This window comes from Pseudomonas sp. HMSC057H01 (assembly GCF_001836405.1).
Classification (GTDB): Bacteria; Pseudomonadota; Gammaproteobacteria; order Pseudomonadales; family Pseudomonadaceae; genus Pseudomonas; species Pseudomonas aeruginosa.
Window position 1 is genome coordinate 357,682 of the sequence record NZ_KV828379.1, and the last position, 47,513, is coordinate 405,194.

The 47,513-nt window shown below is 65.3% G+C and carries 50 protein-coding genes and 1 tRNA gene (1 of these 51 running past the window's edge); 10 read left to right on the forward strand and 41 right to left on the reverse strand.

Translation table 11 applies throughout. The annotated features are described in order from the left end of the window. On the reverse strand, positions 1 to 271 hold the 5' portion of the coding sequence (locus tag HMPREF2581_RS02090) for a DUF2946 family protein (protein WP_003137865.1). 119 nt of this gene lie to the left of the window's left edge; the window shows 271 of its 390 coding nt (coding positions 1-271); the start codon lies at positions 269 to 271; its stop codon lies beyond the left edge, outside the window. Positions 272 to 442: 171 nt separating this feature from the next. Between HMPREF2581_RS02090 and HMPREF2581_RS02095 the strand changes: the two genes are divergently transcribed. Together HMPREF2581_RS02095 and HMPREF2581_RS02100 are read left to right on the forward strand one after the other, a co-directional pair. Further along, positions 443 to 1,291 carry a M23 family metallopeptidase gene (locus HMPREF2581_RS02095; RefSeq protein WP_003092745.1) on the forward strand — a complete coding sequence of 283 codons (849 nt, stop codon included), beginning with the start codon at positions 443 to 445 and terminating at the stop codon, positions 1,289 to 1,291. Between the two features lie 85 nt (positions 1,292 to 1,376). Continuing rightward, a complete protein-coding gene (locus HMPREF2581_RS02100) occupies positions 1,377 to 1,772 on the forward strand; it encodes a DUF4345 domain-containing protein (RefSeq protein ID WP_003092748.1) in 396 nt (131 codons plus the stop codon). Positions 1,773 to 1,789: 17 nt separating this feature from the next. Here HMPREF2581_RS02100 and HMPREF2581_RS02105 read toward each other — a convergent pair whose 3' ends face one another. The 3 genes from HMPREF2581_RS02105 to HMPREF2581_RS02115 all read right to left on the reverse strand — a co-directional run bounded on the left by HMPREF2581_RS02105 (position 1,790) and on the right by HMPREF2581_RS02115 (position 6,023). After that, a complete protein-coding gene (locus HMPREF2581_RS02105; RefSeq protein WP_003092750.1) occupies positions 1,790 to 3,205 on the reverse strand; it encodes a PepSY-associated TM helix domain-containing protein in 1,416 nt (471 codons plus the stop codon). Between the two features lie 64 nt (positions 3,206 to 3,269). After that, positions 3,270 to 5,441 (reverse strand): TonB-dependent copper receptor, encoded by a 2,172-nt coding sequence (locus HMPREF2581_RS02110; protein ID WP_003119294.1) that lies wholly within the window; start codon positions 5,439 to 5,441, stop codon positions 3,270 to 3,272. Positions 5,442 to 5,561: 120 nt separating this feature from the next. Further along, positions 5,562 to 6,023: a DUF2946 domain-containing protein gene (locus tag HMPREF2581_RS02115; RefSeq protein ID WP_003092760.1), complete on the reverse strand. Its 462-nt coding sequence runs from the start codon at positions 6,021 to 6,023 to the stop codon at positions 5,562 to 5,564. Between the two features lie 480 nt (positions 6,024 to 6,503). Between HMPREF2581_RS02115 and leuA the strand changes: the two genes are divergently transcribed. Next, the gene (leuA, locus tag HMPREF2581_RS02120; RefSeq protein WP_003092766.1) at positions 6,504 to 8,174 is read left to right on the forward strand and encodes a 2-isopropylmalate synthase; all 1,671 of its coding nucleotides are present in this window, start codon (positions 6,504 to 6,506) and stop codon (positions 8,172 to 8,174) included. A 69-nt stretch (positions 8,175 to 8,243) separates the two neighbouring features. Here the strand turns inward: leuA and HMPREF2581_RS02125 are convergent, their stop codons facing one another. Then, positions 8,244 to 8,576, reverse strand: coding sequence for a DUF5629 family protein (locus tag HMPREF2581_RS02125; protein WP_003137861.1), 333 nt, complete (start codon positions 8,574 to 8,576; stop codon positions 8,244 to 8,246). Positions 8,577 to 8,629: 53 nt separating this feature from the next. Continuing rightward, positions 8,630 to 9,085: a hypothetical protein gene (locus HMPREF2581_RS02130; RefSeq protein WP_003092773.1), complete on the reverse strand. Its 456-nt coding sequence runs from the start codon at positions 9,083 to 9,085 to the stop codon at positions 8,630 to 8,632. Between the two features lie 180 nt (positions 9,086 to 9,265). On the opposite strand from HMPREF2581_RS02130, the gene HMPREF2581_RS02135 reads away from it, so the two are divergent. Further along, the gene (locus tag HMPREF2581_RS02135; protein WP_003107361.1) at positions 9,266 to 10,216 is read left to right on the forward strand and encodes an aldo/keto reductase; all 951 of its coding nucleotides are present in this window, start codon (positions 9,266 to 9,268) and stop codon (positions 10,214 to 10,216) included. An 87-nt stretch (positions 10,217 to 10,303) separates the two neighbouring features. On the opposite strand, the gene HMPREF2581_RS02140 is transcribed toward HMPREF2581_RS02135, so the two are convergent. From HMPREF2581_RS02140 to trmJ, 22 genes are all read right to left on the reverse strand, one after another. Further along, positions 10,304 to 10,891, reverse strand: a complete 588-nt coding sequence (locus tag HMPREF2581_RS02140) for a YidB family protein (RefSeq protein WP_003109785.1) — start codon at positions 10,889 to 10,891, stop codon at positions 10,304 to 10,306. A gap of 133 nt (positions 10,892 to 11,024) precedes the next feature. Next, a complete protein-coding gene (locus HMPREF2581_RS02145) occupies positions 11,025 to 11,819 on the reverse strand; it encodes an amidohydrolase (protein WP_003092781.1) in 795 nt (264 codons plus the stop codon). Further along, on the reverse strand, positions 11,807 to 12,955 hold the full coding sequence (locus HMPREF2581_RS02150) for a pyridoxal phosphate-dependent aminotransferase (protein ID WP_003137858.1): 1,149 nt from the start codon (positions 12,953 to 12,955) through the stop codon (positions 11,807 to 11,809). The genes HMPREF2581_RS02145 and HMPREF2581_RS02150 overlap by 13 nt, the downstream gene beginning before the upstream one ends. Positions 12,956 to 13,251: 296 nt before the next feature. Further along, positions 13,252 to 14,733 (reverse strand): ribosome biogenesis GTPase Der, encoded by a 1,482-nt coding sequence (der, locus tag HMPREF2581_RS02155; protein WP_003137857.1) that lies wholly within the window; start codon positions 14,731 to 14,733, stop codon positions 13,252 to 13,254. A 77-nt stretch (positions 14,734 to 14,810) separates the two neighbouring features. Continuing rightward, positions 14,811 to 15,953, reverse strand: a complete 1,143-nt coding sequence (gene bamB / locus HMPREF2581_RS02160) for an outer membrane protein assembly factor BamB (protein WP_003129775.1) — start codon at positions 15,951 to 15,953, stop codon at positions 14,811 to 14,813. Between the two features lies 1 nt (position 15,954). Further along, on the reverse strand, positions 15,955 to 16,599 hold the full coding sequence (locus HMPREF2581_RS02165) for a YfgM family protein (RefSeq protein WP_003137855.1): 645 nt from the start codon (positions 16,597 to 16,599) through the stop codon (positions 15,955 to 15,957). Between the two features lie 26 nt (positions 16,600 to 16,625). Beyond that, positions 16,626 to 17,915: a histidine--tRNA ligase gene (hisS, locus tag HMPREF2581_RS02170; protein WP_003092797.1), complete on the reverse strand. Its 1,290-nt coding sequence runs from the start codon at positions 17,913 to 17,915 to the stop codon at positions 16,626 to 16,628. Positions 17,916 to 17,933: 18 nt separating this feature from the next. Next, complete coding sequence (ispG, locus tag HMPREF2581_RS02175) at positions 17,934 to 19,049, reverse strand: flavodoxin-dependent (E)-4-hydroxy-3-methylbut-2-enyl-diphosphate synthase (protein WP_003092800.1); 1,116 nt, start codon at positions 19,047 to 19,049, stop codon at positions 17,934 to 17,936. After that, on the reverse strand, positions 19,046 to 20,089 hold the full coding sequence (locus HMPREF2581_RS02180; RefSeq protein WP_003137852.1) for a RodZ domain-containing protein: 1,044 nt from the start codon (positions 20,087 to 20,089) through the stop codon (positions 19,046 to 19,048). Before HMPREF2581_RS02180 ends, ispG begins: the two co-directional genes overlap by 4 nt. Further along, positions 20,086 to 20,844 (reverse strand): type 4a pilus biogenesis protein PilF, encoded by a 759-nt coding sequence (gene pilF / locus HMPREF2581_RS02185; RefSeq protein WP_003092804.1) that lies wholly within the window; start codon positions 20,842 to 20,844, stop codon positions 20,086 to 20,088. Before pilF ends, HMPREF2581_RS02180 begins: the two co-directional genes overlap by 4 nt. Positions 20,845 to 20,861: 17 nt before the next feature. After that, positions 20,862 to 22,001 (reverse strand): dual-specificity RNA methyltransferase RlmN, encoded by a 1,140-nt coding sequence (rlmN, locus tag HMPREF2581_RS02190; RefSeq protein ID WP_003092809.1) that lies wholly within the window; start codon positions 21,999 to 22,001, stop codon positions 20,862 to 20,864. A 24-nt stretch (positions 22,002 to 22,025) separates the two neighbouring features. Then, positions 22,026 to 22,457: a nucleoside-diphosphate kinase gene (gene ndk, locus HMPREF2581_RS02195; protein ID WP_003092811.1), complete on the reverse strand. Its 432-nt coding sequence runs from the start codon at positions 22,455 to 22,457 to the stop codon at positions 22,026 to 22,028. Between the two features lie 243 nt (positions 22,458 to 22,700). Continuing rightward, positions 22,701 to 22,901, reverse strand: a complete 201-nt coding sequence (iscX, locus tag HMPREF2581_RS02200; protein ID WP_003092814.1) for a Fe-S cluster assembly protein IscX — start codon at positions 22,899 to 22,901, stop codon at positions 22,701 to 22,703. A gap of 25 nt (positions 22,902 to 22,926) precedes the next feature. Beyond that, positions 22,927 to 23,265: an ISC system 2Fe-2S type ferredoxin gene (fdx, locus tag HMPREF2581_RS02205; RefSeq protein WP_003092818.1), complete on the reverse strand. Its 339-nt coding sequence runs from the start codon at positions 23,263 to 23,265 to the stop codon at positions 22,927 to 22,929. Between the two features lie 6 nt (positions 23,266 to 23,271). Next, a complete protein-coding gene (gene hscA / locus HMPREF2581_RS02210; protein ID WP_003092822.1) occupies positions 23,272 to 25,131 on the reverse strand; it encodes a Fe-S protein assembly chaperone HscA in 1,860 nt (619 codons plus the stop codon). A 42-nt stretch (positions 25,132 to 25,173) separates the two neighbouring features. After that, a complete protein-coding gene (gene hscB, locus HMPREF2581_RS02215) occupies positions 25,174 to 25,695 on the reverse strand; it encodes a co-chaperone HscB (protein ID WP_003092824.1) in 522 nt (173 codons plus the stop codon). Between the two features lie 7 nt (positions 25,696 to 25,702). Next, on the reverse strand, positions 25,703 to 26,026 hold the full coding sequence (iscA, locus tag HMPREF2581_RS02220) for an iron-sulfur cluster assembly protein IscA (protein ID WP_003100617.1): 324 nt from the start codon (positions 26,024 to 26,026) through the stop codon (positions 25,703 to 25,705). 27 nt (positions 26,027 to 26,053) lie between these two features. Next, complete coding sequence (iscU, locus tag HMPREF2581_RS02225; protein WP_003092829.1) at positions 26,054 to 26,440, reverse strand: Fe-S cluster assembly scaffold IscU; 387 nt, start codon at positions 26,438 to 26,440, stop codon at positions 26,054 to 26,056. 35 nt (positions 26,441 to 26,475) lie between these two features. Further along, positions 26,476 to 27,690, reverse strand: coding sequence for an IscS subfamily cysteine desulfurase (locus tag HMPREF2581_RS02230; RefSeq protein ID WP_003092832.1), 1,215 nt, complete (start codon positions 27,688 to 27,690; stop codon positions 26,476 to 26,478). A gap of 29 nt (positions 27,691 to 27,719) precedes the next feature. Continuing rightward, positions 27,720 to 28,211: a Fe-S cluster assembly transcriptional regulator IscR gene (gene iscR, locus HMPREF2581_RS02235; RefSeq protein WP_003092836.1), complete on the reverse strand. Its 492-nt coding sequence runs from the start codon at positions 28,209 to 28,211 to the stop codon at positions 27,720 to 27,722. Positions 28,212 to 28,355: 144 nt separating this feature from the next. Continuing rightward, positions 28,356 to 29,132 (reverse strand): serine O-acetyltransferase, encoded by a 777-nt coding sequence (gene cysE, locus HMPREF2581_RS02240; RefSeq protein ID WP_003092839.1) that lies wholly within the window; start codon positions 29,130 to 29,132, stop codon positions 28,356 to 28,358. Then, positions 29,132 to 29,905 (reverse strand): tRNA (cytosine(32)/uridine(32)-2'-O)-methyltransferase TrmJ, encoded by a 774-nt coding sequence (gene trmJ, locus HMPREF2581_RS02245; protein ID WP_003092842.1) that lies wholly within the window; start codon positions 29,903 to 29,905, stop codon positions 29,132 to 29,134. The genes cysE and trmJ overlap by 1 nt, the downstream gene beginning before the upstream one ends. A gap of 151 nt (positions 29,906 to 30,056) precedes the next feature. Here trmJ and suhB point away from each other — a divergent pair, with 151 nt between their 5' ends. Next, positions 30,057 to 30,872: a type III secretion system regulator SuhB gene (gene suhB, locus HMPREF2581_RS02250; protein WP_003092845.1), complete on the forward strand. Its 816-nt coding sequence runs from the start codon at positions 30,057 to 30,059 to the stop codon at positions 30,870 to 30,872. Between the two features lie 104 nt (positions 30,873 to 30,976). Here the strand turns inward: suhB and HMPREF2581_RS02255 are convergent, their stop codons facing one another. From HMPREF2581_RS02255 to queA, 6 genes are all read right to left on the reverse strand, one after another. Continuing rightward, the gene (locus tag HMPREF2581_RS02255; RefSeq protein ID WP_003137850.1) at positions 30,977 to 31,525 is read right to left on the reverse strand and encodes a glycine zipper 2TM domain-containing protein; all 549 of its coding nucleotides are present in this window, start codon (positions 31,523 to 31,525) and stop codon (positions 30,977 to 30,979) included. A 183-nt stretch (positions 31,526 to 31,708) separates the two neighbouring features. Further along, the gene (gene secF / locus HMPREF2581_RS02260; protein ID WP_003092852.1) at positions 31,709 to 32,629 is read right to left on the reverse strand and encodes a protein translocase subunit SecF; all 921 of its coding nucleotides are present in this window, start codon (positions 32,627 to 32,629) and stop codon (positions 31,709 to 31,711) included. Between the two features lie 10 nt (positions 32,630 to 32,639). Continuing rightward, on the reverse strand, positions 32,640 to 34,502 hold the full coding sequence (secD, locus tag HMPREF2581_RS02265; protein WP_003110921.1) for a protein translocase subunit SecD: 1,863 nt from the start codon (positions 34,500 to 34,502) through the stop codon (positions 32,640 to 32,642). A 59-nt stretch (positions 34,503 to 34,561) separates the two neighbouring features. Beyond that, the gene (gene yajC / locus HMPREF2581_RS02270) at positions 34,562 to 34,900 is read right to left on the reverse strand and encodes a preprotein translocase subunit YajC (protein ID WP_003092856.1); all 339 of its coding nucleotides are present in this window, start codon (positions 34,898 to 34,900) and stop codon (positions 34,562 to 34,564) included. Between the two features lie 43 nt (positions 34,901 to 34,943). Beyond that, positions 34,944 to 36,062, reverse strand: a complete 1,119-nt coding sequence (gene tgt / locus HMPREF2581_RS02275; RefSeq protein ID WP_003100607.1) for a tRNA guanosine(34) transglycosylase Tgt — start codon at positions 36,060 to 36,062, stop codon at positions 34,944 to 34,946. Positions 36,063 to 36,074: 12 nt separating this feature from the next. Next, positions 36,075 to 37,118 carry a tRNA preQ1(34) S-adenosylmethionine ribosyltransferase-isomerase QueA gene (gene queA, locus HMPREF2581_RS02280; RefSeq protein ID WP_003137849.1) on the reverse strand — a complete coding sequence of 348 codons (1,044 nt, stop codon included), beginning with the start codon at positions 37,116 to 37,118 and terminating at the stop codon, positions 36,075 to 36,077. Positions 37,119 to 37,220: 102 nt separating this feature from the next. On the opposite strand from queA, the gene HMPREF2581_RS02285 reads away from it, so the two are divergent. Then, positions 37,221 to 37,307: transfer RNA gene (locus HMPREF2581_RS02285), tRNA-Leu, on the forward strand. A 244-nt stretch (positions 37,308 to 37,551) separates the two neighbouring features. Here the strand turns inward: HMPREF2581_RS02285 and HMPREF2581_RS31520 are convergent. The 3 genes from HMPREF2581_RS31520 to HMPREF2581_RS02290 form a co-directional block, all read right to left on the reverse strand. Beyond that, positions 37,552 to 37,914 carry a hypothetical protein gene (locus HMPREF2581_RS31520; RefSeq protein ID WP_023105983.1) on the reverse strand — a complete coding sequence of 121 codons (363 nt, stop codon included), beginning with the start codon at positions 37,912 to 37,914 and terminating at the stop codon, positions 37,552 to 37,554. 4 nt (positions 37,915 to 37,918) lie between these two features. Next, complete coding sequence (locus tag HMPREF2581_RS31525) at positions 37,919 to 38,107, reverse strand: Com family DNA-binding transcriptional regulator (RefSeq protein WP_003118306.1); 189 nt, start codon at positions 38,105 to 38,107, stop codon at positions 37,919 to 37,921. Positions 38,108 to 38,343: 236 nt separating this feature from the next. Then, entirely contained in the window at positions 38,344 to 39,915 is a 1,572-nt protein-coding gene (locus tag HMPREF2581_RS02290) for an EAL domain-containing protein (protein ID WP_003137846.1), read from the reverse strand. A 129-nt stretch (positions 39,916 to 40,044) separates the two neighbouring features. Here HMPREF2581_RS02290 and HMPREF2581_RS02295 point away from each other — a divergent pair, with 129 nt between their 5' ends. Continuing rightward, complete coding sequence (locus HMPREF2581_RS02295; RefSeq protein ID WP_003092862.1) at positions 40,045 to 40,542, forward strand: RDD family protein; 498 nt, start codon at positions 40,045 to 40,047, stop codon at positions 40,540 to 40,542. A gap of 131 nt (positions 40,543 to 40,673) precedes the next feature. Here the strand turns inward: HMPREF2581_RS02295 and lptG are convergent, their stop codons facing one another. From lptG to HMPREF2581_RS02315, 4 genes are all read right to left on the reverse strand, one after another. Further along, positions 40,674 to 41,741, reverse strand: coding sequence for an LPS export ABC transporter permease LptG (lptG, locus tag HMPREF2581_RS02300; protein ID WP_003092863.1), 1,068 nt, complete (start codon positions 41,739 to 41,741; stop codon positions 40,674 to 40,676). Further along, positions 41,734 to 42,852, reverse strand: coding sequence for an LPS export ABC transporter permease LptF (gene lptF / locus HMPREF2581_RS02305; protein ID WP_003092864.1), 1,119 nt, complete (start codon positions 42,850 to 42,852; stop codon positions 41,734 to 41,736). The genes lptG and lptF overlap by 8 nt, the downstream gene beginning before the upstream one ends. A gap of 191 nt (positions 42,853 to 43,043) precedes the next feature. Beyond that, positions 43,044 to 43,967 (reverse strand): alpha/beta hydrolase, encoded by a 924-nt coding sequence (locus HMPREF2581_RS02310; protein ID WP_003137845.1) that lies wholly within the window; start codon positions 43,965 to 43,967, stop codon positions 43,044 to 43,046. 83 nt (positions 43,968 to 44,050) lie between these two features. Continuing rightward, positions 44,051 to 44,863: an AraC family transcriptional regulator gene (locus HMPREF2581_RS02315; RefSeq protein ID WP_003129596.1), complete on the reverse strand. Its 813-nt coding sequence runs from the start codon at positions 44,861 to 44,863 to the stop codon at positions 44,051 to 44,053. 336 nt (positions 44,864 to 45,199) lie between these two features. Here HMPREF2581_RS02315 and HMPREF2581_RS02320 point away from each other — a divergent pair, with 336 nt between their 5' ends. From HMPREF2581_RS02320 to HMPREF2581_RS02330, 3 genes are read left to right on the forward strand one after another with little or no spacing between them, the layout of a single operon-like run. Continuing rightward, positions 45,200 to 46,687, forward strand: coding sequence for a leucyl aminopeptidase (locus HMPREF2581_RS02320; protein WP_003137844.1), 1,488 nt, complete (start codon positions 45,200 to 45,202; stop codon positions 46,685 to 46,687). Beyond that, positions 46,684 to 47,112: a DNA polymerase III subunit chi gene (gene holC, locus HMPREF2581_RS02325; protein ID WP_003092868.1), complete on the forward strand. Its 429-nt coding sequence runs from the start codon at positions 46,684 to 46,686 to the stop codon at positions 47,110 to 47,112. The genes HMPREF2581_RS02320 and holC overlap by 4 nt, the downstream gene beginning before the upstream one ends. 11 nt (positions 47,113 to 47,123) lie before the next feature. After that, positions 47,124 to 47,492 (forward strand): hypothetical protein, encoded by a 369-nt coding sequence (locus HMPREF2581_RS02330; protein ID WP_003112023.1) that lies wholly within the window; start codon positions 47,124 to 47,126, stop codon positions 47,490 to 47,492. Positions 47,493 to 47,513: the final 21 nt, after the last annotated feature.

The window sequence follows — 47,513 nt, forward strand, 5'->3', positions numbered from 1 at the left end:
AGGAGGCGACCAGTCCGGGCGTGCCGGCGGCGCCGGCGCAGCAGCAGAGGTGCGGGGCCAGGCTCTCGTGGTCGTCGGGAAGATCGATGTCCTTGAGCGCGGCGCTCAGCTTCAGGCGCAGCAGCGAATCGGACGAGGTGCTGCAGAAGCCGCCGAGCAGCAACGAGGCGCGCTCCTGCGTCGTCAGCGCCTGCGAAAGCGGCACCACGAACAGGTTCATCAGCACGGCCAGGCTGGCCAGCCAGGCCACGGGGCGCCGTGACAGGGGCATCGTCGGTTCTCCGGAGAATGGGCCCTTTATGCCTGAGCGCGGGGCAAAAGTAAAAACGCCAGGCGCGACAGAGTGCCGCAGGTGAAAACGTTTGCAACCCTTGCGGGCTTTCCCCCGCCGCGCTCTTCCGCCAGCATAGACGGCTTTGACGCCCGACGAGTCGAGAAGCCGATGCCCCGCACCCTAGCCTTCGTTTCCACGCTGTTGCTCGCCGCTTTCTGCGCCCTGCCCGCCCAAGCCGACAGCTTCATCATGCGCCTGCTGAACAAGCCGGTGCCCGGCGGGGTGGCGGTGGTCGACCTCGGCGAGGAAGGCCCGCCGCCGCGGGCCTTCTACCAGGGCAAGCCGGTGCTGGTGGTGCGCGAGGAAGGCCGCCGCTGGATCGCCGTGGTCGGCATCCCGCTGAGCACCAAGCCCGGCCCGCAGAAGCTGGAAGTGCGGGCGGCGACCGGCAACCACGAGGAACGCTTCAGCGTCGGCAGCAAGCACTACCGCGAGCAGCGCATCACCCTGAAGAACAAGCGCCAGGTCAATCCGCTGCCGGAAGACCTCAAGCGCATCGAGCGCGAACTCGCCGAGCAGACCGCCGCCTACCGCCGCTTCAGTCCCGGCCTGCCCAGCAACCTGATGCTCGACAAGCCGGTCGACGGTCCGCTCTCCAGCCCCTTCGGCCTGCGCCGCTTCTTCAACGGCGAAGAGCGCAACCCGCATTCCGGTCTAGACTTCGCGGTACCGGCCGGTACGCCGATCAAGGCGCCGGCGGCCGGCAAGGTGATCCTCATCGGCGACTACTTCTTCAATGGCAAGACGGTGTTCGTCGACCATGGCCAGGGCTTCATCAGCATGTTCTGCCACCTGTCGAAGATCGACGTGAAGCTCGGCCAGCAGGTGCCGCGCGGCGGCGTACTCGGCAAGGTCGGCGCCACCGGCAGGGCCACCGGACCGCACATGCACTGGAACGTCAGCCTGAACGACGCGCGGGTCGACCCGGCGATCTTCATCGGTGCCTTCCAGCCCTGAGAAGTGAGCAACGCGGCGCCGGCTGAGGTCAGAAGGAACAGGGGGCGCGTCGATGCGCCCCTTTCATGACCAAGGGAGACACCGCATGACTCACCCGCTTCGCCTGCTCTGGCTGTGCTCGGCACTGTTCGTGGTCCTCGGCCTGGGCTTCGTCTTCTTCCCCGGCCCGCTCGCCTCCCTGCTCACCAGCGGCGAACCGCTCACCCCCGCCGCCCTCACCGACCTGCGCGCCAGCTACGGCGGCACCAGCTTCGGCATCGGCCTGCTGCTCGGCTATGCCGCCCTGCGCCCCCGCTACCTGGTGCTCGGCCTGCTCGCCGCCCTGGCGGTGATCGCCAGCGGCGGCGCGGCGCGTCTCTACGGTGTGCTGATCGACGCCTCGCCGGCGCTAACCACCTTCCTCTGGCTCGGCGCCGAGGCGCTGCTCTGCGTGCTGTTGCTGGCGGCACTCTGGAAGACCCGCCAGCTCGACCTCGACTGAGCGCCGGACAGCAGGTCTCAAGCCAGGACCCGGCGAACCGCCGGCAGCCGCGACAGCACCAGCCAGTCCAGCGCCCAGACCAGCAGGAGCGAGGCCCCCACCAACGGGAAGGCCACGCCCAGCGCCAGCATGATGGCGATGCCGGTCTTCCAGCGCGGCAGCTCGTGGCGCAGCGGCGGCACGCCAAGGCGTCCGGCCGGCTTGCGCTTCCACCAGATCCACAGGCCGCTCGCCGAGCTGAGCAGGATCGCCAGGCAGACCGCGAGCATCAGCAACTGATTGCCCAGGCCGAAGAGCTTGCCTTCGTGCAGCACGACGCCCATCTGCACGCTCCTCGCCACCGCGTTGTAGTCCTGCCAACGCACGTCGGCGAGAACCTTGCCGCTGTACTGGTCGATGTGCAGGGTGGCGTCGTGGCGCGGATCGTCGGGGAACACGGAAATCGTGTAGACCCCCTCCATCCCGCTCGGCAGGGCGATCCCGTAGCCCGCCGCCACGCCGCGCTCGCGGGCGATATCCACCACCCTTTGCAGAGGGATGCCCGCCGGCATCGGCATGTCCATCGGCATCGCGTGCCCGGCCTGGGCGGAATGCCCGCGATGCTCGGCATGGGCGTCGGCCGCCGGCGGCTGCGAGCGCGGCAGCGGAGTGTTCTCCAGCGGCCAGGGCACCTGCTGGCGCGACGCGCTGTTGAGGCTACCGGCCTGCATGTCGGAGGTCGGCACATCGTTCCACATCGCCGCCGGGAAGCGGTTCCAGACATCGGCGAACTGCTTGCCCCAGTAGCCGGTCCAGGTCATCCCGCTGAGCAGCATGAACAGCAACAGCAGGCTGCCCCAGAACCCGGCGACCACATGTAAATCGCGCCACAGCGGTCGTCCGCGCAGGTGCAGGCGCGGCCAGAACAGCGCGCTCGCCGCCCGCCCGCGCGGCCACCACAGATAGAGACCGGAGACCACCAGGACGATGCCCCAGCCGGCGGCCAGCTCGATCAGCCGGTCGCCGACGGTCCCGACCATCAGCTCGCCATGCAGTGCCCGGGCCACCGCCTGGAGATTCAGTTGCGCATCCTGGCGGCCGAGTTCGCGTCCGCTGTAGGGATCGACGAAGAGGTTCCATTGCCTGCCCTCTTCGCCAATCACGAATTGCGCGCTGCGCCCCGCCTCGCTCGGCGGCAGGTACTGGCTGACGGCGGCCTGCGGGTGCGCCTGGCGCACCCCGGCGAGCAACTGGTCGGCGCTGCGCATCTGCGCACCGGCTTCGACCCGCAGCAGTTGCGGATAGAGCAGCGCATCCAGTTGCGGCTTGAACAGGTAGACGATTCCGGTCAGCGCCAGCAGGATCATGAAGGGCGCGACGAACAGGCCGGCGTAGAAATGCCAGCGCCAGGCCAGCGCGTAGAAGTCACGGCCGTTCTTTTCGTTCGATTGCATGGATCACCTCATCGGAGCGCACGTAGGCAAGGCGGGCCCCGCTGGACGGGGCCTCGTTGAAGGTTCAGAAGCTGAAGTCGACCTTGGTCCAGAAGGTCCGGCCCGGCTCTGGAACCGTTTCGTTGGCGGAGAAACCGAAGCCGGCGTCGCCGGCCTTGTTCAGGTGCTCGGTGTAATCCTTGTCGAACAGGTTATCGACACCGGCGCTCAGCTTGACGTTGCGAGTCACCCGGTAGGCGCCGTTGAGCGAGAAGACGCCGAAGCCGGCGCTCTTGTCGAAGTCCTTGCCGACCACGTTGCCCTGGTCCCTGGCGATACGATTCTGCGGCGCGACCACCCGCCACAGGCTGCCGGCACTCCAGTCGCCTTCCTCGTAGGTCAGGCCGAAGCGCGCTTCCAGCGGCGGGATCTGCGGCAGCGCGCGGTCGTCCGAGCTGTTCTTGCCCCAGGCATAGGCCAGGCTGGCGTCGGTCTTCCAGTTGCCGGTGAGCTGGTAGGAAGCGCCCAGCTCGCCGCCCATGATCCGCGCGTCGACGTTGGTCGCCTGGGTCGAGGAGCCCATCATGCCCTCGCGATAGCTGAACAGGATGAAGTCCTGGACCACCCCGACGTAGCCGGAGGCCCAGGCCTGCAGCTTGTCGCCGTTGTACTGGAGGCCGAAGTCGAGCTGGGTGGTCTTTTCCGGCTTGATCTTGTCGAAGGCGTTGACCGACCCGTTCGGCCCGCGCTTGGGCGAGAACAGCTCCCAGTAGTCGGGGAAGCGCTCGGCATGGCCAAGGCCGGCGTAGAGGGTGGTCGGCGAGTCGGCAAGGTCATGCTCGTAGCGCACGAAGCCGCTGGGCAAGGTATCGGCGCGGGTGTCGTTGGCCGTCGGGTTGGCCATGGCGTGGCCCATGTGCCCGGACTTCAGGGTCTGCCGGTAGTCCTTGACCGAGGCGCGGTCCAGGCGCAACCCGCCGATCAGCCGGTCGCGCTCGGCGGCGAACCAGGTCAGTTCGCCGAAGGCCCCGTAGTTGTGGAACACCGCGTCCTTGCTCCAGGGGAACTGGTCGGCGTCGGTGTAGTAGTCGGTCATCATGTCGTACTTGGAGCCGCGCGCGCGGTGCTCGTTGCGCATGGCGTCGACCCCGGTGACCAGCTTGAAGTCGTCCCAGCGCCAGGTGGCCGCCAGGCGACCGCCGAGGGTGCGTCGGTCCACCTGGGACGCCATCGGCATGGGCATCATGCTGGACGGGTCGGGAGTGCGCAGGCGGAAGTTGTCCATGATGTGGTCGGCGTAGTTGTAGTAGACCTGCGCCTCGACCTTCTCCAGCACATCGCTGACGTTCGATTTGACGAAGCGCAGGCCCAGGCTCTCGCGCTTGAACTGCGAGCCGTCCATGCCGCGCCCGGCGTAACGTGCCTCGCCGTCGCCCTTGCCGGCGGTGAGTTCGATCAGGGTGTCCTCGTCGGGGGTCCAGCCGACCGCGACGTCGCCGTTCCACTTCTTCCAGCGCGACGGCACGGTATTCCCGGCGCCGTCCTCGTAATCGTCGGACTGCGCGTGGTTGCCGGTGAAGCGCAGGTAGCCGAGCCGGTTGCCGGCGGCGGCGTCCAGCACCTTGTCGAAGCGGCCATTGGAGCCGGCCAGCAGGCTGGCGTTGACCCGCGAGCCGAGTTCGCCGAAGCGCTCCGGCTCACGCTCGAAGAGGATCGTCCCGGCCGACGCGCCCGGCCCCCAGAGCACCGTCTGCGGGCCCTTGATCACGGTGAGCTTGTCGTAGGTTTCCGGCGAGATGTAGGAGGTCGGCGCGTCCATCCGGTTCGGACAGGCACCGAGCATCATGCCGCCGTTGGTGAGGATGTTCAGGCGCGAACCGAACATCCCGCGCAGCACCGGGTCGCCGTTGCTGCCGCCGTTGCGGATCACCGCGAAGCCGGGAATGGTCTTCAGGTAGTCGGCCCCATCGCTGGCCGGTACCGGTTGGCGCGGCTCCTTGGGATTGGTGACGATGGTCAGCGGCGAACTCTGGGCGACTCCGGTGACCACGCTCGGCGCCAGCTCCACGGCGTGATCCTGGTGCTGGGAGTGCTCCTCGGCCAGGAGCGCCGACGGAGACAGGGCCAGGCCGCACAGTGCGGCGAAGGCTCCCGCCCAGCGGCGGCGTTGTGCGAGACGGGCAGGGTCGAAGCTGAAAGCGGCGGTCGGGCAGGCGTTGCCGGCCGCTCGTTGTTGAGTAGACATACGTTTTTCCATGATCTATGTGACTTCCGCCCCGCCCCCACGGCGAGCAGGCACCCGGCCAGGCTCGCGTCACCGGCGCGGCGAAGACGCGCCGGTGCCCCCAGGAAGCGGCGGCTATCGGATTGAAAGAGGTCAGGCGATCAGGAACGGCGGCGCACGGGTACGGGCGCCGGGAAACACCGGCGAGGCGACGAACGCCTCGTTCAGGAAAGCGACGGCGGGCGCCGTCGCGAAGGGAACGGAGAACAGCGCCAGGCAGGCGTCTTCGGTGAGCGGCGGGCTGTGGAACAACAGGCTGCAATAACCGCACTTCTCCCAGAGCACGTCGCTGGCCAGGCGATTGCCTTCCTCGCCGCCCATCCCCGGCATGCCGGCATGGACGACGGAGCGCTGGGCATCGGAACAGCCGGCATGGGCCATGTCGCCATGGTCCATGTTCTCGTGGGACATGCCTTCGTGGCCCATCCCCACGCCCATCGGCATCGGGTGGTCCATCGGCATCGACTGGGAGATCAACGGCCCGACGAAGATCATCAGCATGGCGAACAGAGCCAGCCATGCACCGATGCCTTGTCGTTTCAGAGTGGTCGCCACCTGCGACTCCCGCCGTCTTGAATGAAGACCACCGCGTAGCGGGCCGGATGGCCGCTCGCGCCGGGTCATGCCGAAAAGAAGAATGCGCCTGTCGTTATACGCCCCCAGGCACGGGGAACGAAATGATCGCACAAGGGCGGCTGGCTCTTCTGCGGCATGGGGCCGCAGAATTTTCCATTGCGGAGAGCGTGCCGGCGGCGCAATCGAGGACAAGCTTTCACCGCCGAGAAAGAATAAAAACCCACAAAAGCCGCACAAATGGGAAATTCTACTAATTTTCCTTTAATGCTTGCCATTCAAATGCAGTCTCACTAGTGTGGTACGCATGAAAACACCACACACCCTCATCCTGCTCCGCCAACACGCCTGCCTGTGCCTGGTCAGCCCGCGACTGCGTGGCTGAGCGACGCTTCTCTTCATCTCGTCACTGCGTTCGCCTGGCCCCGCCGGCCCAGGAACCGACTCCAAAGGATTAGCCCCATGAGCATGTTGAAAGACCCTTCGCAGAAATACCGCCCATTCCCGGCCATCAATCTGCCCGACCGCACCTGGCCGTCGAAGACCATCACCGAGGTGCCGATCTGGTGCAGTTCCGACCTGCGCGACGGCAACCAGTCGCTGATCGAACCGATGGACGCGGCGAAGAAGATGCGGTTCTTCAAGACCCTGGTGCAGGTCGGCCTGAAGCAGATCGAAGTGGCCTTCCCGTCGGCTTCCGATACCGACTTCAACTTCGTCCGCGAGTTGATCGAAGGCAACCACATCCCGGACGACGTCACCATCCAGGTGCTGACCCAGGCCCGCGAAGACCTGATCACCCGCACCTTCGAATCCCTGCGCGGGGCGAAGAAGGCCATCGTCCACGTCTACAACGCCACCGCCCCGTCGTTCCGCCGCATCGTCTTCAACCAGGACAAGCAGGGCGTCGTGGACATCGCCACCAACGCCGCGAAACTGATCAAGAAGCTGGCCGCCGAGCAGCCGGATACCCAGTGGTCGTTCCAGTACTCGCCGGAAATCTTCAGCTCTACCGAGCTGGAGTTCTCGGTGGAGGTCTGCAACGCGGTGATCGACGTCTGGCAACCGACCCCGGACAACAAGATCATCCTCAACCTGCCGGCCACCGTGGAGTGCGCCACGCCGAACGTCTACGCCGACCAGATCGAATGGTTCGGCCGCCACGTCGACAAGCGTGACAGCGTGATCATCAGCCTGCACACCCACAACGACCGAGGCACCGGCGTGGCCGCCACCGAGCTGGGCCTGATGGCCGGCGCCGACCGCGTCGAAGGTTGCCTGTTCGGCAACGGCGAGCGCACCGGCAACGTCGACCTGGTGACCCTGGCCTTGAACATGTACACCCAGGGCCTGCATCCGCAACTGGACTTCTCCGACATCGACGCGGTGCGCAAGGTGGTCGAAGAGTGCAACCAGTTGCCGGTCCACCCGCGCCATCCATATGTCGGCGACCTGGTCCATACCGCTTTCTCCGGCTCGCACCAGGATGCCATTCGCAAGGGCTTCGCCCAGCAGAAGGAAGACGCGATCTGGGAAGTGCCGTACCTGCCGATCGATCCGGCCGACATCGGCCGCGACTACGAAGCGGTGATCCGGGTCAACAGCCAGTCCGGCAAGGGCGGCATCACCTTCCTGCTCGAACAGGAGTACGGCATCAGCCTGCCGCGGCGCATGCAGATCGAGTTCAGCCAGGTAGTGCAAGGCGAGACCGACCGTCTCGGCCTGGAAATGACCGCACAACAGATCTACTCGCTGCTGGAAAACGAATACCTCAAGGCGACCTCGCCCTACGTCCTCGCCAGCCATCGCCTGCAGGAAGAGAACGGCACCAGCGCCGTCGACCTGGAAGTCTCCTTCGACGGCGAGAAGCAGCACTGGCGCGGGATCGGCAAGGGACCGCTGGAAGCCTTGGTGGCCGCCCTGCCGGTCAAGGCGGAAATCATGGACTACCATGAGCACGCCATCGGCGCCGGCGCCAATGCCAAGGCCGCGGCCTATATCGAGATCCGCCTGGAGGGCCAGCGCCCGCTGCACGGCATCGGCATCGACGAGAACATCACCACCGCCAGCTTCCGCGCCCTGTTCAGCGCGCTGAACCGCGCGGTGACCCAGGCCGAGGCCAAGGCGGCCTGACCGGCACGGAAGGGAAAAAGGGAGCCAGGCGGCTCCCTTTTTTCATGGGCATCTTTCAGCTGAGTCGCTTCACTCATCCTCGCCGCTGGCGCTGACCGCTCCCAGGCAACGGAGCTGGTACGCCCCCTCCCCTGTGGTCAGGCGCCAGGTCTCGCCATCGGCCTGGGGCTCGGCTTCCATCACCGCGTTGTAGGAAAAACGCCACTCGCGACGGGTGCGTCCATCCAGGCTTTCCACCGCCAGCACCCAGTCTTCGCTGGCGAACGGCTGGTCGGCTTCCGCCGCCAGGTCCGCCTGGTCCAGCAGGTTCTCGTTGAGTTCGAAGCGCCAGGCGTGCAGACCGTCGATCTCGAGCATGTCGGCGGTTTCCAGTTCATCGAGCAGGTAGCGTTGTGTAGTCATGGCCAGTCATCGCGGATAAAGAACTCATGATAAGGCAAAGCGCGGGCGGCCCCTCACACCACCAGCATCACCACCGGGATCGCTACCGACAGGACCACCAACATGAACAGCAGGCCGATCCCCGCCGCCCGCCAGTTGGAAATGAACGCTCCGCCCGCTGCCTTGTGGCTGTCCAGGGCCGGACCGAAGGCTGATTTGGCGTAGTAGACCATGCCGAATATCTGCGCCACCGTGAAGCCGATCGAGGGGATGTTCTCCGGCAGTATCGCGCCCAGGACCGGCAGCAGGACGAACAGACCGAGGCCGACCAGCCAGGTTTTCCCGACTTCCTGCGCCCGTCCCAGGCGACGGAGATTCACCGCCGCGAGGAAGGCGCCGGCCAGGGGCGTGCCGATGAAGGTACCCAGACCGATCGCGGAAAGCCTGTACAACGGCTCGACATGGGTGGCGTCAGGCTCGTCCAGGCGGGCCTCCGGCGGGCGGAACGGATTCTCGGTGTCGCTGTTCATGCGTGTGCTCCCTGCGGATATTTACTGAAGCTTTACCAGGGCCGGCATTGGAAAATCCCGGCAACCGGCAGAGTCTATAGGACGCTGCGCGCCGGCTGAACATTCCGCGCCCGCCGGGAGTCACAGCAAGACGTGCGAACGAAAGCGCCCACACAGGACCGCACTCAGGAGGGATGACGCATGACCACACGCAAACTCGGCAACTCTGGCCTGGAGATACCGGCACTGGTATTCGGCGGCAACGTCTTCGGCTGGACTGCCGACGAAAGCACCTCCTTCAGGCTGCTGGACGCCCTGCTCGACGCCGGCCTGAACTGCATCGACACCGCCGACGTCTATTCGCGCTGGGTTCCCGGGCACCAGGGCGGCGAGTCGGAAACCCTCATCGGCAAGTGGCTGAAACGCACCGGCAAACGCGACCGCATGGTGATCGCCAGCAAGGTCGGGATGGACATGGGCAATGGCCACAAAGGCCTATCCGCCGCCTATATCGAGCAGGCCCTGGAGCGCTCGCTACGACGCCTGCAGACCGACTACCTGGACCTCTACCAGTCGCACACCGACGATCCCCACACCGACCTGGAGGAAACCCTTTCCACCTATGGCGAACTGATCAAGAAAGGCAAGGTACGGGTCATCGGCGCCTCCAACTACGACGCCCGGCGCCTCCTCGAAGCGCGCCAGGTCAGCGCCCGGCTTAACCTGCCGAGCTACCAGAGCCTGCAACCCGAATACAACCTGTACGATCGCGCCGACTACGAGACCAACCTGGAGCCGACGGTGGAAGAACTCGGTATCGGGGTGATCAGCTACTACTCGCTGGCCAGCGGCTTCCTCAGCGGCAAGTACCGCAACCAGGCCGACACCGCCGGGCGAGCCCGGGGAGAGAAGGTGAAGGGTTATCTCAACGAGCGCGGCGTGGCCATCCTCGCGGCGCTCGACGAAGTGGCCGAGCAGTACAACGCCAACCCGACCCAGGTCGCCCTGGCCTGGCTCATCGCTCGCCCGACGGTGACCGCGCCGATCGCCAGCGCCACCAGCCTGGAACAGCTCGACGACCTGATCGCCGCCACCCACCTGAAGCTCGACGAACAGGCGATCCACCGCCTGGACAGCGCCAGCGCCTATTGACCGACCTGCCGTCGAGGGCGGCCTCGCCCCGTTGAGTGGAGCGGATAACCGTATCGCGGCTATCCGCTCCGCATCGACGGGAAAACCTTAGCTGAAGCGCGCCAGCAGCGAACCGATGTCCAGGTCGCCCTGCGGCGCCTGGCCGTCCGGCGTCAGCTTGTTGACCAGTTCCGGCAGCAGGCTGCTCAGGTGTTCGGCCGCCTCGCCCTGGCTGACTCCGGCGGAGTCCGCCAGTTGCTGCAATTGACCGTCGCCGAAGACCCGGGAAATGTCCGCCGCCGACACCGACTGGTTCGGCCCAGCGCCGATCCAGGAATTCAGGGCATCGCCCAGGCCTGCGTTCTGGAGCATCTGGAACAATCCGCCGAGTCCGCCCAGGGAGCCGGCCTCCACGCCCGGCGCCGCCTGCCCGGCACCGCCCGCGGCGCCACCGAGCAGATCGCCGAGGACGCCACCCAGCCCGCCGCTCGCAGCCCCGCCGCCAGCGCCACCAAGGATGCTGCCCAGCGAACCGAGCAGACCACCGCCATCGCCACCGCCCTGTGCCGCACCGCCCTGGCGCGACATCAGCATGGTCACCAGCCCGATCAACAGGGCCACTTTCGGATCGCGAGCACCTCCCTGTCCTTCAGAGCCACCCAGCGCCGAACCGAGAATCGAATCGAGCAGTCCCATTGGCCTTCCTCCTGATCTGATGCCCACGGCGCGGCGCCGCGGGATACGGGTAACTCCATTCCCGGCACTGCGCCATCATGCGCAGCGCCGGGTCATGGCCTCGGACATCGACCGGAAGCGGACGTTCCGGCACTCAAGGATGGATTTCGAAGCGATCCGCGTCCATGTAGGCCGGGAAACGCTGGCGATAGGCCGCCAGTGCCGCCGCGTCCAGCCGGACGCGGAACACGCCGTCGGCGTCCGCCGCGTTGAACAGGCTGTCGCCCTGGAAGTCCAGGACCTGGCTATCCCCAGCGTAGCGCAAGGCGTTGCCGTCTTCGCCGATACGGTTCACCGCCACCACGTAGCAAAGGTTCTCGATCGCCCGCGCCGGCAGCAGGCGGTTCCAGTGCTGTCGACGAGGCGCGGGCCAGTTGGCGGTGTAGAGCAACAGGTCGGTGTCGTGCGGGTCGCGGCTCCACACCGGGAAACGCAGGTCGTAGCAGATCAACGGGCGCACCCGCCAGCCCTTGAGTTCGAACAGTTCCTGGCGTTCGCCGGGACTGTAGTGCTCGTGTTCGCCGGCCATGCGGAACAGATGGCGCTTGTCGTAGTGCAGCATCTCGCCGTCCGGGCGCGCCCAGAGCAGGCGATTGCGATGGCTACCGTCGGCGAGCTGGACGATCAGGCTGCCGGTGACCACCGCACCAAGGCGCCGGGCCTGCTCCAGCAGCCAGGCATGGGTCGGCCCCAGCTCGGGCTCGGCCTGCTCGGCCGAAGCCATGCTGAAACCCGTGGTGAACATCTCCGGGAGGACCACCAGGTCGGCGCCGGCGGCGCTCTCCAGCAGGGCGGCGAAATGCTCGCGGTTGGCCTGGGCGTCGTGCCAGGCCAGGGAGGATTGGACCAGGGCGATGTCCAGGTCCGGCAGAACCGTCAGATCGCGCATAGCTTTTCCGCTGCCTGACGCAGCGTCTCCTCGCGTTTGGCGTAACAGAACCGGACCAGCCGCATGGCGTCCGGCGCCTTTTCATAAAACACCGAAACCGGGATCGCCGCCACTCCGTGTTCGCGGGTCAGCCACTCGGCCATGGCCACGTCGTCCAGGTCCGGACGGACGGCCGAATAGTCCACGCACTGGAAGTAGGTGCCCGGCGCACGGGTGAAACGGAAGCGAGAGTCCAACAGCAGGTCGCAGAACAGGTCGCGCTTGGCCTGGTAGAAACCGGGCAATTGCCGCAAATGTTCGGGATGGCCGGCCATGTAGTCCGCCAATGCCCATTGCAGCGGCGTGACGCCACAGAAGTTGACGTACTGGTGGACCTTGCGCAGCTCCGCGCTGAGCGCAGGCGGCGCGACCACGTAGCCGGTCTTCCAGCCGGTGACGTGGTAGGTCTTGCCGAACGAGCTGACCACGAAGGAGCGCGGATACAACTCCTCGTGGGACAGCACGCTGGTATGGGCGACACCGTCGAACACCAGGTGCTCGTAGACCTCGTCGCTGATCAGGTAGATATCCCGGTCGCGGATCAACGCGGCCAGGCGGTCCAGTTCCTCGCGGCTGATCAGCGCGCCGCTGGGGTTGTGCGGGGTATTGATGATGACCAGCCGGGTACGCGGCCCGATGGCCTCGGCCATGCGCTGCCAGTCGATGGAGAAGTCCGGCAGCGCCAGCGGCACGTGCACGCAACGCCCGCCGGCGAGTTGCACGGAGGGTTCGTAGCTGTCGTAGGACGGGTCGAGTACCACCACTTCGTCGCCCGGATGGACCAGCGCCTGGATCGCGCTGAAGATCGCCTCGGTCGCCCCCGGCGTGATGGTCACCTCGCTGTCGGCGCTCACCCGGCGTCCATAGAACTGCTCGATCTTCTTCGCCACCTGCTCGCGCAGGGCCGGCAAGCCGGTCATCGGCGCGTACTGGTTGTGCCCGGCGGCGATATGCCGGCCTACCGCCTCGCGCAGCTCCGGCGGACCGTCGAAATCGGGAAAGCCCTGGGAGAGGTTGATCGCGCCACACTCGGCGGCCAGTTGCGACATGCGGGTGAAGATGGTGGTGCCGACATTCGGCAGCTTGCTCTGAATCATCGGGACTTCCTGCAGAGACTCGCCGGACGACAGCCCGGCCAGACGGGTGGCAGGGCAGGATAGCCGATCCGGGAGCGACGCTGCAGGGGCACGCCTTAGAAAAAACCGTGCCCGCTTCAGGTCAGAGGGGAATATGCGCCAGGCGATGGCGCAGGACGAATAACCGCCTCGCGATCATTCGTCGCCACGACAGGGAATCGGCGGTCAACACCGGCGGCCTGGCTCTACAGCCGCGGCCAATGAAAAAGGCCCGACAGGGACACCCGCCGGGCCTTTCGACGAAGGAAACGCCACACTCAGCGGCGCTTGTCCTTCTTCTTCTTCTCGGCTTTCTTGTGGTGCGACATCAGCCGGCGCTTCTTGTTGACCTGGCGCGCGGTCAGCGAATTCTTCTTGCCCTCGTAGGGGTTCTCGCCGCCCTTGTACTCGATGCGGATCGGCGTACCGACCAACTTCAATACCCGCCGGTAGGTCTTCTCCAGGTAGCGGGTATAGGCCTTCGGCACCGCGTCCACCTGGTTGCCGTGGATCACGATCAGCGGCGGGTTGGCGCCGCCCAGGTGGGCGTAGCGCAGCTTGATCCGGCGACCGTTGACCATCGGCGGCTGGTGCACCTGCACGGCGTCCTCGAGGATGCTGGTCAGGCGGCTGGTCGGCCAGCGGGTCACCGCCGAACGGAAGGACTCCTGGACCGACTTGTAGAGATGGCCGACGCCGGTGCCATGCAGGGCCGAAATGAAATGGATGTCGGCGAAGTCGACGAACAGCAGGCGCCGCTCCAGTTCGGTCTTCACGTAGTCACGCTCGGCCGCCTCCATGCCATCCCACTTGTTCAGGGCGATGACCAGGGCACGGCCGGTCTCGAGGACGAAGCCGAGCAGGTTGAGGTCGTGCTCGACCACCCCTTCGCGGGCGTCCATGACGAAGATCACCACGTTGGCGTCCTGGATCGCCTGGAGGGTCTTCACCACCGAGAACTTTTCCACCGCCTCGAAGATCTTGCCGCGACGCCGCACGCCAGCGGTGTCGATCAGGGTGTACATCTCCTCGTTGCGCTCGAACGGGATGTAGATGCTGTCGCGGGTGGTGCCGGCCTGGTCGTAGACGATCACCCGCTCTTCGCCGAGCATGCGGTTGACCAGGGTCGACTTGCCCACGTTGGGCCGGCCGATGATGGCGATCTTGATCCCGTCCTTCTCGCTGGGACCGGGAATCCGGGTCGGTTCCTCGCCTTCGGCGACCTCTTCGCTCGCCGGCTCGCCCTCGCCTTCTTCCTCCGCGTTGTCCTTGGGGAAGATCCCCAGGGCTTCCTGCAGCATATGGTTGATGCCGCGACCGTGGGCGGCGGCGATCGGCAGCGCATCGCCCAGGCCCAGCGGGCTGAACTCGGCACGAGCGAGATCGGGATCGATGGTGTCGACCTTGTTGGCGATCAGGAAGCTGCGCTTGTTCCGCTTGCGCAGGTGCTCCGCGATCATCTGGTCGGCGGCGGTCATGCCGGCGCGCGAATCGACCAGGAACAGGACGGCATCCGCCTCCTCGATGGCCTGCAACGATTGCTCGGCCATTTTCGCATCGATGCCTTCCTCATCGCCGGAGATGCCTCCGGTATCGATGACGATATAGGTGCGGCCCTGCCAGCGCGCCTCGCCGTACTGGCGATCGCGGGTCAGGCCTGCGTACTCCGCCACGATGGCGTCGCGCGACTTGGTCAGGCGGTTGAACAGAGTGGACTTGCCGACGTTCGGGCGACCCACCAGGGCAATAACGGGAACCATGCGGCTCTCCACGAGAATTCAGAAAACACAAAGGCCGCTGACGTCGGACGGCAGCGGCCGGACACTTGAAACCCAGTCTAGCGGATGGTGTAGGCGACGAGCTTGCCACCGTTGCCGAACACGTACATCCAGCTCCCGACCACCAGCGGACGAACCCGCACGCCATCGCTGTCGACCCGCTCGCGACCAACGAAGCGACCGTCCACCTGGCTCAGCAGGTGCACGTAGCCTTCCAGGTCGCCGACCACCACGTTGCTGGAGAACACCGCCGGAGCCGACAGTTGGCGACGCGCCAGGGCGTCGTTGTTCCACAGCGAAGAAGCGCCGCGCGAATCCAGGCCTTCCACCGAACCGCTGGCCTGGCTGACGTAGATATTGCCGAAGCCTTCGGCGACGCCGACGTAGCTCGACGCTTCGCGCTGCCAGAGCAGGCGGCCGCTGTTCACGTCCAGCGCCGCGGCACGGCCCTGGTAGCTGACCACGTAGAGGGTGTCGCCGGACAGCAGGAGGCCGCCGTCGATGTCCACCACGCGATCCAGTTCGGAACGCCCCTGGGGAATCGCTACCCGCTGCTCCCAGATCGGCAGGCCGCGCTGTACGTCGACCGCCACCACCTTGCCGCTGGCCAGGCCAGCCAGGGCCATGTTGCCGGCGATCAGCGGCGCGCCGGTGCCGCGCAGGGTCAGCACCGGCACGGTGCTTTCGTAGATCCAGCGCTGGTCGCCGCTGGCCGCATCGAGGCCGATCAGCTTGTCGTCCTGGGTCTGCACCACCACCACGTCGCCGTTGGTGGCCGGCGCCGACAGCACTTCGCTGTTGACTCGCTTGGTCCACTTCTTCTTGCCGGTGGCTTCGTCGAGGGCGATCACGTCACCGCGCAGGGTACCCACCAGCACCAGGCCGTAGCCAACGCCGACACCGCCGGAAACCGGACGTTCCAGGTCCTTCTTCCAGAGCACGTCGCCGGTCTCGCGCTGGATCGCCATCACCCGCCCTTCGGCGGACGCGGCGTAGATGCTGGAACCATCGACGGCCGGTTCGAGCAGGTTGTACAGGTCGCCCTGGCCATCACCGACCGAGCGGCTCCACTGCTTGCTCAACACGACTTCCTCTTTGAAGTCGGTCAGTTCGGCGGGCGGGAGTTCCTTCTTGCTGTTGCTGCTGCAACCCACGACCGCCAGGGCCAGGGCGAGCAGCGCCGCGTGTTTCCATTGCACCATCTCAGGCCTCTCCCTTGGACAGGTCGTCGAGCTTGATCTGCAGGGCATCGCCGGCACCGTCTTCGGGCAGCGACTGCTTGGCTTTCTCGTAGGCCGCGCGGGCCTCGTCGGTGCGCTTGAGCTGCACCAGCAGGTCGCCCTTGAGCTCCTCGCGGGTAGAGACGTAGGCCTTGTCGGCGTCGCCATCGAGCAGCTTCAGGCCTTCCTCGACCTTGCCCTGGGCCGCCAGGACCCGGGCCAGGCGCTGCCGCGCCAGTTCGCCGAGGGTGGCGTCGGCCGGCTTGTCCATGACCGCCTTCAGCTCGGCAACGGCGTCATCCAGCTTGCCGCTGTCGACCGCGACCTTGGCCACGAACAGGCTGCCGTACTGGGCATAATGGGTGCCGCCGAACTCGCTCTTCAGCTTGCCGGCCAGCTCCGCCACCTTCGCCGGATCCGGCTGGCCGGCCGGATTCAGCGCGGTTTCGATCAGTTGCTGGTAGACGATCGAGGCGCCCTGCGCCTGGTTGGTCTGGTACTTCTGCCAGGCCTGCCAGCCGAATACCACTGCCAGCGCGAGGATGCCGCCGGTGACCAGGGGCTTGCCGTTGCGCTGCCACCAGTCCTTGATCTGCGCCAGGTCTTCGTCTTCGGTACGCGATGTCACCCCAATCACTCCTATTCTTTATGTTCTCAAGCCTGTGCCAGACAGGCTGCCAGGTGCTCGGGCAGAGCATCCCAGGCAATGCTTTGTTGCTCGCCCTCGTCACGCAGGGGCTTGAAACCTACCACGCGATTGGCCACCTCGTCCTCCCCGAGGATCAGGGCAAAGCGCGCGCCGCTCTTGTCGGCCTTCTTGAACTGGCTCTTGAAGCTACCGGCGCCGGCGTTGACCAGCAAGCGTATGCCGGGAATGGCGCTGCGCAACTGTTCGGCCAGGGTCAGGGCGGCCAGCTCGGCCGGTTCGCCGAAGGCGCAGACGTAGAGGTCGGCCGGACGGTTCAGTTCGGCGGGGATCACCCCCAAGGTTTCCAGCAGCAGCACCAGGCGTTCCACGCCCATGGCGAAACCGACGCCCGGGGTCGGCTTGCCGCCGAACTGGCTGACCAGCCCGTCGTAGCGGCCACCGCCGCAAACGGTGCCCTGGGCGCCAAGCTTGTCGGTGACCCACTCGAAAGCCGTGCGGCAGTAATAGTCCAGGCCGCGCACCAGCTTCTGGTTGATTTCGTAGCGCAGTCCGACAGCATCCAGGCGGGCCTTGAGACCCTCGAAGTGGGCGATCGATTCTTCGTCGAGATAGTCGTGCAGGGTCGGCGCGCCGACCAGCAACGCCTGGGTGCTCTCCACCTTGCTGTCGAGGATTCGCAGCGGATTGGTGGTCATGCGCCGCTGGCTGTCTTCGTCGAGTTGCTCGAAGCGCTCCTGCAGATAGGCCACCAGGGCCTCGCGATAGCGTGCGCGGGCCTCGCTGGAACCGAGGGTGTTGAGCTGCAGGGTCACCGCGTCGGCCATGCCGAGCTTCTGCCACAGGCGCCAGGTGAGGATGATCAACTCGGCGTCGATGTCCGGACCGGGCAGGTTGAAGACTTCCACGCCGATCTGGTGGAACTGCCGGTAGCGACCTTTCTGCGGTTTCTCGTAACGGAACATCGGCCCGGTGTACCAGAGCTTCTGCACCTGGCCACCACCGCTCAGGCCGTGCTCCAGCACGGCGCGCACGCAACCGGCGGTACCTTCCGGACGCATGGTCAGGGATTCGCCGTTGCGGTCGAGGAAGGTGTACATCTCCTTGTCGACCACGTCGGTACCTTCGCCGATGCCGCGGGCGAAGAGTTCGGTGAACTCGAGGATGGGCAGGCGGATCTCGCTGTAGCCGTAGCCGTCCAGCAGGCCGGCGAAGGTGCGTTCCAGATAGCGCCAGGCCGGAGTCTGCTCCGGCAGGATGTCGTTCATGCCACGAATGGCTTGCAGGGACTTGCTCACGTAGGGTCCTTAAACGGGTCAGCCGCGGGCGATCAGGCTCGCATCGGCCTCGGCCTTCTCGGCCGCCTTCTGGCGGATCAGCCGTTCCAGCTCGTCCACCAGGTTGTCGTTGGTCAGTTTCTGCGACGGCTTGCCGTCGATATACACCAGGTTCGGAGTGCCGCCGGTGAGGCCGACATGGGCCTCCTTGGCTTCGCCCGGACCGTTGACGACGCAACCGATCACGGCCACGTCCATCGGCACCAGCAGGTCCTCCAGGCGCCCTTCCAGCTCGTTCATGGTCTTCACCACGTCGAAGTTCTGCCGCGAACAGCTCGGGCAGGCGATGAAGTTGATGCCACGGGAGCGCAGGTGCAGGGACTTGAGGATGTCGAAACCGACCTTGATCTCCTCGACCGGATCGGCAGCCAGGGAAATCCGGATGGTGTCGCCGATTCCCTCGGCCAGGAGCATGCCCAGCCCCACCGCCGACTTCACCGTGCCGGAGCGCAGGCCGCCGGCCTCGGTGATGCCCAGGTGCAGGGGCTGCTCGATCTGCCTGGCCAGCAGGCGATAGGCGGCGACGGCCATGAAGACGTCGGAGGCCTTGACGCTGACCTTGAAGTTCTGGAAGTCCAGCTTGTCGAGATGATCGACGTGGCGCATGGCCGATTCGAGCAGGGCTTCCGGGGTCGGTTCGCCGTATTTCTTCTGCAGGTCCTTTTCCAGCGAACCGGCATTGACGCCGATACGGATCGGGATGTTGCGCTCGCGCGCGGCGTCGACCACGGCCTTGACCCGGTCCTCGCGACCGATGTTGCCCGGATTGATGCGCAGGCAGTCCACTCCCAGCTCGGCGACGCGCAGGGCGATGCGATAGTCGAAGTGGATGTCGGCGACCAGCGGCACGTTGACCTGCTGCTTGATCTTGCCGAACGCCTCGGCGGCGTCCATGTCGGGGACGGAAACCCGCACGATGTCCGCACCGGCATCTTCCAGGCGGCGGATCTGCGCGACGGTGGCAGCGACGTCGCAGGTCTCGGTGTTGGTCATGCTCTGCACGGCGATCGGCGCATCGCCGCCCACCGGGACGTTGCCGACCCAGATTTTCCGAGACTTGCGGCGAATGATCGGAGAAGCGCTATGAATGCTCATTGTCCTACCTTCAGACGGGCCGTTTCGCCGCGGACGAAGGGGGTCACGTCCACCGGCTGGCCGTTGTAGCTGACCTGGGCGCCGCGAGCGAAACCGAGGCGCAGCTCCAGCGGGGCCTTGCCGGCCAGTTCCAGGCTGTCGCCCTTGCGCTTCAGCGCGCTGACCAGGACCTTGCCGTTGGCGTCGGTGACCTGGGTCCAGCAATCGGCGACGAACTGTACCTTGACCACCCCCTGGCCCTCGCCGGCCACCACGGGCGCGGCGGCAGGTTCGCTCGGCGCTGGCGGGGCGGCCGGACTGGCCGTCGCCGGAACGGCTGGAGCATTACCGGGAGCAGGAGCCGTGCCGGCAGGCGCGGCGGTAACAGGCTGCTGGGGCGCGGCGGGGGTGCCCTGGGCCGGAGCGGCGGGAACCTGCGCGCCCTCGCTCGCCACCGGCGGCGAACCCTCGGCCTGGGCGGCGACTTCCGGAGAAACCTCGGCGGGCGCTTGCTCGCCTTCCTTCTGCGCTTCGATCACCGCCTGGTCTTCAGGCTCGTCCAGGGTATGGATCTCGGTGGTGCCGTCGGCGCTTTCCACTTCGACATGCTCGAGGCTCAGACCGGCGGTTTCCGGCGTGCGCGCGGAATGCTCCTGCCACCAGAAGTAGCCGAAGCCGATCAGCAGGGCGAGCAGTAACAGGCTGACGATACGCAGCACGTTGCGCGACAGGCGCACCGGCTCGGCGACCCGTCCCAGGCTCTGTACGGTGCTGCCGCTGGCATTGGTGCCGGTGAAATGGTCGAAGCTGTTGACCAGCTCGGCCTGGTCGAGGCCCATGAGCTTGGCGTAGGCGCGGATGTAGCCGCGCGAGAAGGTGTGCCCCGGCAGCTTGTCGAACGCGCCGTTTTCCAGCTGACGCAGCGAATTCTCGGTCAGGTTCAGTTGCCCGGCCACCTGCGACAACGACAAGCCCTTCTGCTCGCGCGCCTGGCGCAGGGTTTCCCCGGGGTTCTGACGGGAAGCGGTGGCTACGACTTCGGGCTGCGGCGCTTTCATCATTTTTCCGCCTGGAATTCCTGATATTCGGGAGAGCCTGGGTACAGGCGTTTCAACTGCAGGCCATAGCTGGCGGCCGTGTCGCGGTCCTCGAAGACCTTCGCGAGACGAATGCCCAGCAACAGGCTGCGGGCGTTCTGCCCGCCGCCCTGGGCAAAGAGATCATAGTACTGGCGAGCCGGCACGTACTCGCGCTCCTTGTAGAGCAGGTCGGCCATCTCCAGCGCGACGCTGGGCTGGTTACGGTTCAGACGCAGGGATTTCTCGAAGTACTCCTTGGCCTGGGCCGGTTTCTTCATTTGCAGCGAAACCAGGCCGAGGTTCTCGAAGACCCGCGAGCGCTCGGGATAGAGGGTGTCCTGGCTGGCCTCCAGGAGACGCTGGTAGGCCTCCTCGTAGCGCTTCTGCTCGTAGAGGAAACCGCCGTAGTTGTTCAGTACCCGGGCATTGCGGCTATCGCTGGCGAGCGCCTTGCGGTACTCCTCGTCGGCCAGCTTGGGCTCCATCTCGGTCTGGAACACCACCGCCAGCGCGGCATGCGCGTCGGCGCTGGAAGGGTCGATCTCGAGGGCCTTGCGCAGCGGCACCTTGGCCTGCTCGGTGTTCCCCCGCTGGAGATAGCCGAGGCCGAGCTGGATATAGGCATCGCGCGCCTCGTCACGGCCCTTGTCGGTTTTCAGGGGATTCTGATCTCCGCTCGTCACGCAGCCTGTCAGCCCAACTGCCAACAGGAACACCAGCGCGGCGCGTACAGTCATCGGAACCCTCCTCTCACTCAATTTCGATTCGCCGCCGACTCGGACTCGGCCAGTTGGCGCACGGCAATATAACGTTCGCTCCGGCGGGTACGATCCATGACCTGGCCGACCAGCTGGCCACAGGCTGCGTCGATGTCGTCGCCGCGGGTGGTACGCACGGTCACGTTGAAGCCGCCCTTGTGCAACATGTCCTGGAAACGCCGGATGGCATTGTTGCTCGGGCGCTCGTAGCCGGAGTGCGGGAATGGATTAAACGGAATCAGGTTGATCTTGCAAGGCGTGTCTTTCAGCAATGCGATCATCTGCTCAGCATGCTCGGGCTGATCGTTGACATCCTTGAGCAGGGTGTACTCGACGGTCAGCACGCGCTTCTCGCCGAGCCGGGAAATATACCGGCGGCAGGCATCCAGCAGCATGCCCAGCGGATACTTCTTGTTGATCGGCACCAGCTTGTTGCGCAACTCGTCGTTCGGTGCGTGCAGCGACAGGGCCAGGGACACGTCGATCACCTCGCCGAGCTTGTCGATCATCGGCACCACGCCGGAGGTGGACAGGGTCACCTTGCGCTTGGAAATACCGTAGCCGAGGTCGTCCATCATGATGTTCATGGCGGCGACCACGTTGTCGAAGTTCAGCAGCGGCTCGCCCATGCCCATCATCACGACATTGGTGATGGCGCGGTCGATCTTGGCCGGAACGGTACCGAACGACTTGTTGGCGATCCACACCTGGCCGATCACCTCGGCGGCGGTGAGGTCGCTGTTGAAACCCTGCTTGCCGGTGGAGCAGAAACTGCAATCCAGGGCGCAGCCCGCCTGGGAGGACACGCACAGGGTGCCGCGTCCGCCCTGGGGGATGTACACGGTCTCGACGCAACTGCCGGACGCCACCCGGACCACCCACTTGCGGGTGCCGTCGGCGGAGATGTCCTGGCTGACGATCTCGGGACCGCGTATCTCGGCTGAGGCCTTGAGCTTTTCGCGCAAGGCCTTGCCGACGTTGGTCATGGCGTCGAAATCGTCGACGCCAAAGTGGTGAATCCACTTCATGACCTGGCCGGCCCGGAAACGCTTCTCGCCGATGGACTCGAAGAACTGTTCCAGCTGCGGCTGGGTCAGGCCCAGCAGGTTCACCTTGCCGGCGGTGGTCGTTGTCATGGTTTCACCCTCACCCACGCTCGATCAGCGAATGCGCTCGCAGACTTCGGTAGCCGCGAAGAAATAGGCGATCTCGCGAGCGGCGGAAGCTTCGGAATCGGAACCGTGGACGGCGTTCTCGTCGATGGAGACGGCGAAGTCGGCGCGGATGGTACCGGCGTCGGCTTTCTTCGGATCGGTGGCGCCCATCAGCTCGCGGTTCTTGGCGATGGCGTCCTCGCCTTCCAGAACCTGGACTACAACCGGACCGGAAGTCATGAAGGAAACCAGGTCCTTGAAGAACGGACGCTCTTTGTGCTCGGCATAGAAGCCGCCGGCTTCACGCTCGGACAGCTGAACCATTTTAGCGGCGACGACGCGCAGGCCGGCTTTCTCGAAGCGGGTCAGGATTTCGCCGATCACGTTCTTGGAAACGGCGTCCGGCTTGATGATGGACAGGGTGCGTTGCAGTGCCATTGGTAAAACTCCGAAACAAGGTTGTCTAGCATGGGCGGCCCCGCCAGCGGGGCGGGACGCCGTGATTCGTTCAGGACGCTGACGAAAACGGCCCGAAAGGGCCGGAATCAGCGTGGCTGCGCCTGGCATCGGGCCCGGCGCGCCTAGCCTGGAATGCGCCCGCGGGCGATTTCAGGCCTTACCTAAAATAAAACCCGCGAATTATACGCGGGTTCCCGGCAAATGCGTAGGGCGGGCCTATGGCTAGTCCCGCTCCTCGATCCAGGCGGCCTGGATGGCCTCCAGGACTTTCTCCCCGCTACGCTGAGGATCGTCGGAGAACTCTGGAAGTTCCACCACCCAGCGCCGCAGATCGACGAAGTTGACGTATCGCGGATCGACCTCCGGCTTGCTTTCGTCGAGCTGGATGGCGATTTCCAGCACATCGGTCCATTTCAGGCTCATTGCACGCTCCTCTCTACCGCCGGGCTCAGTGGCCTTCCGACACCTGGTTGATGGTGTACTTGGGAATCTCGACCACCAGGTCTTCGTCGGCCACCACTGCCTGGCAGGATAGCCGCGAATCGGGCTCCAGACCCCAGGCCTTGTCCAGCATGTCGTCTTCGAGTTCGTCGGACGGCTCCATGGAATCGAGGCCTTCGCGGACGATTACGTGGCAGGTCGTGCAGGCGCAGGATTTCTCACAGGCATGCTCGATCTCGATGCCATTGCGCAACGCGGCATCCAGGATGGTTTCGCCGGGCTTCGCCTCGAATACCGCCCCCTCGGGGCAGTGGTCGGCATGGGGCAGAATCACGATCTGCGGCATCTTCGCTTATTCCTCGATTTCGTTGAGCCGGCGGCCGGAGAGCGCGGCCTTGACGGTCGCGTCCATCCGCCGTGCGGCGAAAGCGTCGGTCACCTGGGACAGGCGCTTGATCTGGTTCTCGATGGCCGCGGTGTCGCTACCACCGGCCAGTTCACGCAAGGTGTCCATCTGCGCCGCGATGGCCAGGCGCTCCTCTTCGTCCAGGAGCCGCTCGCCGTCGACGTCCAGCGCCGATTGCACGGCCTCCAGCAGCCGCTGCGCCTCGACCTGCTGTTCGCGCAGGGCGCGGGCAGCCTTGTCGTCGCCGGCGTAGTCGAAGGAGTCCTTGAGCATCCGCGCGATCTCGCCGTCGGTCAGCCCATAGGACGGCTTGACCTGGATGCTGGCCTCGACGCCGGAACTCAGTTCGCGTGCGGACACGCCGAGCAAGCCGTCGGCGTCGACCTGGAAGGTCACCCGGATTTTCGCCGCGCCCGCCACCATCGGCGGAATGCCGCGCAGCTCGAAGCGCGCCAGCGAACGACAATCCTTCACCAGCTCGCGCTCGCCCTGCAGCACGTGGATCATCATGGCCGTCTGGCCGTCCTTGTAGGTGGTGAACTCCTGGGCGCGCGCCACCGGGATGGTGGTATTACGCGGAATCACCTTCTCCATCAGCCCGCCCATGGTTTCCAGGCCCAGCGACAGCGGAATGACGTCCAGCAGCAGCAATTCCTCGCCGCGCTTGTTGCCGGCCAGGGCATCGGCCTGGATGGCCGCGCCGATGGCGACCACCTGGTCCGGATCGATATCGGTCAGCGGCTCGCAGCCGAACAACTCGCCAACCGCCGTGCGCACACGGGGCACGCGGGTCGAGCCACCGACCATCACCACAGAGCGGATTTCTTCCAGATCGACACCGGAGTCGCGCACCGCTCGGCGGCAGGACTTCAGGCTGCGAGCGACGAACGGCTCGATCAACTCGTCGAGCGTCGCCCGGCTCAGCTCGCCGCTCCAGTCGCCATAGGCGACCCGGACCGACGCCTCATCGGTAAGACGCTCCTTGGCCGCACAGGCGATTTGCAGCAACTGCCGCTGGCTGCCCGGGTCCAGATCGGCAGAAAGGCCAGCCTGCTCGATCACCCAGCCAGCGATGGCATGGTCGAAGTCGTCGCCACCCAGGGCCGTATCGCCGCCGGTGGCCAGAACTTCGAAGACACCGCGGGTCAGGCGCAGGATGGAAATGTCGAAGGTTCCACCACCCAGGTCATAGATGGCCACCAGGCCTTCCGCGCCCTTGTCCAGGCCGTAGGCCACGGCGGCGGCGGTCGGCTCGTTGAGCAGGCGCAGGACGTTCAGTCCGGCCAGGCGCGCGGCATCCTTGGTAGCCTGGCGCTGGGCGTCGTCGAAATAGGCCGGCACGGTGATCACCGCACCCACCAGCTCGCCACCGAGGGTGGTTTCGGCGCGCTGGCGCAGCTCACGCAGGATGTCCGCCGAGACTTCCACAGGACTCTTCAGCCCCTGTACGGTCTCGATGAAGGGCATGTGCGACTCGCCCTGGCGGAAGCGGTAGGGCAATTGCTCGCCCAGTTGCTTGACGTCCTCCAGGCCGCGCCCCATCAGACGCTTGACCGAAATGATGGTATTGAAGGGATCCTTCGCGGCAGCCGCGCGGGCGCTCTCACCCACTTCCGCCCGCTCGGCGTGATAACGCACCGCGGAAGGCAGGATCAGGCGCCCCTGCGCATCCGGCAAGGGCTCGGCGACGCCGCTACGCACCGCGGCGACCAGCGAATTGGTGGTACCCAGGTCGATCCCAACCGCCAGGCGACGCTCATGGGGCTTGGGACTCTGACCGGGCTCGGCGATCTGCAGTAGGGCCATGCTCTGTCTTAACTATGGGGTGCGACCCGGGGGCCGCAGGGATTAATCGTCGAGTCGCTCTTCCAGCTGGCGCACTTCCTGCGCGAGCTTGTCGAGGAACTGCATGCGACGGACCAGGCGTTCGGCCTCTTCGCGGCGCTGCGCATCGTCCCAGCACGCGGCGAACTCGCGCTCCAGCTCGGCCTGGGCGGCCTTGAGCCGACGCTTGAAGGTCGCCACGCCGGCCAGGTCGGCGCTGTCCTGCAACTCCTCCAGTTCCTCGCGCAGCTGCATCTGCTGCAGGAGAAACTCCGGATCCTGCACCGTAGCCTCCAAGGGCAACTCGTGACCACTCAGGGTCAACAGGTACAGGGCCCGGCGCGGAGCGCTCTTCAGGGTCTGGTAGGCCTCGTTCAGTTGCGCCGCGCGTTCCAGGGCGAGACGCTGCTCGCGCTCGGGAGCGTCGGCGAAACGGTCGGGATGGACGCTGCGCACCAACTCGCGATAGCGCTGGCCGAGCTCGTCGAGATCGACCAGGAAAGCCGGTTGCAGGTCGAACTGGGCGAAATGACAGGGTTTACCCACGCCGGCCTCAGACGTTGAAGCTTTCGCCGCAGCCGCATTCGCCACGAACGTTGGGATTGTTGAACTTGAAGCCTTCGTTGAGCCCTTCGCGAGTGAAGTCCAGCTCGGTGCCATCGAGATAGACCAGGCTTTTCGGGTCGATGATGACCTTCACGCCATGGCTCTCGAAGACCAGGTCCTCGGCCGCCAGTTCATCGACGAATTCGAGGACATAGGCAAGCCCGGAACAGCCAGTGGTGCGCACGCCAAGACGGATACCCTCGCCCTTGCCGCGCCCCTCGAGGGAGCGCTGCACGTGTTTGGCGGCGGCTTCGGTCATGCTGATGGCCATTGCAACTCCTTACTCGTCACGAGCGGCTTAGAGCAAACCCTTCTTCTGCTTGTAGTCGCGAACGGCGGCCTTGATGGCGTCTTCGGCGAGAACGGAGCAGTGGATCTTCACCGGCGGCAGGGCCAGCTCTTCGGCGATGGTGGTGTTCTTGATGGTTTCCGCCTCGTCCAGGGTCTTGCCCTTCATCCACTCGGTGGCGAGGGAGCTGGAGGCGATCGCGGAACCGCAACCGTAGGTCTTGAACTTGGCGTCTTCGATCACGCCCTGCTCGTTGACCTTGATCTGCAGGCGCATCACGTCGCCGCAGGCCGGCGCGCCGACCATGCCGGTGCCGACGTTGGGATCGGCAGCGTCGAGCTTGCCGACGTTGCGCGGGTTTTCGTAGTGGTCGATGACCTTTTCGCTATATGCCATGGCTAATCCTCACGTTTTTCCGGGGCACGAGGCGCTCAGTGCGCCTGCCATTCGACCTGGGACAGGTCGACGCCCTCTTTGTACATATCCCACAGCGGCGACAGTTCGCGCAGCTTGGAAACGGCCTCGACCACCTTCTTCGCGGCATAGTCGATCTCTTCCTCGGTGGTGAAGCGACCGAAGGTGAAGCGGATGGAGCTATGCGCCAGTTCGTCGTTGCGGCCCAGGGCGCGCAATACGTAGGACGGTTCCAGGGACGCCGAGGTACAGGCCGAACCGGAGGAGACCGCGAGGTCCTTGAGCGCCATGATCAGCGACTCGCCCTCGACGTAGTTGAAGCTGACGTTGAGGTTGTGCGGGACGCGGGAGGTCATGCTGCCGTTGATGTAGAGCTCTTCCAGGCCGTCGATCTGCGCGAAGAAGCGGTCGCGGAGCGCCAGCACGCGGGCGTTCTCCTGGGCCATTTCTTCCTTGGCGATGCGGAACGCCTCGCCCATGCCGACGATCTGGTGGGTGGCCAGGGTGCCGGAACGCATGCCGCGCTCATGGCCGCCGCCGTGCATCTGGCCCTCGATGCGGACGCGCGGCTTGCGCCGGACGTAGAGCGCGCCAATGCCTTTCGGGCCGTAGGTCTTGTGCGCGGAGAAGGACATCAGGTCGACCTTGAGCTTGTCCAGGTCGATCTCGACCTTGCCGGTCGACTGTGCGGCGTCGACGTGGAACAGCACGCCGCGGGAGCGGGTCAGCTCGCCGATGGCGGCGATGTCGTTGACGGTGCCGATCTCGTTGTTCACGTGCATGACCGAGACCAGGATGGTGTCGTCACGCAGCGCCGCCTCGACCAGTGCCGGAGTGATCAGGCCATCTTCGCCCGGCTCCAGGTAGGTCACTTCGAAACCTTCGCGCTCCAGCTGGCGGCAGGTGTCGAGGACCGCCTTGTGCTCGATCTTCGAGGTGATGATGTGCTTGCCCTTGCCCGAGTAGAAGTGCGCGACGCCCTTGATCGCCAGGTTGTCGGACTCGGTGGCGCCGGAGGTCCAGACGATCTCGCGGGGATCGGCGTTGACCAGTTCGGCCACCTGGCGACGGGCGTTCTCCACGGCCTCCTCGGCTTTCCAGCCGAACACGTGGGAACGCGAAGCCGGGTTGCCGAAGTTGCCGTCCATCAGCAGGCATTCGCTCATTTTCTGGGCGACGCGGGGATCGACGGGAGTGGTCGCGGAGTAATCGAGGTAGATCGGCAATTTCATCAGGTAACTCCTACAGGCTGGCGCCCTGCTCAGTCGATGGCGGACGCTTCAATCTTGTCGAGACGAGGCGTCTTGCCTGAGCAACGGCGTTCGTCCTGGCGCAGCGCGACCTCCTGGACCTCCTGGCGGCTGACCAGATCGGCCAGGCTGATGCCGCTGAGGAACTCATGGATCTGCAAACTGAGGTCGCACCACAGGTGGTGGGTCAGACAGGTATCGCCGGAGTGGCAATCGCCCTGCCCCTGGCAGCGAGTCGCGTCGACGGATTCGTTGACCGCGTCGATCACCTGCGCCACATGGATGCCCGACATATGGCGGGACAGCTGGTAGCCGCCGCCCGGGCCGCGCACGCTGGTCACCAGGTTGCCACGGCGCAACTTGGCGAACAGCTGTTCGAGATAGGACAGGGAAATGCCTTGGCGTTCGGAGATATCGGCCAGCGAGACCGGACCTTGCTGAGCATGCAGCGCCAGGTCGAGCATGGCGGTTACGGCGTAGCGGCCTTTGGTGGTCAGACGCATGGGCTTTTCCCATCGGGATCATTCGGGGTTGACGCGGATTATGCTCTTATCCGAGTAATTAGGTCAACTATAAGACCGATCAAATTACTCAGGATTAGGCAAATTCAGGGCGCTACATGCTAGCAGAAAGCCGCCGGCCGCGCATTACGCGGCCGGATTGCCATCCTCGTCCTTGACCCCGGCGAAATCCTCCTCGCGCAATACCGGCAGATCCTTCGCGCAGTAGTCGCTCCCCAGGGCGGTGAGCGCCTGGCACATGCCCTCGAGCCGGCCGTCGACGGCCTGCAGGTGATCGAGCAACTGACCAATGGCACGCGCCACCGGGTCCGGCATGTCCTGACTGACTCCGTAGGCATCGAAGCCGAGTTTCTCCGCCATCGCCTGGCGCTTGGCCTGCTGCTCGGTATCCTCGCGCATGATGATCCGCCCGGGAATGCCGACCACGGTGGCACCCGGCGGGACTTCCTTGGTCACCACGGCATTGGAGCCGACCTTGGCGCCCTCGCCGACGGTGAACGGGCCGAGCACCTTGGCACCGGCACCGACCACCACGTTGTTGCCGAGGGTGGGGTGGCGCTTGCCCTTGTTCCAGGTGGTACCGCCCAGGGTGACGCCCTGGTAGAGGGTGACGTCGTCGCCGATCTCGGCGGTTTCGCCGATGACGATGCCCATGCCGTGGTCGATGAAGAAGCGCCGGCCGATCCTGGCCCCCGGGTGGATCTCGATGCCGGTCATCCAGCGGCCGAAATTGGACACCAGGCGCGCCAGCCACTTCCAGCCGGACGTCCACAAGCCGTGGGCCAGCCGATGCAGCCAGACGGCGTGCAGGCCCGGATAACAGGTGAGGACCTCGAGTGCGTTGCGAGCCGCCGGATCACGGTGGAATACGCTTTGGATATCTTCACGCACACGTTCGAACATCAGTCGTCACTCCGCTTGTAGGACAGGCCTCGGGCCACCTTCTGGGTTTCGGTCAGGATCCCGCGCAGGATATTCATTTCCAGCTTGCTGATCGCGCTGCGCCCATACAGGCGCCGCAACCGCGACATCAGGTGGCGCGGCTTCTCCGGATCGAGGAAGCCGATATCGATCAGCGTCCTCTCCAGATGCGCGTAATAGAGTTCCAGCTCGTCGGCCGTCACCAGCTCGGTGTTGAGCATCGAGGTGGACTCGAACTTTTCCATCTTGGTCGGCTTGCCCTGGGCCGCCAGCCACGCCATGCGCACCTCGTAGGTGAGCACCTGGACCGCGGCCGCCAGGTTCAGCGAGCCGAACTCGGGATCGGAGGGGATATGCACATGGAACTGGCAGCGCTGCAATTCTTCGTTGGTCAAACCCGCATATTCGCGCCCGAATACCAGGGCCACCTCGCCATTCGCCTCCAGGTGCTCCAGGCAGGTCGTCGCGCACTCGCGCGGATCCAGCAGCGGCCAGGGAATCCGCCGGTCGCGGGCGCTGGTGCCGAGCACCACGCTGCAGCCGCTCAGGGCCTCTTCCAGGGTGTCCACCACCCTTGCGGCGTCGAGGATGTCGGTGGCGCCGGAAGCCCGCGCCACCGCGTCGCCGTGGGGAAAGCTTTCCGGCTGCACCAGCACCAGTTGCGACAGGCCCATGTTCTTCATGGCACGGGCCGCCCCGCCGATGTTGCCGGGATGACTGGTGTTGACCAACACCACACGAATACGGTCGAGCAACGCCGATGCTCTCCAACGCCAAGTTACTGAAGGGTGTGAAATCCTACAGCAGAGGTCAGCTTTATACCATGCGGCCGACAGGTCGCCCTTCAAACGCCATCGGTTTCTGCTAGAATGGCCGGCTTTCTTTAACGACCCAGGTGACCTCTCCATGCAGCCTATGCTGAATATCGCCCTGCGCGCCGCTCGCAGCGCCGGTGAACTGATTTTCCGCTCCATCGAACGCCTGGATGTCATCTCGGTCAACGAGAAGGATGCCAAGGACTACGTGACCGAAGTCGATCGCGCCGCCGAGCAGACCATCGTCGCCGCGCTGCGCAAGGCCTATCCGACTCACGCGATCATGGGCGAGGAAGGCGGCTTCATCGAAGGCAGCGGCGAGGGTGCCGATTACCTCTGGGTGATCGATCCGCTGGACGGCACCACCAACTTCATCCATGGCGTACCGCACTTTGCCGTGAGCATCGCCTGCAAGTACAAGGGCCGCCTGGAGCACGCCGTGGTCCTCGACCCGGTGCGCCAGGAAGAATTCACCGCCAGCCGCGGCCGCGGCGCCGCCCTCAACGGTCGCCGCCTGCGCGTCAGCGGCCGCAAGAGCCTGGAAGGCGCCCTGCTCGGCACCGGGTTCCCGTTCCGCGACAACCAGATCGACAATCTCGACAACTACCTGAACATGTTCCGCAGCCTGGTCGGCCAGACCGCCGGCATCCGCCGCGCCGGCGCCGCCAGCCTGGACCTGGCCTACGTCGCCGCCGGACGCTACGACGCCTTCTGGGAATTCGGCCTGTCCGAATGGGACATGGCGGCAGGCGCCCTGCTGGTACAGGAAGCCGGCGGCCTGGTGAGCGACTTCACCGGCAGCCACGAATTCCTCGAGAAGGGTCACATCGTCGCCGGCAACACCAAATGCTTCAAGGCACTGCTGACCACCATCCAGCCGCACCTGCCGCCGTCGCTGAAGCGCTGATCCGCCGCTGACGAAGAACCCGGCCTGGCGCCGGGTTTTTCATCTCCATAAAAATGCACAAGGGCGCCCGCGGGCGCCCTTGTGCATCATTGCGACAGTCAGGCTCAGCGCAGCGTTTCGCCCTGGCTGAGGATCAGCCGGCCATTCTTGTCGACCGGGATCTGGCTGCCCGGATCGCGCTCCATGCGGATCTGCCCGGCCTTGCCGTCGAGCATGTACTTCACGTCATAGCCGACGACCTTCTCGCTGCTGTCATGCACGGTGCTGCAGCGGGTTTCGGTTGTGGTGTAGGTGTCACGCTCCTGCATGCCTTCCTGCACCTTGTTGCCGGCGTAGCCGCCGCCGACGGCGCCGGCCACGGTGGCGATCTTCTTGCCGGTACCGCCGCCGATCTGGTTGCCCAGCAAGCCGCCGACCACCGCACCGATGGCGGTACCGGCGATCTGGTGCTGGTCCTTGACCGGACGCTGGCGGGTCACGGCCACGTCCTTGCAGACCTGGCGCGGCGTCTTGATGGTTTCCTTGACCGGCTGGACAGCGACGACCTCGGCGTAGTTGGGACCGCGATCCACCAGGCTATAGGTGGCTACCGCGCCACCTGCGGTCACGCCTACGGCACCCAGAACGGCCCCGACGAGCATCGACTTGTTCACATGTACCTCCTGGCTTTCATCCAATGCGGGCTATGTTCGCCCTTTGCCTTGCCTAGGACTGGGCAAAAACCACCAAGTTCCAGGCTCCCGACAAACGTTTCGTTGGCGCAGATACGAAAACTCCCGCCAAAAGCGGGAGTCCTCGAGTGACCGGCAGGCGCCGGAGTGCCGAACCAGAGCGCCTCAGGGGCGATCGTCGACGGTGTCCTTGGCCTGCGGCGGGATCAGGTCCTCGCTGGTCAGGTTCAGCCAGATCAAGACCACGTTGGCGATGTAGATCGACGAGTAGGTACCCGCCATTACACCGACGAACAGGGCGATGGAGAAACCGAACAGGTTGTCGCCGCCGAAGAACAGCAGCGCGGCGATGGCCAGCAGCGTGGAGACCGAGGTGGCGATGGTGCGCAACAGGGTCTGGCTGGTGGAGATGTTCAGGTTCTCGATCAGACTGGCCTTGCGCAGCACGCGGAAGTTCTCGCGCACCCGGTCGAAGATCACGATGGTGTCGTTCAGCGAGTAACCGACCACCGCCAGCACCGCGGCGAGGACGGTCAGGTCGAAGGTCACCTGGAAGAACGACAGCACGCCCATCACGATGATCGCATCGTGCACCAGCGAGAGGATCGCCCCGAGGGCGAACTTCCACTGGAAGCGGAAGCCGACGTACAGCAGGATGCCGCCCAGCGCCAGGAGCATGCCGAGGCCGCCCTGGTCGCGCAGTTCTTCACCCACCTGCGGGCCGACGTACTCGACCCGCTTCAGGTTCGCCGGGTTGCCGGTATCGGCCTGCTGCAAGGCGGTAGCGACCTTCTTGCCCAGTTCCGGGTCCTCGCTGGGCATCCGCACCAGCACGTCGCGGGCGTCGCCGAAGCTCTGCACCACAGCGTCCTCGTAGCCGGCGCCGACCAGTTGACCACGCACCTTGCCGAGATCGGCCGGTTGTTCGTAGGTCAGCTCGATCAGCGTACCGCCGGTGAAGTCGAGGCCGAAGTTGATGCCCTTGGTGAACCAGCTGCCCAGGGCGATGACGGTCAGGATCAGGGTGACGGCAAACGCGATGTTGCGGATGCCCATGAAGTTGATGGTACCGATCTTGATATTCATCTCAGTCCCCTTAGATCCACAGCTTCTTGAAGTCACGCCCGCCGAAGATCAGGTTGACCATTGCGCGGGTGACCATGATGGCCGTGAACATCGAGGTGATGATGCCGAGCGACATGGTCACGGCAAATCCTTTCACCGGGCCGGTGCCCATGGCGTAGAGGATGCCGCCGACCAGCAGCGAGGTCAGGTTGGCGTCGAGGATCGCGGTGAAGGCACGGTTGAAGCCTTCGTGGATCGCCCTCTGGACCGACATGCCATTGGCCAGCTCCTCGCGTATCCGCGAGAAGATCAGCACGTTGGCGTCCACCGCCATGCCCATGGTCAGCACGATACCGGCGATGCCCGGCAGGGTCAGGGTCGCGCCGAGGATCGACATCAGCGCTACCAGCATGACCATGTTGAAGGCCAGCGCAACGGTGGCGATCACGCCGAAGAAACGGTAGATGACGATGATGAACAGCGATACGAAGAGCATGCCCCAGAGCGACGCATCGACACCCTTGGCGATGTTGTCCGCCCCCAGGCTCGGGCCGATGGTGCGTTCTTCGGCGAAGTACATCGGTGCAGCCAGGCCGCCGGCACGCAGCAGCAGGGCCAGTTCGGAGGACTCGCCCGGGCCATCGAGGCCGGTGATGCGGAACTGGTTGCCCAGCGGCGACTGGATGGTCGCCAGACTGATGATCTGCTTCTCTTCCTTGAACGCCGGAACCGCGACCTCCTTCTCGACGCCATCGACCATCTGCTTGGTGTAGCGGGTCACCGGCTTCTGCTCGATGAACACCACCGCCATGCTGCGGCCGACGTTGTTGCGGGTGGCGCGGTTCATCAGCTCGCCGCCGTGGCCATCCAGGCGGATGTTCACCTGCGGGCGGCCGTTCTCGTCGAAACTGGCGCTGGCGTCGGTGACCTGGTCGCCGGTGATGATCACCCCGCGCTCCAGCGGCACCGGCGGACGGCGCGGCTCGCGGAACTCGAAGGTCTCGGTGGCGGACTTCAGGGCGTCCGGCTCGGCGGCCAGGCGGAATTCGAGGTTGGCGGTCTTGCCGAGGATTCGCTTGGCTTCCGCGGTGTCCTGCACGCCCGGCAGCTCGACCACGATGCGATTGGCGCCCTGGCGCTGCACCAGCGGCTCGGATACGCCCAGCTCGTTGACCCGGTTGCGGACGGTGGTGAGGTTCTGCTTGATGGAGTACTCGCGGATTTCCGCCAGTTTGGCCTGGGTCAGGGCGACACGCAGGACCTGCAGGCCGTTGCGCTCTTCGGGCACGACCTCGAAATCGCGGAAGTCCTTGGCGATCAGGCTGCGCGCCTTGTCCAGGGATTCGCTGTCGGTGAAGCCGAGCTGGATCGCGCGATCCTGGATCGGCAGGCTGCGGTAGCGCACGCGCTCCTTGCGCAGCAGGCTCTTCACTTCGCTTTCATAGACCTTCAGGCGGGCATCGACCGCCTTGTCCATGTCCACTTCCAGCAGGAAGTGCACGCCGCCGGACAGGTCCAGGCCGAGCTTCATTGGGCTGCCGCCCAGCTTGCGCAGCCACTCGGGAGTGGTCTGGGCCAGGTTCAGCGCCACCACGTAGTCGTCGCCCAGGGTCCGGCGCACCACTTCCTTGGCGGGAAGCTGGTCGTCCTGCTTGACCAGGCGGATCAGGCCGCCCTTCTTCGACAGGCTGTTGGCCTTCACCGCGATACCGGCGTCGGTCAGCGCCTTGGCAGCGCGGTCGACGTCGGCCTGGGTGACCTGCAGCGCCGTGCTGGCGCCGCTGATCTGCACCGCCGGGTCGTCCGGGTAGAGGTTGGGTGCGGAATAGATGAACCCGACGGCGAGGACCGCCAGGATCAGCAGATATTTCCACAGAGGATACTTGTTGAGCATGACACCGCCCGTTATGACGCGGGGCGCCTTGCGCGCCCCGTCATGTGTTTAGGTGAAAATCAGATCGCTTTCAGGGTGCCTTTCGGCAGGGTCGCGGCAATCGCGGCCTTCTGGAACTTCAGCTCGACGTTGTCGGAGACCTCGACGACGACGAAATCGTCGGCGACCTTGGTCACCTTGCCGGCGATACCGCCGGAAGTGACGACTTCGTCACCTTTTTGCAGGTTGCCCAGCAGGTTCTTGTGTTCCTTGGCGCGCTTGGCCTGGGGACGCCAGATCATCAGGTAGAAGATGACCAGGAAACCAACCAGGAAGACCCACTCGAAACCGGTGCCGGCCGGGCCAGCGGCTGCCGGAGCGGCTGCGTCGGCGTAGGCAGCGGGAATTAGAAAGCTCATGTAGCACTCCTGTCACAAAGCAATAGAGTTGGATAAAGGAAAGTCAGGCATCCAGCGGCGGCGTGGGAAGGCCGCGCTTGGCATAGAAGGCATCGACAAAGGCGGCCAATGTACCCTGTTGGATTGCCTCGCGCAAACCAGCCATAACCCGCTGATAATGCCGCAAGTTGTGGATGGTATTGAGCATGCTACCGAGCATTTCCCCGCACTTGTCCAAGTGGTGCAGATAGGCGCGGGAAAAATGTTTGCAGGTGTAACAGTCGCAGGTCGGGTCGAGCGTGGAGTCGTCGTGCTTGTGTACCGAGTTGCGGATCTTGATCACCCCGCTGTCGACGAACAGGTGGCCGTTGCGCGCATTGCGCGTCGGCATCACACAGTCGAACATGTCCACGCCGCGGCGCACGCCTTCCACCAGGTCTTCCGGCTTGCCCACGCCCATCAGGTAGCGCGGCTTGTCGGCCGGCATCTGCGGCGGCAGGAAATCGAGCACGCGGATCATCTCTTCCTTCGGCTCGCCCACCGACAAACCACCGATGGCCAGGCCGTCGAAGCCGATCTCCTGCAAGCCATCCAGCGAGCGCAGGCGCAGGTCCTCGTGCATACCGCCCTGGACGATGCCGAACAGCGCCGACGGGCTATCGCCATGGGCGATCTTCGAGCGCTTGGCCCAGCGCAGCGACAGCTCCATGGAGCGCTTGGCGACGTCATGGTCGGCCGGGTACGGCGTGCATTCGTCGAAGATCATCACGATGTCCGAGCCCAGGGCGCGTTGCACCGCCATGGACTCCTCCGGCCCCATGAAGACCTTGGCGCCGTCCACCGGCGAGGCGAAGGTCACGCCCTCCTCCTTGATCTTGCGCATGGCTCCCAGGCTGAACACCTGGAAACCGCCGGAATCGGTGAGGATCGGGCCTTTCCACTGCATGAAGTCGTGCAGGTCGCCGTGGCGCTGGATCACCTCGGTGCCCGGGCGCAACCAGAGATGGAAGGTGTTGCCGAGGATGATCTGCGCGCCGATGTCCTCGATGTCGCGCGGCAACATGCCCTTCACCGTGCCGTAGGTGCCCACCGGCATGAAGGCCGGGGTCTCAACCACGCCGCGGGGGAAGGTCAGGCGGCCGCGACGGGCCTTGCCGTCGGTCGCCAGCAGCTCGAAGTTCATGAAGCTCATGGATCAGTCCTCGGGTCCGCGGGGCGCGGGATTGCGGGTGATGAACATGGCATCACCGTAACTGAAGAAGCGATAGCCCTGCGCCACCGCCGCGGCGTAGGCGGCCATGGTCTCCGGGTAGCCGGCGAAGGCCGAGACCAGCATCAGCAGGGTGGATTCGGGCAGGTGGAAGTTGGTGACCAGGGCATCGACCACATGGAACGGCCGGCCCGGGTAGATGAAGATGTCGGTGTCGCCGCTGAAGGGCTTCAACTCACCGTCGCGTGCCGCGCTTTCCAGCGAGCGCACGCTGGTGGTGCCGACGGCGACTACCCGGCCGCCGCGGGCCCGGCAGGCGGAAACCGCGTCCACCACGTCCTGGCCGACCTCCAGCCACTCGCGGTGCATCACGTGGTCCTCGATACGCTCGACACGCACCGGCTGGAAGGTACCGGCGCCGACATGCAGGGTAACGAAGGCGGTATCCACCCCCTTCGCGCGGATCGCCTCGAGCAGCGCCTCGTCGAAGTGCAGGCCGGCGGTCGGGGCCGCTACCGCACCGGCGCGCTGGGCGTAGACGGTCTGGTAGCGCTCGCGGTCGGCCGCATCGTCCGGTCGGTCGATATAGGGAGGCAACGGCATGTGCCCGACCCGCTCCAGCAAAGGCAGCACAGGCTCGGCGAAAGCGAGTTCGAACAGGGCATCGTGGCGTTGCAGCATCTCCGCGCTGCCACCACCTTCGACGAGGATCCGCGTGCCGGGCTTGGGCGCCTTGCTGGCGCGTATGTGGGCAAGCACCCGGTGCTGGTCGAGCACGCGCTCGACCAGGACTTCCAGCTTGCCGCCGGATTCCTTCTGGCCGAACAGGCGCGCCGGGATCACCCGGGTATTGTTGAACACCATCAGGTCGCCCGGACGCAGGTAGTCCAGGAGATCGGCGAATTGTCTGTGGGCGAGGGTTCCCGTCGGGCCATCCAGCGCCAACAGGCGGCTTGCGCGGCGTTCAGGCAGGGGATGACGGGCGATCAGGGCCTCGGGCAAGTCGAAATGAAAATCGGCGACACGCATGGGGAGACTCTCGAAAGGCCGCGTAGCTTACCGGAAATGTGTTTTCCCCGCCACGAACCCGATTGACCAACGGTAGGCGCCTCCCTATACTGCGCCGCCATTGCCTCGGTGGCGGAATCGGTAGACGCGGCGGATTCAAAATCCGTTTCTGGCGACAGAGTGAGAGTTCGAGTCTCTCCCGAGGCACCATCCTGACTTCCCAAGCGTTTCCAGGGGAGCACAGGACAGCAGAGAAACCGGCCTTCGCGCCGGTTTTTTGTTGTCTGCGACTCACCAGCAGTGCTTGCAGAACGCCACAGAAAGCTACCGGACAACCAACGCTCGACACCCTCAGCACAGACAGAAAACGCGCTGTCTGACGCGTGGGCAGATGGCATATCTCCGATAAAAAACGCCTCAGCATGACGCTGAGGCGCTCCTCGCTCTTCTCGGTCTAGCCAAGGAAGTCCCATGACAGACCAAGGCCACCGGTAGGCGCAGCGCCAGCCTGGAAGCTACCACTGCTCGCCCAGATACCGTGCCCAGCTGGAATGAACAAAGGATAGGGCAGAAACACCTGGGCTTGCTCTCCGGCCCTGCCAGAGTTGTTGCCACAGAAGATGATCCGGGTATTGATGTCGCCGGGGCCAGACGGTGCCGTAGGAGAGGCATACAGGTTCACATAACCGTTACCCGCAGCCGCGTTGGCATACCGAACGTACAGCCCATCGGTGTTCTCGGCCGGATCCACCAGTTGTACTACCTGACCATTCGGGAACAGAGAACGAAAGTGCTTGCCAATTTTTTCAGCATACATAGCTTCACCTTTTGAGTCGCATAACAGGGGCGGAAAATTCCGCATGGGTGTCGCTCAATGGCGATAGCTCGAGGCTCGTAGCCTTCGCATGATTCAGTGCACCGCAGCGAGAGCACTTAATCTGGAGTTCCGTGAAAAGGCCCATTCGGGCTAGAAGTCGCTTGCAGTTACCACAACGAAAGTCTTTCAGCATTTGCGTAACATCCAGGCTACGTCGGATGCGCTTACTTTCGCGCTCGCCAGCGGACTTCTCAATGAGACTTCTTCAATGCACGGCCAATACACTGTAATAAGTGGGTAACACAAGCACGTCCATCGCGGAGCCTGCGTCGAGCGCCCTTCAGACACTTGCCATTCAAGAACAGGCAGCCTGCCCACGCCCACACCAGACGAGATTCAAAACCCGCATTTCCGGCAACCGTTGCATCGCTAGCGCCCGGCACTGCACTCGCTATCGCACGCTGGCCGCCCCCCTGCCAAACTGGAAAGCAGACTCTCCAGCGGCATCGGCCGGCCGATCAGGTAGCCCTGCAGGTAATCCACCCCGCGGGCGGCCAGGTAGTCACGCTGCTCGGGGGTCTCCACGCCTTCGGCGACGATATCCAGGTCGAGCTTGGCGGACAGCTCGACGATGCTGTCGAGAATATGCCCGGAAAGGGTATCGATGCCGATGCGGGCGATGAAGCTCTGGTCGATCTTCAGGCAGTCCACCTGGAACTTGCGCAGGTAGGCCAGGCTGGAATGTCCAGTGCCGAAATCGTCGATGGCGATCTTCACTCCCAGGGCATGCAATTCGTCGAACAGGCGGTCGGTGACTTCGCTCGACTCGATCAGCTCGCGCTCGGTCAGTTCCAGGACCAGGGTGATGTGCCCGGGCGGAAACGCCGCCAACAGCTCGCGACAGTCGTCCACCAAGGCCAGTTCGTGGCAATGGGTGGCACTGATGTTGAAACCGATGTGGAAGCCTGGCTCCAGCTTCCCGGCATGCCCGCCCAGGTCTTCCCCGACCTGGCGCATCAGCGCGCGCGTCATCGGTACGATCAGTCCCGAGCGCTCGGCGAAAGGTATGAACAGGTCGGGCCGGATCAGTCCCTCGCGCGGATGACGCCAGCGCATGAGCACCTCGACGCCTATCCAGCGTCCGCCCTGGCCGGGACTCAGCGGCTGGTAGTAGGGAATGAACTCGTTGGCCTCCAGGGCCCGGCGCAGTTCGCTGCTGGGCGAGGCGACCCGCCTGGATAGCCAGTAGCACAGAGTGCCGGCCAGCAGTCCGAAGAACAGTAGCAGGCCGAACATCGCCGGGTTCTGCGAGCGGATCGATCGCCATTCCTCGCCCTCGGGGAAACCCGACAGCACCCGCAACGGATAACGCTGCGAAGCGAGCGATACGGCGGCGACCTCATAGGTGGGCGGCGCGTCGCGGTGAGTGCGGCCCTCGGCATCCAGCCAATTGGGACCGACCACCAGCACCTGTCGGCTACGTCGGTCGACGAGGTCCAGCACGTAGCTCAAGTAGCGCCCGTCGATCGCCGCCAATACCCCGCGCTTGCCGTCGAAGTCCCGCAGGACCAGCAGCGCGGCGTCCGGCGTGACCTGGTTGCCGGGCATCAGCAAGAGGCGTCCGTCGACATAGTTCTCGATCCGCACCGGCTCGTCGAAGCCGCCGAACAACGACGTGCAATAGATCGTATTGTCGCGCGTCAAATTGACCGAGCGCACGAACGGCATGATCGCCACTTGCTCGCGCAGCGCCAGCTCGGCCTCGGGACAAGGACGCCCCGCCACCGGCATGACCTTGCGCGCCGCCAACGCAGCGTTGTCGAGCATCCGTTCGAACTGCCGCACCGCATTCCCGGCTGCCTGCTCGGACGTCTCCTGGAGGCTTCGCTCGGCCTGCCAGTAGAGGATGAGCAGCCCCAGGACGATCGGCATCACCCCGACCAGCACGGACAACGACAGCCGGAGCGCCTTTCTCCTGGCTCGCTTCACCGGAATCGGCATAGAAAAGACTCGTAATGATTGGGGTCTGCGCAAAGACTAGAACAGTCGGGGAAAAGCGTTGCCCGGGTGGGCGGCGCAAGCTGCGGATGGACGTATAATCCCCGGCTTTGCCCCGCACGGAACACGCCGATGCCGAAACACATGCTTTCTCCCCAGGGCGACTATGCCCCTGCCGGTCTGGTCCGCCGCCTGGCGGCGATGTTCTACGACTTCCTGCTCTGCGTGGCGCTGATGATGGTGGTCACCCTGGTTTACCAGCAAGGCATCCTTCGACTGATCTACGGCAGCGAGCATCTGCGCGAACTGGCCGACCGCGGCGCGCTGATCGGCGACCCGCTGCTCTCGACCCTGCTGGTGTTCGCCCTGTTCGGCTTCTTCGCCAAATTCTGGACCCACAACGGCCAGACCCTGGGCATGCAGGTCTGGGGACTGCGCGTGCAGAACCGCGACGGCAGCGCCATCAGCCTGCTCCAGGCGCTGCTGCGCTTCATGATCGCCATCGCCTCCTGGCTGTGCCTCGGCCTCGGCTTCCTCTGGATGCTCTGGGACAAGGACAAGCGTACCTGGCACGACCGCTATTCGGAGAGCCAGGTGGTCAGGCTGCCGAAGAACACTCACAAGAAGTGAGCGAAACAGGTCCGCAGAACGCGCTGTTTTGGCCTTTGTCGCGCCGGCGGCCAGGCTACAGCCCGACGCGACAAGGAAGCACAAAGGCCACCCGTGGGTGGCCTTTTTTCATACCCGGCCTGCCGGGCCTGTCAGCCCGCCCGGCGTAGCAGCCAGACACCCGCCAGTGCGCAGATCGAGGCGGGGATCACCACCGCCAGCAGCGGCGGGAAGTCGAACACCAGGCTGGAGGGTCCGAGCAGGTCCTGGGCGATGCGGAAGACGAAGCCCACCAGCACGCCGGTGAAGATCCGCTGGCCCAGGGTCACCGAGCGCAACGGACCGAAGATGAAGGAAATCGCCATCAGCACCAGCGCGGCGGTCACCAGCGGTTGCAGGACCTTGGTCCAGAACGCCAGCCAGTAGCGGTTGTTGTTCAGGCCCTGGTCGGCGAGATAGTGGATGTACTGCCATAGACCGCTGATAGACAGCGCCTCTGGCTCCATCACCACAGTGTTCAGCAGTTGCGGGCTGAGCTGGGCATCCCAGCGTTCGGTCGGCAGCTTGACCACCTCGGAGCGCTTTTCCCTCGGATGCAGCAAGGTGGTGGTGACCTCTTCCAGTTGCCAGTGATCGGTCTCGAAGCGCGCGCGCTTGGCGAAACTGGCCGATTCCAGGCCACGCTGCTCGTCGAAGCGGTAGCGGGTCACGCCGTACAGCACGCCATTGGGCTGCACCGCGTTGATGTGGATGTACTCGCGCCCCTGGCGATGCCACAGACCGCGCTTGGAGCTTTGCGAATCGCCGCCGCCCTGGGCCAGGGCGCGGCCGCTCTGGGCGATGTTCTCGGTCCAGGGCGCGACGTACTCGCCAACCAGGATGCCGGCCAGCATCAGCACCAGCATCGGTTTCATCACCGCCCAGACGATCCGCGACAGGGATACCCCGGCCGCGCGCATGATGGTCAGTTCGCTGTTGCTGGCCAGGGTGCCGAGGCCGACCAGGCAGCCGATCAGCGCCGCCATCGGCAGCATGTCGTAGGCGCGCCGTGGCGCGGTGAGGAAGATGAAGCGCAGGGCATCGCCAATGCCGTAGCTGGCGCTGATGTCGTTGAGTTCGTCGATGAAGGCGAACAGCAGCGCCAGGCCGAGGATCACCCCGAGCACCGCGAGGATCGCGACGAAGACGGTGACACCGATGTAACGATCGAGCTTAACCATGCGCCACCTCGCGACCGGCACGGGAGGACGCCAGCTTCAGGCGCAAGGGTTCCCAATAGAACAGAAGAAGACCGATCGCCAGGAATAGTCCGTGGACCCACCACAGGCCGATGGCCATGGGGATCTTGCCTTTGTCCAACTGGCCACGGACAGCGATCAGCAGGGCCAGGTAGCCCATATAAAGGAGGATCGCCGGCAGCAGCTTGAGGAAGCGCCCCTGCCGTGGGTTGACCCGCGACAGCGGCACCGCCAGCAGGGTCACCACGAACACCAGCAGCGGTGTCGACAGGCGCCACTGCAATTCGGCCTGGTAGCGTGGGTTGTCGCTGCCGAACAGGTCGGCGGTGGGCACCGCGTCACGCTCGCTCACCTCGCTGCTGGCCTCGGGCTTGGGCAGCATCACGCCATAGGTGTCGTACTGGATCGCCCGGTAGTTGGCCTGCCCGGGATTGCCGTCGTAGCGGTAGCCGTTGTGCAGGATCAGGTAACGGCTGCCATCCGCCTGGATGTTCTGGGTGCCCTTCTCCGCCACCAGGATGGAGATGCCGCGTTCCTGGTTGCTGCTGTTGAGGTCCTTCTGCGAAATGAAGATGCCGGCCAGTTCGCCGCGATCCTTCGACAGTTCCTCGGTATAGGTCACCCGGGTACCGTCGCGCATTGCCTGGAAACGGCCCGGGACCAGGGTGTCGAACTCGGTCAGGGTATCCTGCTTGTTCAACAGCAGGGCGAACTGGTTGATGCCCTGGGGCGCCAGGAACAGGCTCAGCCAGGCCACCAGGATCGCCACCAGCAGCGCCGGGGCCATGGTATAGCCGAGCAGGCGCTTCTGACTCATGCCGGTCGCCGAGAGCACAGTCATCTCGCTTTCCAGATAGAGTCGCCCGTAGGCCAGCAGGATGCCGAGGAACAGGCCAAGCGGCAGGATCAGCTGCAGGAAGCCGGGAATCCGGAACGCCATGATCAGGAACAGCGAACCGGGGTCGAGCAACCCCTGCGCCGCTTGCGCCAGGTACTTGATGAAACGGCCACTCATGATGATCACCAGCAGCACGGCGCTGACGGCGCTCATGGTGACCAGCACTTCACGGGACAAATAACGGAAAACGATCAATCCGGACACTCCTGGGTTGCCAGGCTCTGACGGGGCCCGTCGGCCCCGTCATCACGCGTTTCCGGCCATGGCGGCATGGCGCGGAGAAAATAGCCGGCATTATCCTGCGATTCGGCGGGCCTGTCACTGCGCAGGCCGAACCAAGAGCCCGATAGACCGTCGAGGCGAACGCTCGTTCAGCGCTTGCCGATTTATTCGACGACTGTCGCTGGCTGCTCGCCGCCTTCTCCGAGATGACGGACGAACCAGTCTGCCGCAGCCTGGCTGGTGGCGTCGAAATGCTCGATGTACGGCGTGAAATGGCCGCCGGCGAGCATCAGCAGCCGCTTGGGCGGCAACGCCCGCTGGTAGGCCTCCAGGCAAAGGTCCGTGGGCGTAAGCAGGTCCCGGTCGGCGACGATCATCAGCAGCGGCGTGGGGCTGATCCGCCCAATGTGAATGCCCGGCTCGTTCTCTCGCGCCAGCTCGGCGCTACGCAGGGTCACCCGGTTGCACCAGCTCGGCGCCAGCGCCGCGCTGTCGGTGAAGAACCGGTGGGCGTCCGCGCCGGCCATCGCGCAAGGCTCGTCGGGGCCCGCGGCGACCGCCGGCAACAGCGCTGGCGGCAAGCCCTCGAAGCGCCGCTGGCGGTCCGCGTCGAAGCTTGCCAGCAATGCCGGCAACTGCTCGGCGCGGGTCCGGCGCAACGCCGAGGCATGGCCGCTGACGGTCGGCACCTGCGCCACCACGCATTTCACCCGCCGATCCAGTGCGGCCACTTCCAGCACATGTCCGCCGCTGTAGCTGGTTCCCCAGATGCCGATGCGGCTGGCGTCGACCCGGGCCTGGGCGCCCAACCAAGTGATCGCGTCGCGATAGCCGCGGCGCTGCATCACCGGATCGATTTCCTGACGCGGTTCGCCGTCGCTGTCGCCGAAGTTCGGATGATCGTAGAGGAGCACGACGAAGCCGGCGGCGGCGAATACCTCGGCGTAACGGTCCAGGTACTGCTCCTTCACCCCGGAAAAACCGTGCGTCATGACGATCGCCGGCCGCTCGGCACGCGCCTCCGGCAAATACAGCCAGCCGCGCAGGGCGACACCCTCGGAGCGGAATTCCACGTTCAGTCGTTGCATGCTTGCCTCCCGGGGCAGTCGTCTGGAAACGGGCCCAGCATAGGAATCCTGCCGCGTCGGCGCCGCCCGCCAACGGACGAAGGCTACGCCGAATCGGACAAGGCGAAGTAGCGGCTCGGCGTGCTCCCGGTCAGGCGTCGGAACATGGCACTGAATGCGCTGGGCGTCTGGTAGCCGAGATCCACGGCGATCCGCGCCACCGCTTCGCCAGCCGCCAGGCGTGGCAGGGCGGCGGCTAGGCGCACCTGGTGGCGCCAATGGACGAAGGTCACTCCCAGCTCGGAGAGAAACAGCCGTGCCAGGGTCCGCGAGGACGCCCCCACGTAGCGCGCCCACTCCTCCAGCCCGCGAGGGTCGGCCGGGTTCTCCAGCAGCGCCTGGCAGATTCTTCCCAGGCGTCGGTCCGCGGGGTCGGGCAAGGCCAGGGGCTGTTCCCGCGACCACTCCAGTTCGTCCAGCAGCACCGCCATCAACCGCCCCTCCCGGCCGCGCTCGTCGTACAACAACGGCAGGCCGGCGGCGCGCACGATCAACTCGCGCAACAATGGGCTGACCATCACTCCGCGCGGCACCCGGGGGAATTCCGGCGGGCAGGACTGCGGCCGGACATAGACTGTGTGCAAGCGGACCTCGCCGCGCGCCAGCATCGCGTGCGCCATCCCCGCCGGCATCCATACCGCGCGCTGCGGCGGGACCAGCCATAGCGTGCGACCGACATGCAGTTCGATCACGCCCGACAGGGCATGGATCAACTGCGCCCGCTCGTGCCGATGCTCGGCGACCACGAAACCCGCCGGGAAGGTCTTGGCCATGACCCCGAGCGGCCGGCCGACTCGCTGGTAATCGCGTGGGTCGGTACTCCGGGCGGGATCCGCGACAGGTTTGCTGGCGGGCACGGTGCGACTCCTGCGGAACGAAACGTTCATTATAGGGACGCGGCATGGCCGCGGGTTCCCGTGCGTACACAGTCGTGCCAGACACGCCGCAGTTGTGCGACCATGTGCGGCAACGGCCGGGAGGCACCGCCAACCCGGCTCCGGCGCTGTAGAACCTCGGTTGCCATCCTCGGCATGGAACGACCCCCGCCGCAACGACTAAGCTGTCGCTGCCTGCGTCACCGCCCCGGCGGCGACCGTCAGTCCTCGGGACGAATCGTGCTCGGAACAATCGCTTACCGCTAACGGATGCCGCCCCTTGCGCCATCCCGACTGTCTGTATTGGGGACCTCTTCCATGGAATTCCTTGTTAAAAGCGTACGCCCGGAAACCCTGAAAACCGCCACCCTGGTGCTCGCCGTAGGCGAAGGCCGCAAGCTCGGCGCCAGCGCCAAGGCGGTCGACGACGCCACCGGCGGCGCCATCAGCGCAGTGCTCAAGCGTGGCGACCTGGCCGGCAAGGTCGGCCAGACCCTGCTCCTGCAGAGCCTGCCCAATCTCAAGGCCGAGCGCGTGCTGCTGGTCGGCGCCGGCAAGGAGCGCGAACTGGGCGACCGCCAGTACCGCAAGCTGGCCTCCGCCGTGCTGTCGACCCTCAAGGGCCTGGCCGGCGCCGATGCCGCGCTAGCCCTCGGCGATCTCGCGGTGAAAGGCCGCGGTGCCCATGCGAAGGCGCGTCTGCTGGTGGAAACCCTGGCCGACGGCCTGTACGTGTTCGATCGCTACAAGAGCCAGAAAGCCGAGCCGCTGAAACTGAAGAAGCTGACCCTGCTCGCCGACAAGGCCGACAGCGCCGCCGTCGAGCAAGGCAGCAAGGAAGCCCAGGCCATCGCCAATGGCATGGCCCTGACCCGCGATCTCGGCAACCTGCCGCCGAACGTCTGCCATCCGACGTTCCTCGGCGAGCAGGCCAAGGGCCTGGCCAAGGAGTTCAAGAGCCTGAAGGTCGAGGTCCTCGACGAGAAGAAACTGCGCGAGCTGGGCATGGGCTCGTTCCTCGCCGTCGCCCAGGGCAGCGACCAGCCGCCGCGGCTGATCATCCTGCAATACAACGGCGCGAAGAAGGACCAGGCCCCGCACGTGCTGGTCGGCAAGGGCATCACCTTCGACACCGGCGGCATCAGCCTCAAGCCGGGCCTGGGCATGGACGAGATGAAGTTCGACATGTGCGGCGCCGCCAGCGTCTTCGGCACCTTCCGCGCGGTGCTCGAACTGCAGTTGCCGATCAACCTGGTCGGCCTGCTCGCCTGCGCCGAGAACATGCCCAGCGGCGGAGCCACCCGTCCGGGGGACATCGTCACCACCATGAGCGGGCAGACCGTCGAGATCCTCAACACCGACGCCGAAGGGCGCCTGGTGCTGTGCGACGCACTGACCTACGCCGAGCGCTTCAAGCCGCAGTCGGTGATCGACATCGCCACCCTCACCGGCGCCTGCATCGTCGCCCTGGGCAGCAACACCTCGGGCCTTATGGGCAACAACGAAGCGCTGGTCAGGCAACTGCTCAAGGCCGGCGAGTTCGCCGACGACCGCGCCTGGCAATTGCCGCTGTTCGACGAATACCAGGAACAGCTGGACAGCCCGTTCGCCGACATCGCCAACATCGGCGGGCCGAAGGCCGGCACCATCACCGCCGGCTGCTTCCTCTCGCGCTTCGCCAAGAAATACCACTGGGCGCACCTGGACATCGCCGGCACCGCCTGGATCAGCGGCGGCAAGGACAAAGGCGCCACCGGCCGCCCGGTTCCGTTGTTGACCCAGTACCTGCTGGAACGGGCCAAGTGACCCGGGTCGATTTCTACGTGATCCCCAGCGCCGATCCGTCGGCGCGCCTGCAGGTCGCCTGCCGCCTGGCCGAGAAGGCCTGGCGGCAGGGCATGCGGGTCTACCTGCATTGCGCCGACGAGGCGCAGCGCAGCGAGTTGGACGGCCGCCTGTGGAGCTTCCGCGGCGAGGCTTTCATTCCTCACAGCCTGGCCGAGGAAGACGCCGAGGCGCCCGTCGCCCTGGGTCTGGGAGAGACCCCGGGGAACCATCGCGACCTGCTGATCAACCTGACCCTCGAAGCCCCCGGCTTCGTCGCGAACTTTTCGCGGGTGGCCGAACTGGTGGTCGAGGAGCCGGCGATCCGCCAGGCGGCACGGGATAAATTCCGCTTCTACCGGGAGCAGGGCTATCCTCTACAGGATCATCGCCTGCCGCGTATCTGAAGTGCACGACCATGGACAGCCACAAACCGACACAACCCCCGGAGCAGTTGCTCGATGATCTGGAGTCGATCCACGACCTGCTCTACGAACGGAACGAGCCGCCCTTGCTGACCGAATCCTTCGAGCCGGACAACATTCCCCTGCTCTCCGACGTCGTCTCCCCCGGTACCGCCCCCCGCGCGCCAGAGCCGCAGGCCGCGGCAGCCACCACGGCAGGGCTGGCGCCCGCCGAACAGGAGCGCCTGGACGACGAGTTGCGAGCGTCCGCCGAACTCATCCTGCAGGAAGTCATCGACGACTTCGCCCCGCAGATCGAAGCCGAACTGCGCCGCCGCCTGCAAGCCCGCCTGGGTCGCCTGCTCGGCCAACGCAACGGCTGATCCGGACGCGGCGGGCGCCCG

What these genes read in the sequence shown, in the direction of transcription:
- HMPREF2581_RS02095 (WP_003092745.1), top strand. Translation starts at nt 443, where the DNA reads ATGCCCCGCACCCTAGCCTTCGTTTCCACGCTGTTGCTCGCCGCTTTC.
- HMPREF2581_RS02100 (WP_003092748.1), top strand. Translation starts at nt 1,377, where the DNA reads ATGACTCACCCGCTTCGCCTGCTCTGGCTGTGCTCGGCACTGTTCGTG.
- HMPREF2581_RS02105 (WP_003092750.1), bottom strand. Translation starts at nt 3,205, where the DNA reads ATGCAATCGAACGAAAAGAACGGCCGTGACTTCTACGCGCTGGCCTGG.
- HMPREF2581_RS02110 (WP_003119294.1), bottom strand. Translation starts at nt 5,441, where the DNA reads ATGGAAAAACGTATGTCTACTCAACAACGAGCGGCCGGCAACGCCTGC.
- leuA (WP_003092766.1), top strand. Translation starts at nt 6,504, where the DNA reads ATGAGCATGTTGAAAGACCCTTCGCAGAAATACCGCCCATTCCCGGCC.
- HMPREF2581_RS02125 (WP_003137861.1), bottom strand. Translation starts at nt 8,576, where the DNA reads ATGACTACACAACGCTACCTGCTCGATGAACTGGAAACCGCCGACATG.
- HMPREF2581_RS02130 (WP_003092773.1), bottom strand. Translation starts at nt 9,085, where the DNA reads ATGAACAGCGACACCGAGAATCCGTTCCGCCCGCCGGAGGCCCGCCTG.
- HMPREF2581_RS02135 (WP_003107361.1), top strand. Translation starts at nt 9,266, where the DNA reads ATGACCACACGCAAACTCGGCAACTCTGGCCTGGAGATACCGGCACTG.
- HMPREF2581_RS02140 (WP_003109785.1), bottom strand. Translation starts at nt 10,891, where the DNA reads ATGGGACTGCTCGATTCGATTCTCGGTTCGGCGCTGGGTGGCTCTGAA.
- HMPREF2581_RS02145 (WP_003092781.1), bottom strand. Translation starts at nt 11,819, where the DNA reads ATGCGCGATCTGACGGTTCTGCCGGACCTGGACATCGCCCTGGTCCAA.
- HMPREF2581_RS02150 (WP_003137858.1), bottom strand. Translation starts at nt 12,955, where the DNA reads ATGATTCAGAGCAAGCTGCCGAATGTCGGCACCACCATCTTCACCCGC.
- der (WP_003137857.1), bottom strand. Translation starts at nt 14,733, where the DNA reads ATGGTTCCCGTTATTGCCCTGGTGGGTCGCCCGAACGTCGGCAAGTCC.
- bamB (WP_003129775.1), bottom strand. Translation starts at nt 15,953, where the DNA reads ATGGTGCAATGGAAACACGCGGCGCTGCTCGCCCTGGCCCTGGCGGTC.
- ispG (WP_003092800.1), bottom strand. Translation starts at nt 19,049, where the DNA reads ATGAGCATTCATAGCGCTTCTCCGATCATTCGCCGCAAGTCTCGGAAA.
- HMPREF2581_RS02180 (WP_003137852.1), bottom strand. Translation starts at nt 20,089, where the DNA reads ATGATGAAAGCGCCGCAGCCCGAAGTCGTAGCCACCGCTTCCCGTCAG.
- pilF (WP_003092804.1), bottom strand. Translation starts at nt 20,844, where the DNA reads ATGACTGTACGCGCCGCGCTGGTGTTCCTGTTGGCAGTTGGGCTGACA.
- rlmN (WP_003092809.1), bottom strand. Translation starts at nt 22,001, where the DNA reads ATGACAACGACCACCGCCGGCAAGGTGAACCTGCTGGGCCTGACCCAG.
- ndk (WP_003092811.1), bottom strand. Translation starts at nt 22,457, where the DNA reads ATGGCACTGCAACGCACCCTGTCCATCATCAAGCCGGACGCCGTTTCC.
- iscX (WP_003092814.1), bottom strand. Translation starts at nt 22,901, where the DNA reads ATGAGCCTGAAATGGACCGATGTGCTGGAAATCGCCATCCAGCTCGAC.
- fdx (WP_003092818.1), bottom strand. Translation starts at nt 23,265, where the DNA reads ATGCCGCAGATCGTGATTCTGCCCCATGCCGACCACTGCCCCGAGGGG.
- hscA (WP_003092822.1), bottom strand. Translation starts at nt 25,131, where the DNA reads ATGGCCCTACTGCAGATCGCCGAGCCCGGTCAGAGTCCCAAGCCCCAT.
- iscA (WP_003100617.1), bottom strand. Translation starts at nt 26,026, where the DNA reads ATGGCCATCAGCATGACCGAAGCCGCCGCCAAACACGTGCAGCGCTCC.
- iscU (WP_003092829.1), bottom strand. Translation starts at nt 26,440, where the DNA reads ATGGCATATAGCGAAAAGGTCATCGACCACTACGAAAACCCGCGCAAC.
- HMPREF2581_RS02230 (WP_003092832.1), bottom strand. Translation starts at nt 27,690, where the DNA reads ATGAAATTGCCGATCTACCTCGATTACTCCGCGACCACTCCCGTCGAT.
- iscR (WP_003092836.1), bottom strand. Translation starts at nt 28,211, where the DNA reads ATGCGTCTGACCACCAAAGGCCGCTACGCCGTAACCGCCATGCTCGAC.
- cysE (WP_003092839.1), bottom strand. Translation starts at nt 29,132, where the DNA reads ATGTTCGAACGTGTGCGTGAAGATATCCAAAGCGTATTCCACCGTGAT.
- suhB (WP_003092845.1), top strand. Translation starts at nt 30,057, where the DNA reads ATGCAGCCTATGCTGAATATCGCCCTGCGCGCCGCTCGCAGCGCCGGT.
- secF (WP_003092852.1), bottom strand. Translation starts at nt 32,629, where the DNA reads ATGAATATCAAGATCGGTACCATCAACTTCATGGGCATCCGCAACATC.
- secD (WP_003110921.1), bottom strand. Translation starts at nt 34,502, where the DNA reads ATGCTCAACAAGTATCCTCTGTGGAAATATCTGCTGATCCTGGCGGTC.
- yajC (WP_003092856.1), bottom strand. Translation starts at nt 34,900, where the DNA reads ATGAGCTTTCTAATTCCCGCTGCCTACGCCGACGCAGCCGCTCCGGCA.
- tgt (WP_003100607.1), bottom strand. Translation starts at nt 36,062, where the DNA reads ATGAACTTCGAGCTGCTGGCGACCGACGGCAAGGCCCGTCGCGGCCGC.
- queA (WP_003137849.1), bottom strand. Translation starts at nt 37,118, where the DNA reads ATGCGTGTCGCCGATTTTCATTTCGACTTGCCCGAGGCCCTGATCGCC.
- HMPREF2581_RS31520 (WP_023105983.1), bottom strand. Translation starts at nt 37,914, where the DNA reads ATGTATGCTGAAAAAATTGGCAAGCACTTTCGTTCTCTGTTCCCGAAT.
- HMPREF2581_RS31525 (WP_003118306.1), bottom strand. Translation starts at nt 38,107, where the DNA reads ATGCTGAAAGACTTTCGTTGTGGTAACTGCAAGCGACTTCTAGCCCGA.
- HMPREF2581_RS02290 (WP_003137846.1), bottom strand. Translation starts at nt 39,915, where the DNA reads ATGCCGATTCCGGTGAAGCGAGCCAGGAGAAAGGCGCTCCGGCTGTCG.
- HMPREF2581_RS02295 (WP_003092862.1), top strand. Translation starts at nt 40,045, where the DNA reads ATGCCGAAACACATGCTTTCTCCCCAGGGCGACTATGCCCCTGCCGGT.
- lptG (WP_003092863.1), bottom strand. Translation starts at nt 41,741, where the DNA reads ATGGTTAAGCTCGATCGTTACATCGGTGTCACCGTCTTCGTCGCGATC.
- HMPREF2581_RS02310 (WP_003137845.1), bottom strand. Translation starts at nt 43,967, where the DNA reads ATGCAACGACTGAACGTGGAATTCCGCTCCGAGGGTGTCGCCCTGCGC.
- HMPREF2581_RS02320 (WP_003137844.1), top strand. Translation starts at nt 45,200, where the DNA reads ATGGAATTCCTTGTTAAAAGCGTACGCCCGGAAACCCTGAAAACCGCC.
- HMPREF2581_RS02330 (WP_003112023.1), top strand. Translation starts at nt 47,124, where the DNA reads ATGGACAGCCACAAACCGACACAACCCCCGGAGCAGTTGCTCGATGAT.